Origin of the sequence: Pedococcus sp. 2YAF34 (assembly GCF_052114585.1) — a bacterium.
GTDB lineage: Bacteria > Actinomycetota > Actinomycetes > Actinomycetales > Dermatophilaceae > Pedococcus.
Map to the genome: position 1 here is coordinate 1 of NZ_JBFRFA010000031.1, position 43,405 is coordinate 43,405.

A 43,405-nucleotide genomic window follows, 5' to 3' on the forward strand; every position below is an offset into this window, starting at 1 on the left:
GACCTGTTCGGTCGTCGCGCGTCGTCCGCGTCGTGTGGCCTCGGAAAGCCGCGGTCAGTCGCGGGTGAGCTTGCGGTAGGTCACCCGGTGCGGCCGGGCCGCATCGGCGCCGAGGCGCTCGATCTTGTTGGCCTCGTAGGACTCGAAGTTGCCCTCGAACCAGTACCAGGCGCTCGGGTTCTCCTCGGTGCCCTCATAGGCGAGGATGTGCGTCGCCACCCGGTCGAGGAACCACCGGTCGTGGCTGATGACCACGGCGCAGCCGGGGAAGTCGAGCAGGGCGTTCTCGAGGGAGCCGAGGGTCTCGACGTCGAGGTCGTTGGTCGGCTCGTCGAGCAGCAGCAGGTTGCCGCCCTGCTTGAGGGTGAGCGCGAGGTTGAGGCGGTTGCGCTCGCCACCGGAGAGCACGCCGGTCATCTTCTGCTGGTCCGGGCCCTTGAACCCGAACTGCGACACGTAGGCGCGCGACGGGATCTCGACCTGGCCGACCTGGATGTGGTCGAGGCCGTCGGACACGGTCTCCCAGAGGTTCTTCTTCGGGTCGAGGCCCGCGCGGCTCTGGTCGACGTAGGACATCTTGACCGTCTCGCCGACCTTGACCGAACCGCTGTCGGGCTCCTCGAGCCCCACGATGGTCTTGAACAGCGTGGTCTTGCCCACGCCGTTGGGGCCGATGACGCCGACGATGCCGTTGCGCGGCAAGGTGAAGGACAGGCCGTCGATGAGGACCCGGTCGCCGAAGCCCTTCCTGAGGTTGTTGACCTCGATGACCGTCGAGCCGAGGCGCGGACCCGGCGGGATCTGGATCTCGTCGAAGTCGAGCTTGCGGGTGCGGTCGGCCTCGGCGGCCATCTCCTCGTAGCGGGCCAGACGGGCCTTGGACTTCACCTGGCGGGCCTTGGCGTTGGAGCGGACCCACTCGAGCTCGGTCGCGAGGCGCTTGGCCAGCTTGGCGTCCTTCTTGCCCTGGACCTCCAGGCGCGCCCGCTTCTTCTCGAGGTAGGTCGAGTAGTTGCCCTCGTAGGGGTAGGCGCGGCCGCGGTCGAGCTCGAGGATCCACTGGGCGACGTTGTCCATGAAGTAGCGGTCGTGGGTCACCGCGACGACGGCGCCGTGGTAGGCCGCGAGGTGCTGCTCGAGCCACAGGACCGACTCGGCGTCGAGGTGGTTCGTGGGCTCGTCGAGCAGCAGGAGGTCGGGCTTCTGCAGGAGCAGCTTGCACAGTGCGACACGGCGGCGCTCGCCACCGGAGAGGACAGTGACGTCGGCGTCCGGCGGCGGACAGCGCAGCGCGTCCATGGCCTGCTCGAGCTGGGAGTCGAGGTCCCAGGCGTCGGCGGCGTCGATGGCCTCCTGGAGCTTGCCCATCTCCTCCATCAGCGCATCGAAGTCGGCGTCCGGCTCGGCCATCTCCGCGGAGATCGCGTTGTAGCGGTCGAGCTTCGCCTTGATCTCGCCGGCGCCCTCCTCGACGTTGCCGAGGACGGTCTTGTCCTCGTTGAGCTCGGGCTCCTGCATGAGGATGCCGACGGAGTATCCCGGGGTCAGTCGAGCGTCGCCGTTGGAGGGCTGGTCGAGCCCGGCCATGATCTTCAGGACCGAGGACTTGCCGGCTCCGTTGGGTCCCACCACGCCGATCTTGGCACCGGGGTAGAAGGAGATGGTGACGTCATCGAGGATGACCTTGTCGCCGTGGGCCTTGCGGGCCTTCGACATGACGTAGATGAACTCGGGCATGGGGGCAAGGCTAACGGCCGCCGCCCCCACGCCCGAATCCGTGTCAGGCGGGAGCCGACACCGTCGCGAGCTCGCGCTCGTCGTCCTCCTGGGTGACCAGCCCCGAGGGCTGGGGCACGACCTCGTACTCGTCGGTCTCCGGGTCCCCCGGGCTGTATCCCTCGAGCTCGGCGTGCACCGACTGGACCGCGTCGTCGGAGAGCCTGTCGGACTGGTCCACCTGGGCTCGCGACACCTTGACCAGCGAGGTGGTCCCCCAGGTCAGGTCGTGACCGACGCTGTAGGCGTCGATCTCCACCGACGTCGCGGGGATGTTGTCGCTGCGCATCCACTGGTTGACGCGCATGCGGCCGTAGACGATGACCGGGTCGCCCTTGCCCAGGGAGTTGCCGACGTTGGCCCCGAGGGTCCGGAAGGCGGTGACGTTGAAGAAGTTCGTCGGCCCGTCCTCGTACTCCCGCGTCTGCGGGTTGGGCCGGCGCACCGTCGACGCCAGTCGGAACGCCGTGAAGGGCACCCCGCCGCGCGTGGTCCGCGACTCCGGGTTGGCCACCAACCGGCCCATGACCGTCGTGTAGATCTCGTTCATCTCTCGCTCACCTCGTCTGTGTCCGTCCCCGACTGCCGGGGTCGCAGGCAAGCGTCGCCGCAGCGGACCGAGGGGAGAAGGACAGCCAGGAAGCCCTGTGGACGTCCCGTCCGACCGGCCCGACCTGTGGACGAACCGCCCGGACGACCTCAGACCCAGCCAGTCCGGTGTCAGACGTCACGCATGAGGCGTCAGGCGGCTGCGCGCTCCAGCCCCTCCCGCGCGGTCCGGTGCCGCGCGAGGACAGCGCGCACCGGGGCGACGATGCGCTCGGCGGCGACGCCGGACACCGCCTCCAGCAGGCGGGCGCGGATCTGCTGGCCCCGGCGGCGTGCTCCGATGACGGCGAGGTAGCGGGCGAGGGCGGCCAGCGCCACGCCGAGCACCACTCCCCCGGCGAACATGAGCAGCGGCCACGGCACCGGCCCCAGGGAAGGCGTGTCGACGTCGGGCAGCGCCAGCCAGCCGAGCACGACCAGCACGACGAGCCAGCCGAGGCCCAGCACAGCAATGAGGGCGAGGACCAGCTGGGCGAGCCCGAACGCCCGCCACCACATGGGGGCCCGAGCGCGCAGCGAGGTGCCCACGACGGCCTGGTCCAGCGCGTCGGCGAGCTCCGGACCCGGGGGCGTCGCCGCGTCGGAGACCGCTTCGGCCCATCGTGCCGGCAGACCCTGCCCGGCGCGGTCGCCGACCCGCCGGGTGGCGAGGTCGACAGAGGCCCGGGCGGCAGGGGTCGCCGGCGGAAGGGACGACCGGCCGAGTACCGAGCGCACGTCGCCCGCCGTGACTGCGAGCTTCTCCTCCACCGCGTCCCGGGTGTTGAGGCGCAGCCGCTTCATGGGGTCAGGTCGCAGGCCCTGCACCCAACGGGTGAAGGGCCACCCCGTCCGGCTCCAGGCCTGGTTGCGGTAGTCGCGCTCGACGGCGGCGACGACGGTCGGGATGCCGGCTGCCCGCGACAGCGCGTCGACCAGCTCGGCGTCGACCTGCTCGGCCACCGACGGCTCCGAGTCGGCGACGTCGGTGCGCAACCGTCCTGCGGTGGCGCGGATGTCGGCGGCGAGCCGGGCCGTGGCGGCGTTCTGGGCGGCGACCGCGGTGGCGAGGCGCATGCCGAGCTCCTCGACCCCGGCTCGCGTCGTCGCGGACGTGGCGATGACCTGGACCCCACCGATGCCGTCGGCCTCGGCCAGGCGGGCGAGGTCGCCCCGCACCTGCGAGAGGGCGTCGGGGGTGAGCCGGTCGGCCTGGTTGAGCACCACGACCGTCACCGCACCGTGCATGGAGAGCACCTTGAGGAAGTCGTCGTGCAGCCGGGCGTCGGCGTACTTCTGCGGGTCGGTGACCCAGACGAACACGTCGACGAGCTCCAGGACGCGCTCGGACTCGACGCGGTGGGACTCGACGCGGGAGTCGAAGTCGGGCAGGTCGAGCAGCACGAGGCCGTCGAGGTTCCACGCCTGGCCGCCCGGGAGGCCGAGCGACCCGGTTGCGGACGGGGGCACGTGGTGGCGCTGGCGCACCGAGAGCCAGTCGAGCAGCTCGCCGGCGTCCTCCTCCCCCCACACCGCGGCGACCGGGTGCGCGGTCGTCGGGCGGCGTGCACCGACGACGGCCACCTGATCGCCGACCAGGGCGTTGAACAGGCTCGACTTGCCCGAGCCCGTGGCCCCGGCGAGCGCGACGACGGTGTGGTTGCCCGTCTTCGAGGTGCGCTCGGCGACCTTGTCGACGACGGCCGACGCGTCCTGCACCCGGGCGGGGTCGAGCTGCTTCCCGCCGGACTCGAGCGCCGACGTGAGGGCCGTCGAGCGGTCCCTGAGCTCTTCGACCGTGATCCCCTTGACCTTGGTCCTGCCCATCACCAACGGGCTCATCGAACCGCCTTTACCGCTGCTGCAGCATCAGCCAGGCGCTCGGCCCGGCCTGCCTGGATGTCCACGCCCCGGAGGGCCTCGTCGTACCTCTGCTGCTCCGCGGCGTACAGGTCGCGCACCCGCTCGAGCAGCCGCTTGCGGGCGGTGGCCGCCATCTCGCGCACCGCCTGGTCACCGAAGATCGCCTCGAGCACCTTCTGCGCCAGGACCGCGGTGCCGCCGGCGATGCCGACCTCCGCGCCGGCGAGCAGGCCCCCGGTGTGGGCGAACACGATGAGCATCAGGACCACGCCGATCCCGTTGAGCCCGTAGGCCGCGATGCGTGCCGTCGTGCGCCGGTCCTTGCCCTCGCTGCGGACGAGGTCAAGCAGCTCGCCCTGCCAGTCGCGGACGAGGCGCTCGGTCGCGGCGGTGAAGTCCGCCGACGGCTTCGCGACCGCGGAGTGCGACTGCAGCAGCGCGTCACCACCGGGCAGCTGTCGCCACCGGCGGGCCACGGTGGCGGCGGCGCCCTCGCCCTGGGACTGGATCAGAGCCGCGACCCCCGACTGCAGGGCCTCGCCGAGATCGCCGGACGGCGGCGGGTTGCCCTTAATGGCCGCGGTGACCCGGTCACGGACCCTGGAGATCGTCGACTCGACCTGCTTGAAGAACTCGCCGGTGCCGACGTACTCCTGCCACCGGGCCAGCACCTCGCCGCGCAGCAGGGTCCCGTCGGTCACGCCCTGCTCCACGGCCCGCACGGCGTCGCGGTATGCGGCGTCAGCCGCGTCGTGCAGCGCGGCCACCGCCGCGTGCTGCTCGGCCGTCGCGGTCGCGAGGAGGCCGGCGCGCTGGTCGAGCGAGCCGAGCGCGCCCTCGAGGGTCTGCCTGACGATGACCGAGCGGGCGCGGGCGTCGCTGGCCAGGGCGGTGAGCCACGAGCGGAGGCGGGCCACGTCGGTCTCGGGCAGCCGGCCCTGGGCGGTGAGGGCGGCCTCGGGGATGCCGAAGATCGGCGCCGTGGAAAGGCCCTGCTCGCGGAGCATGCCCGCGAGGTGGCTGCGGATGTCGGCCATCGCCTCGGGCGGCACGCGGTCGAGGACGATCGCGACCGCGGTGCCGCGCTCGGACGCCTGCCGCAGCAGGTCCCACGGCACGGCGTCGGCGTAGCGGGCTGCTGTGGTGACGAAGAGCCAGAGGTCGGCAGCGGCGAGCAGCTGAGCTGCGAGGGCGCGGTTGGCGCTGACCACCGAGTCGATGTCGGGGGCGTCCAGCAGGGCCATGCCCGGGGGCAGCGAGCTGGACCTGACCAGCCGCATCGAGGCCTCCGTCGCCGTGCCAGTCGATGTGCTGGGCGCCGCGCCGCTCGCCGTGCCCGACGCAGTCCCCTTGGACGTCGACGGTGCGCCGGTGACCCGGTGCAGCCCGGGGAGGATGCGGTCGTCGAGGAACCAGCGCTCGTCCTGGGGGTGGTGCACCAGCACCGGGGTGGTGGTCGTGGGGCGCAGGACGCCGGAGCGGCTCACCTCGTCGTCGACGATGGAGTTGACCAGCGTCGACTTGCCGGCGCCCGTGGAGCCGCCGACGACGGCCAGCAGCGGGGCGTCCAGCGAGCGCAGACGCGGGATGACGTAGTCGTCGAGCTGCTTGAGCAGCGCCTCGCGCGTCCCCCTTCCGGCAGTCACTCCCGGGATGTCGAGGGGCAGCTCGGCCCGGGCCACCTCCTCGCGGAGGGTCGTCACGGCGCCCAACATCGACATGGCGTCGTCACTGGAAATCACGGCGCAAGCCTAACGAACCCGACCACATGCCACCGGCCGCGACAGACCGGTCCGGAGCTGCAAGATCGAGGTCCGCAAGGTCCTGCGTGGACCTGCGACCTAGGAACGGCGGAAGTAGTCCTCGTAACCACTCGCGCTGGACCCGTCGCCGCGCCCCGAGGGCCGCGGCTCGAGGCGCTCGACGGCAGGGATGTGCTCGACGCCGTCGAGCACGATGGCGTCGTCGTCGCACGCTCGCTCGACGGTCCAGGCGCCGGCCGGCTCGGCACCGGCCCTCCTCGTCCTCTCCCCCGTCGCCCTGTCCCCTTCCGGCTCCTCGAACTCCGCCGGCAGCCGCAGCCACCACAGGCCGCTCGGGGCCAGCAGGACCAGCGATGCCAACGGCCACGCAAGGTTGCCGAGCACCTGTGCCACCAGCCCCGGGCCCTGGTAGCCGGACACGACCGAGGGGTCGTCGGAGCTGAACGGGTCATCACCGAACAGCGCGAGCACCCCCAGGGCCACCAGGCCGAGCGCCACGACGGCCTGGACCCCCCAGAGGACGAGCCACTCCCAGCGCACCACCCGGGCGTTGGTGACGGGGCCGGCGCGGTGCAGGACCGCGAGGCAGACGGCCAGCAGCAGCGACCCTGCGACCAGCGCGATGGGGCCGCGAAAGCCGCCGTACAGCGCCATACCGGTGACCCTGTCCATGAACGACGGGGACGCCGGGGCGCCGTCCGGGGAGGAGTACTGCACGCTGGCGCGCCAGGTGAGCCACAGCTCCTGCAGGGTGCTCGCGACGAGCACGAGCACCGCGACCTCGACGGCGCGCACGGTGAGGAACCACGTCCTCGGCACCGACAGGCTGCGCACTGGTGAAGCCACGGTCCACCCCTTCCTCCCGGGCCAAATCTAGCCCGGCGGCGACCCGCTCGTCCCGGCCTCCAGAATGGCGCCATGCGCATCTTCGCCGCCCTCGTCCCGCCGGAGCCGGCCCTCGAGGACCTGGGCGACTTCCTCGAGCCACGGCGGGACGCGGGCCGGGACCTGCGCTGGGTCGACCCGAGCCTGTGGCACGTGACCCTCGCGTTCATGGCCGAGGTCCCGGCCCAGCGGGTCGACGAGGTCGCCGAGGCCGTCGCCGCGGCAGCCGCGGCGCGCGACGAGCTGGCGCTCAGCCTGCGCGGGGCCGGCGCGTTCCCGCACGCCGAGGACGCGCGGGTGCTCTGGACGGGGGTCGGCGGCGAGCCGTCGGCACTCGAGTCACTGGCCCAGCTCTCCCGAAGCGTCCGACTCGCCTGCAACCACGCAGGGGCGTCACCCGAGGGAGGGCCCTTCCACCCGCACCTGACCGTGGCCCGCTCGCGCCGGCCGTTCGAGTCCACGCGGTGGCTGCGCACCCTGGACACCTACGAGGGACCGGGCTGGGTCGCGAAGGAGGTCACCCTCTTCGCGTCGCAGCCGGGGGCGAAGGGCCGGCCGCGCCACTACGAACCGGTGGCCACCATGCCGCTCGGCGGCGAGGCGTGACCCGCACGACGGTCGCCGCCGTCACCTCCTACCCCGCGGCGGAGGCCTTCGCCGCCCTGCTGGCCCACGCGGTGCCCGGCCTCGAGCGGGTGGACGCCTCGACCCGCACCTACTCCCGACTGGTGAGCACGGGCGCGGGGCCGCTGCTCGTCGAGGCGGTCTTCGGCGCCGACGACGTCACCGTCGACGTCGTGGGTGTCGACGGCGACGGCGCTCCCGAGGCGCTCGTCGAAGCCGGCGCGTCGGTGCGCGGGTGGCTCGACCTCGAGACCGACCTGTCCGCCGTGGCCCTGCACCTCGGCGACGACCCCGTCCTCGCGCCGCTGGTGTCGGCCCAGCCTGGCCTGCGGATCCTGGGGTCGTTCGACGGGTTCGAGTCGACGGTGATGACGGTGCTCGGACAGCACGTCTCGCTCGTCGCCGCTCGCACGTTCGGCGGCCGGCTCGTCGAGCGGTGGGGACGGCTCGATGCGGTCACCGGGCTCGTCGAGTTCCCGTGCCCCGCAACGCTTGCAGCGGTCGACCCCGCAGAGCTGCAGGCTGTCGTGGGCGTCACCGGGCAGCGCGCCCGCACCGTCGTCGCCGTCGCTCGGGCGTGCGCCGACGGCCTCCGCGTCGCGCCGGGCGTCGACCCGGTGCCCGTACGGCGCGAGCTGCTGGCGCTGCCCGGAATCGGCCCGTGGACGGTCGAGTACGTCGCGATGCGGGCGATGCGTGACCCCGACGCCTTCCCGGCCGGCGACCTCGTCCTGCGCAAGGCGCTGGAGCTCGCCACGCCTCGCGAGGTGGCGGCCCGGGCCGCCGCGTGGTCGCCGTGGCGCGCCTACGCAGCGATCCACCTCTGGCACCACGCCGCGTACTCGCTGCACCTCTGACCCGGCGCCGCGGCCTACCGCGCCTGCTCGTGGGACGCCTCTAGACTGTGCGCGCACTGCCCCCGTAGCTCAGCTGGATAGAGCAAGAGCCTTCTAATCTCTAGGTCGCAGGTTCGAGTCCTGCCGGGGGCGCCCCTCCACCACCGGTCCCGGTGCCGCTGCGGCTCAGGCCGTGGTCGCCCGGCGGCTCAGCTGGGCGGTCCGCCGCAGTGCGAGCTCGGCGAGCAGGGCCGCCCCGTCGGGGACGACGGAGTCGTCGAAGTCGGCCCGCGGCGAGTGGTTGTCCGGTGCCGACGCGTGGTCGGCGACCGGGCAGGCGCTGAGGTTGACGTAGGCGCTCGGCACGAGCTCGCCGACGAACGAGAAGTCCTCCGCGCCCATCTCGGGGTCGCGCTGGTGGGTGTAGCGGTCGGCGCCGAACAGGTCGACGATCGTGTCCTTCGCGAAGGCGTACTCGTCCTCGTCGTTGACCGTGACGGGGTAGCCCGGGAGGTGCTCGACCTCGGCGGTGAGCCCGTGGGCGGCCGCGAGCTGCTCGGCGAGGAGGGTGATCTTCCCGCTCACCGCCTTGCGCGCCTCGGGCGAAAGGCTGCGCACGGTCGCCTCGAACACCGCGTCGTCAGGGATGATGTTGTCCTTGGTGCCGCCCACGAACTTGCCCACCGTGATGACGACCGGGTCGAAGACGTCGAACTGCCGGGTGACGAGCGTCTGCAGGGCCACGACGATCTCGCACGCCACCGGGATGGGGTCCTTGGCCCGGAACGGCTGCGACCCGTGACCGCCCTCGCCGACCACCCGCACCTTGACCTCGTCGGCCGCCGCCATGAGCGGTCCGGGGCGCCCGAACCACTGCCCCAGCGGGTGCTCGGAGGAGAACACGTGCAGGGCGTAGGCCGCGTCCACCCGACGCCCCGCCGCATCGAGCAGCCCTTCGGCGATCATCGGCTCGGCCCCACCGGGCCCTTCCTCGCCGGGCTGGAACATGAACACGACGTCGCCCTCGAGCTCGTCGCGCAGGTCGTGCAGGATGCGTGCCGCGCCGACGAGGCCGGCGACGTGGAGGTCGTGGCCGCAGGCGTGCATGAGCCCCGGGTGCCGCGACACGTGCTCGAGGTCGAGGTCCTCGGTCACCGGGAGGGCATCCATGTCCCCGCGCAGGAGGACCACCGGCCGGTCGACGCCGGTGCGGTCGCCACCACGGCCGCGAAGCACGGCGACCACCGAAGACAGCCCCTTCCCCAGGGTGACCTCGAGGTCGAGGCCCTCGAGGGCGTCGAGGACGAGGCGCTGCGTCAGGGGCAGCTCGAGGCCGAGCTCGGGCACCTGGTGCAGCTCGCGCCGCAGGGCAACGAGGTCGGGACCGATGGTCGAGGCGATGTCGAGGGTGCGCACGCCCAGCAACCTAGTACGCGCCGAGCATCTCCCGGCGGCGGGCAGTGAGCGCGGCGAGCATGTCCCGCTCGCTCTCGAGGGCCTGGGCGTCGGCGGCGCTGTGGTGCATGCGGGCCCGCAGCAGCGCCAGCTCGCTGGCAGTGTCCTGGAAGCCGCGCATCGCGGCGAGCGACCTCCGACCGGCCGAACGCGCCCACATCCGGGCGGCACGGCGGCCCCTCATCGTCGAGAGCATCTGCACCTCGCCCGGCGACAGCCACCCGGCATCGGCGTAGACGCTCAGGTAGCGGCCGATGAGCCGCCCCTCGCGTCGCCGCGCCCACACCACGAGGGCCACGAAGGCGAGGAAGATCGGCACCTCGACGAGGAGGTAGACCGTGACGAGCCCGGCTCCTCCCGTGACGGCGGCGAGGTTCCAGATCGCGTGCAGGAGCGCCGCGAGCAGGTATCCCGCGACGGGCGCCAGGACCTTCAGGGCCCGGCTGCGCGTGGTCGCCGCGATCCCGATACCGATCCCCGTGCAGACCGTGAACATCGGGTGGGCGAACGGCGTGAAGATGCAGCGGGCGATGAACGTGCCCGTCAGCGCCTGGTCGCCACCGTCGGCGTAGGCCATCCCGAGGTACTGGATGTTCTCGGTGAAGGCGAAACCGGCCGCGACGATGCCGGCGTAGACCATGCCGTCGATGATCCCGTCGAACTCGCGCCGCCTGAACCACCAGATGAGCAGCACCAGCAGGCCCTTGCAGGCCTCCTCCACCAGCGGAGCGGAGAACACCGCGGTCGCGAGCATGGCTGACTGCGAGCCACCGGTGGCCGCCTGGAAGGCGATGTTGGCGCCGGTGTTGAAGACCCCCGCCACCAGCGCCGCGACGAGCGCTCCCCACGCGAAGGCAACGAGCAGGTAGCGCTTGGGCTCGGCCTCGAAGCGGTCGAGCCACAGGAAGGTCGGGATCACGATGCCGAGGGGGATGGCCGCGAGCAGCACCCCCAGCAGGCTGGTCACCACCCCGAGCGTCGCGCCGTAGTAGGCGACGAGGACCAGTGCTGCGAGCGCGAACCCGATGACGAGGAACGCCACGAAGAGCCAGCGTCGCAGGGCTCGCCGGCTCGACCCGCGCCCGACCCCAGGGCCGCCGGCAACACCGTCCTGGCCGGTCGCACCGGCCGGCCCACCACCCTGGACCGGCCCCCCGGCCAGTGGTCCCGCCCCGTACCGAGGCTCCTGTCCCCACGTCATGACCGGCAGGCTAGTGCAGCGACCGGACGCACGCCCCGCGCCTGTCGCGGGTGGGCCGTAGGGTGTGCGGGTGACCCAGACCCCCACAGAACGCTCGATCAACGACCGCATCGTCTGGATCGACTGCGAGATGACCGGGCTCTCCCTCGAGCACGACGCCCTCATCGAGGTGGCCGCCCTGGTCACCGACTTCGAGCTCAACCAGCTCGGCGACGGCGTCGACGTCGTCATCGCCCCGCCGGCCGGTGCGCTCGAGCAGATGGACGACTTCGTGCGTGACATGCACACCACCTCGGGCCTGCTCGAGGAGCTGGCGGGCGGCACGACCATGCAGGACGCGCAGGAGCAGGTGCTCGCCTACGTGCGCGAGTGGGTGCCCGAGCCGCGCAAGGCTCCCCTCGGCGGCAACACCGTCGCCACCGACCGCGGCTTCCTCGCCCGCGACATGGCCGAGCTCGAGGCACACCTGCACTACCGGATCATCGACGTCTCCTCGATCAAGGAGCTGTCCCGCCGCTGGTACCCGCGCGCCTACTTCAGCTCTCCCAAGAAGTCCGGCGGCCACCGCGCGCTCGCCGACATCCGCGAGTCGATCGCCGAGCTGCGCTACTACCGCGAGGCCGTCTTCGTCCCCCAGCCCGGCCCCGACAGCGCCACGGCCAAGGCCATCGCCGCGCGGCACGTGGTCGACCCCGGCTGACGGGCGCGGACCACGGGCCTGCCGCGGCTTGCCGGGGTGGTCACGAGCACCCCTTCGGAACGGGTACGATGGTTGTCGCTTCCGCGGCCGGACTTGTCCGGTCGTGTTGCATGGTGGGCGTAGCTCAGCTGGTAGAGCACCGCGTTGTGGTCGCGGGGGTCGCGGGTTCAAGCCCCGTCGCTCACCCCACTCGAAGGCCCCCGACCGTCACGGTCGGGGGCCTTCGTCATCTCGCGTCCTTCGTCAGGTGGGGGCCCTCGTCACGTCGGGAGTCTTCGTCACGTCGGGAGTCTTCGTCACGTCGGGAGTCTTCGTCACGTCGGAGTGCGTCAGGCAGGATGGAACGGTGTTCATGGACTCAGACCGCAAGCACAGGGCCGTCCGCATCACCGTGTGGGTGGCCGTCCTCGGGCTGCTCCTGGGGGTGCTGTCCTCCCTCGTGACCGCGCTCGGGGCCGACGCCCACGCGTCGCTGCGGTCGGTCTCGCCTGCTGACGGCTCCACGGTGCGCACGGCGCCGGCCGCGGTGGTGCTGACGTTCGACGAGCCCATCAGCTCCAGCTTCGCCACCGTCGCCGTGACCGGCCCCGGAGGTGACGCCGGCAACGGGCGCGCGAAGGTGGACGGCACCAAGGTCAGCCTCGACCTCGACGCGGGGCTGCCTGACGGCACCTACAAGGTCGCTTTCCGCGTCGTCAGCGAGGACGGGCACCCGGTGTCGGACACGAGCACCTTCCGGCTGGCCGCAGCAGCACCCACCTCGAGCGCTCCCTCCACGTCTTCGGGCACCGACTCGCCCGCGCCGACCATGACGCCCCTCCCCCAGTCCTCGAGCTCCTCAGCCAGCGTCTCGTCCAGCGAAAAGGCCTCCGCGGCAACGGCATCCGGGACCGGCAACGGCACCGGGCTGCGCCTCGGGCTGGCTGTCGGGGTCGGCGCCCTGGCCGTCGCGGCGGGCACCGCGCTGGTCGCCGCAGCCCGCCGACGGAGGCAGTCGTGAGCGTCAGCGGAGCCGATTTCACGTCGCCGCCATCGTCCTGCTAATGTCTCTCCTCGCGCGCCATTAGCTCAATTGGCAGAGCAGCTGACTCTTAATCAGCGGGTTCGGGGTTCGAGTCCCTGATGGCGCACCACCCACCACGAAGGGCCGGTCACACCACTGTGACCGGCCCTTCGTGCGTCCTGCCCCGGACGTCGGCATGGGGCCGGGTGTCGGGACCGGCGTCGGGTGTCGGGACCGGCGTCGGGCCTGCGCTTCTCGGAGGGCGAGACGCCACGGGTACCTCGTGGACGACGGCCGGGGCCGCGTGCTGCACTGGAGCCATGTCTTCGACCACCGCGGTGATGCGCGCGCACATGGCTCCCATGTGCGGCGACGTCATGCGGTGTTGCTGCTGCGCCTGACCTCGTCCCGCACCAGCCCCGACGCCTCGAGCGCGTCCCTCGAACCCCGGAGACATCCCATGGCCACCAGCCACACGGCACACCGCCGCATCCACCTCGACCTGTTCCTGGTCCAGGGGTCGGTCTGTCCGCGAATGCGCAGCCTCCACGCGCCATCTCGCACAACACAGACACCGACGAACCAGGAGCAGGACCATGACCATCACGACCACCGCCGGCACCCCCGGCGTCAACCGCTTCACCCGTAGCCAGCTGCTCCGCACGGCGCAGCTCTTCGCCACCGACCCCGACCTCCACCGCCACGTCGACCTCGGCGCCACCGAGCGCACCTGGCACCGCCTCGACGCCACCGAGCACCTCGAGATCTGGCTCATCGCGTGGCCGGTCGGCACGTCGACCGGCTGGCACGACCACCTGCGCTCCGAGGGCGCCTTCGTCACCGTCGAGGGCACACTGGCCGAGCACAGCTGGTCCGGCGGCCGGGCGCACGAGAGGCTGCTGCCCCGCGGCGAGGGCCGGTCGTTCGGCAGCCACCACGTGCACGACGTCGCCAACCCCGGTGACGTCCCCGCCCTGTCGGTGCACGTCTACTCCCCCGCGCTGCGCGGCCTGACCCGCTACGCGGTCCTCGACGGGACGCTGAAGGTGACCGGCGTCGAGCAGGCCGGTGAGCAGTGGTGACCGCCGTGAGCGCCGCGCCCACGATCCAGACGCACTGGGAGACACGGCTGTTCAGCGGTCCGGTGACGCGGGACCCGGGCCGCGGGCGGCTGGCACCCACCTACGCCGGGATCGACGACCAGCTGGCCGACGCCCGCAGCCGGCTGCGCCGGGTGAGCGTGCGGGCGGCATACCAGGAGGTGCTCTACGGCCGAGCGGTCCTGGTGGACATCCGTCCCGCGGCACAGCGGGCGACCGAGGGCGAGGTCGCGGCGCACCTGCACCCGCTCGTCGTCGAGCGCAACGTGCTGGAGTGGCGCTTCGACCCACGCCACGAGTCCCGGCTGCCCGTCGCCGGATTCGCGACACGGGTGCTCGTGCTGTGCCAGGAGGGCTACACCTCGTCACTGGCCGCGGACGCCCTGCTGCGGCTCGGGGTCACCCGCGCCACCGACGTCGAGGGCGGGTTCCGGGCCTGGCGCGAGGCCGGGCTCCCGACCGCTCAGAGGTAGAGGCCAGTCTGCCCGCCGTCGCTGACCCGCGCGGCAGCGACGGCGTGCAGGTCCTTCTCGCGCAGCAGGACGTACTCCTTGGACTGCAGCTCGACCTCACCGCGGTCCTGCGGGTCGAACAGCACCCGGTCACCGACCTCGACCTGGCGGACGTTCTGGCCGGTCGCGACGACGGTGGCCCACGCCAGACGCCGGCCGATGCTGGCGGTGGCGGGGATGACGATCCCGCCACCGGACCGGCGCTCGCCACCCTCGCCCTCGAGGGAGACCAGCACCCGGTCGTGCAGCATGCGGATCGGGAGGCGGTCTGCTCCCTCAGCCACGACGGCGGCGGACCGCGCCGAGCCCGATGAGCGCGACCGCTGCAGCCGCGAGGGCCGCGACGCGCTCGGTACGCAGCTCACCCGTGGGTGTGCGGGTGGCCTCGGTGAACTTCTCGCGCGCGGACTGCACCTGGCGGCGCGCGATCTCCTGCGGCGCGGTACGGGTGTGCAGCTCGTCGACCGTGCCCGCGAGGCGCTCGCGGGCGGCGGCGATGTCGGCCTCGATCTGGTCGACCGACTTGGGCTGGGACGGACGCGGGGCGCTCGTGTCGCTCACGGGATCTCCTACGGGTGGCTGGATGGTGATGGGAGGGCGGTGTGGTGGCGAGATGCCCGCGGGGGTCAGGCGAGGCCGAGGTCGCGGCGCAGCTTGGCCACGTGGCCGGTGGCCTTGACGTTGTACATCGCGTGGGAGACCTGGCCCTGCTCGTCGACCACGACCGTGCTGCGGACGACGCCCTCGACGGTCTTGCCGTAGAGCTTCTTCTCGCCGAACGCTCCCCAGCGCGTCATCACGGCCCGGTCGGCGTCGGAGAGCAGCGTGATCGTCAGGCCGTCCTTCTCGCGGAACTTCGCGAGCTTGGCCGGGGCATCGGGCGAGATGCCGAGCACCTCGTAGCCCTCGCCGCGCAGGGAGCTGATGTTGTCGCTGAAGTCGCACGCCTGGGTGGTGCAGCCGGGTGTCATGGCGGCCGGGTAGAAGTAGACGATGACCTTGCGGCCGCGCAGGTCGGACAAGGTCACCTCCCCACCCTGGTCGTCGGGCAGCGTGAAGTCCGGCGCTTCGTCGCCGGGGCTCAGTCGCTCGCTCACGGGCGGGTCTCCTCGGGTCGCGTAGTTGCAAACGATTTGCAATAGAGTGGATGTCGTCCTCCCGCAAACCTATCCCAGCAGCGGGTTCGCCACCCGACGGCAAGGAGTCCCCGTGCACGTCCCCGACGGCTTCCTCGACGCCCCCACCTCGCTGGCGACGGCGGGCGTCGCCGCGGTCGGCGTCGTCAGCGCGCTGGTCGGGGCCGCCCGCCGCGAGCTGGACGACCGCACCGCACCGCTGGCCGGGCTCGTGGCCGCGTTCGTGTTCGCGACACAGATGCTCAACTTCCCCGTCGGCGCGGGCACGTCCGGGCACCTGTTGGGCGGCGCCCTCGCCGCCGTGCTCGTGGGTCCGTGCACGGCCACGCTCTGCCTCACGGTGGTGTTGCTGGCGCAGGCCCTGCTGTTCGCCGACGGCGGCCTGACCGCCATCGGCACCAACATCACCCTGATGGGCCTCGTGGGCGTGTGGGTCGGCTGGCTCACCTTCCGCGGGGTGCAGGCGCTGCTGCCCCGCCGCGTCGGCATGGTGGTGCCGGCTGCCGCAGTCGGCGCGTTCCTGTCGGTCCCCGTTGCGGCACTGGGGTTCGTGGCGCTGTACGCCGTGGGCGGCCAGGCCCCGATCCCCCTCGACCGGCTGGCCACGGCCATGGTCGGCTGGCACCTGCTCATCGGCGTCGGCGAGGCCGTCATCACCGCGCTCGCCGTCTCCTCGATCGTCGCCGTGCGCCCCGACCTCGTCCACGGCGCGCGGAAGGTCCTGCAGCAACGGGAGCTCGTCGTGCGCGAGGAGGTCCGCGCATGAGGTCGGTCAGCACGCGTCGCCTCGTCGTGGTGGGCCTTCTCGTCGCGCTCGTCCTCGCCGGTGTCGTGTCCTACTACGCCTCGAGCCACCCCGACGGCCTCAACTACGTCGCCGAGAAGGTCGGGTTCCTGTCGACCGGGCGCCGGCACGCCACCGACGGCTCACCCTTCGCCGGGTACTCCACTCGCGGGGTCGGCAACGCGCGGCTGTCCGGCGGCCTCGCCGGCGTCGTGGGTGTCCTCGTGGTGGGCCTCGTCGGTGGCGGCCTCGCCTGGCTGTTGCGCCGCCGCGGCCACGGCCCCAGCGAAGACCGGCGGTAGTCGGGTGGGCGCGAGCCACGGGCACCACCTGCACTTCCACGGCCACTCCCCCGTGCACCACCTCCCCGCACACACCAAGATCGTCGCGCTCGTCACCTTCGTGCTCCTCGTCGTGGCCACCCCGCGCCAGCACGCCTGGGCGTTCGCGGTGTATGCCGTCCTGCTCCTGGGCGTCGTCGGCCTCGCCGGGCTGCCCTTCGGCCACATCGCCAGGCGGATGGTCGTCGAGGTGCCGTTCGTCGTCTTCGCGGCGCTGCTGCCGTTCGTGGCATCGGGACCGCGGGTGCCGGTCGGGCCGCTGAGCCTGTCCGAACCGGGACTGTGGGCGTCGTGGGCGCTGCTGGCCAAGGGAACCCTCGGGGTGCTGGCCTCCCTGACCCTGGCCGCGACCACCGAGCCGCGCGACCTGCTGGCGGGGCTCGAGCGCCTGCGCCTGCCGCAGCAGCTCGTGCAGATCTTCGGCTTCATGGTGCGCTACCTCGAGGTCGTCACCGGCGAGCTGACGCGGATGCGCATCGCCCGGGAGTCGCGCGGGTTCCAGGCCCGGTCGGTGCGGTCGTGGCCGGCGCTCGCCTCCACCGTGGGGGCGCTCTTCATCCGGTCCTACGAGCGCGGCGAGCGCATCCACCTCGCCATGCTGTCCCGCGGCTACACCGGAAGGCTCCCCGTGACCCACACCCTCACCGCCTCGTCCGCCCAGTGGCGGCTCGCGGCAGCCCTGCCCACCGCCGCACTGGTGACCCTCGCCGTGGCGGTGGCGCTGTGAGCGACCCGGTCCTCGACGTCCGCGGGCTCGCCTACGCCTACCCCGACGGCCACCAGGCGCTGTACGGCGTGAACCTGCACGTGCACCGCGGCGAGCGGGTGGCCCTGCTCGGCCCGAACGGCGCCGGCAAGACGACGCTGGTCCTGCACCTCAACGGCATCCTCACCGCCGGCGCGGGTTCGGTAGCGGTCTCCGGACTGCCGGTCGCGAAGGAGAACCTCCAGGAGGTGCGCCGCCGCGTCGGCGTGGTGTTCCAGGACCCCGACGACCAGCTGTTCATGCCCAGCGTCCGCGCCGACGTCGAGTTCGGGCCGGCCAACCTGGGCCTGCGCGGCGCCGAGCTGGAGCGCCGCGTCGTCGACGCCCTCGACCGGGTCGGCATGGTCGACTTCATCGACCGGCCGCCGCACCACCTGTCGTTCGGCCAGCGGCGCCGCGTGGCCGTCGCCACGGTGCTGGCCATGGAGCCCGAGGTGCTCGTGCTCGACGAGCCCTCCTCCAACCTCGACCCCGCGTCCCGGCGCGAGCTCGCCGACATCATCCGCTCGCTCGACGTCACCGTGCTCATGGTCACGCACGACCTGCCCTACGCCTACGAACTCTGCCCCCGGTCGGTCGTCCTGTCCGACGGCGTCGTGGTGGCCGACGGCACCACACGCGACGTGCTCACCGACGACGCGCTCATGGCCGCCCACCGACTCGAGCTGCCGTTCGGGTTCGACCCGCGCACCATCCCGGCGCCGTAGGGCGTCAAGGTCTCCGGCCCCGGACCGGCGGGTCGACCGGTCCCTGGGGCGCAGACCACTCCGCGGCGTCCGCGCCCCACCGGTGGCCGACCCGGGTGAACTCGCGGGGCCCGTCGTCGACCTGGAAGGCGGGTCTGGACTGCACGAGCTCACCGAGGTCGGTGGGAGTCGACACCATCCACGGCGAGGGGTCGTCGAGAGCTTGCGCCGGGGCGTCGAGGGCATCGGACTGGAGCAGCCAGTGCGCGGTCCGGGCGAGGTGCGCGGACACGCGCCAGGTGCCGCCCTCCACCGCCCGGCGACGCAGGGCCGTGAGGACCCCGGCAGCGAGGAGGTACCCCGTCGCGTGGTCGAGCGCCTGGGCCGGCAGGGCACCAGGGGTCCGGTCGTCGCGCGACTCCAGCAGCGCGATACCGGTGGCTGCCTGGACGATGCTGTCGAACCCACGGCGGCCACCCCACGGCCCGCTCGGCGTCCACGCCGTGAGGGTGGCGCACACGAGGTGTGGGTGGGTCAGCGCGAGCGCGTCGGGGTCCAGCCCGTATGCCGCGAGCGCCCCGGGCCGGTAGCCGACGACGAGGACGTCGGCCTCGTCCACGAGCTCGTGCAGGCGCCGGCGGGCGTGCTCGTCGTGGAGGTCGACGAGCGTGGACCGCTTGCCCGGCCCGGTCTCGAGGTGCTGGGCCTCGATCTCGGGCAGGTGCGGGCTGTCCACGCGCAGCACGTCGCAGCCGAGGAACGCCAGCGTCCGGGTGGCCACCGGGCCGGCGATGACCCTGGTGAGGTCGAGGACGCGGGGTCGTGGCCGGACCGGCGCCGGGGCCGCGTCCCCCGTCGTGGTCACGGCCAGCACGTCGTGCGTCGCCACGGCCCGCGCCTGCTCGCCGCCCATCCACTCGGCCAGCGGGCGCACGCGCACCGCGATGCCGTGCTCGGCGGTCACGACGTCCTCGACCTCGGAGGCGCCTGCCGCGGCCATGAAGGCAGTCAGCTCGTCTCGCGTCGTGTCCTCGCCGAGCCCCAGCGCGCGCAGCAGGCGAGCCCGGTGGTGTGGGTAGTTGGCGTGCGTGCGCACCCAGCCGTCCTGTGTCTCGAAGAAGCCGGACAGGGGCGCGAACCCCGACCCGCCCACGCCACCGAGGCTCTGCAGCTGGTCGCCCCGGAAAGAGACGGCGACCTGGCGCGGGTCGACGTGGACACGGTCGCCGCCACGCAGGACGGCCCCGGCCAGCCCTGCCGCGGCGACGGCCCCGCAGGCCAGCGTGCTGACGGGCAGCACCGAGGGCAGCGCACTGCCGGGCCGCAGGTCGAGGTGGGCGGCGACGTGGCCCTCGTCGAGGCGCAGCGCCGGGAGCAGCTCGCGCAGCAGGGGGTTCACAGCCCGACGGTACGGCACGGGCGTCCCGCGGCGCGCGAGTCCGTCGGAGGCCGCTCAGTAGCCCTCCGGCAGCAGCTCGCCGACCGGCGCACTGGCCTCGACCCGGTTGCCGGGCGGCGCCAGCGGGCACACCCAGCGGTAGTCGTAGACGCACGAGGGGTTGTAGGCGAAGTTGAGGTCGACCACCCAGGAGTCCTGGTCGTCACGCCCGAGGTCAGCCCCCTTGACGGTGTCGAGCAGGTAGCGGCCGGCGCCGTAGGTCTCCTGTCCCGCAGAGCCGTCGCGCACGGGGAGGAACAGGCCTCCGCCGTACGAGTCGAGCCACCACAGGTCCAGCGTCCCGAGGCCCTCCAGCGTCACGCGCCCGGCGCCGCGGAACGGCACCACGCCATCGGTCGCCGACAGGAACTCCCACGGCTCCTGCTCGGCCGGCTCCACCGGCACGACGAACCGGAACGCCGGGTCGTACGGCGCGTGGCGCAGCGACTGCCCCTCGCGGCGTGGCGACGCCGGGTGCTCGAGGAACAGGCGCGACCGCGTCTCGACCCAGAGGGCGTGGGCCTCCTCGGGGTCCGGCTCCGCGCGGACGGCGGCATAGAGGGCGTGCACCTCACGGCGCCAGGACGCCGTGTCGAGCGCGTTCTTGCCGGGCAGGTCCTGCCGGTCCTCCCAGCCGTCCGTGGGTGCAGTCATGTGCGCACGGCGGGACTTGAGCCAGTGGATGCAGCACATCTCATGGAGCAAGTGTCCCTCACCGTGGTGCGGTGTCGGGCGACCGTGCCAAGGTGTTGGGCCCGCCTAGTGGTCGGACCTGTCGGACGGGTGGTCAGGCTCGTTCGGAACGCTCTCGAGCCCCGCGGCGCCTTCGGCCGCTGGGTCTGCCTTGTCCTGCTCACCCGCGACGGAGACCTGACCAGTGCGAGCGACGACGAGGACCTCCACATTCGAACCGTCCGGGCGTACCAGCTTGACGTCGTACGTCGTCCCGACCGGGCCGGTGGCCGCTTCCACCTCGTCGACGTGGGCTCTGGTCGCGCTCGCTGCGAGGGCCGCAGCCTGCGCTGCGGTGAGCGGTCGCGCGGGCCGCGTCGGTCGGGCCGTCGCACCGAGCGGGTGGCTGGATGGCATCGTCGGTCGCTGGGTCACGGTGGGCGCTGACATGACGCCGGTCATCGACGCGGGACCAGTCGCAGCGACCGCCCGGGCATGCTGCCCCTGGTGTGAGCCGGTGCGAGTCGCCATCACCGCGGCGGTGCCTCCCAAGGAAGCGACGGCGGCGAAGGTGGTCAGTCCGGCGGCGAACCGGCCGGGGCGAGTGGTGAGGTGCATGGCGGAGTCCTTCTGTCAGTGGCGGCCCCCGTGGTCGCCTGTCGCCAGCCTGAAAGCCGGGTGACAGCCCCGACAGGCACCCTTGGTGTCCGTATCCCCCACCTGTGGCAGAGCCCGCCCTGCGAAGCGCCTCACGTTCAGGTGCACGTGGACGCGATACCGGGACCACGACGAGGCCGGCGCGCGACAGCCGGGTCCGGTGCGCAAGGCGGGACTTGAACCCGCACGCCCGAAGGCACCAGGACCTAAACCTGGCGCGTCTGCCGATTCCGCCACTTGCGCGCGGAGGCCACTGTACGGCCTCGGGGCGTCCTCAGCCGAGCAGGTCGCGCAGGTGCGGGACCAGGGCGCGGAACGCCTTGCCGCGGTGGGAGATCGCGTTCTTCTCCTCCGGCGACAGCTCAGCCGCGTGGCGGGTGTCGCCCTCGACGACCAGCACCGGGTCGTAGCCGAAACCGTTGGCACCCTTGGGTTCTCGCGCCAATGCCCCAGGCATGCGGCCCTCGGTGGAGCGCACCGTACCGTCCGGCAGCGCCAGCACCGCGGCGCACACGAAGGCCGCCGCGCGGTGCTCGTCCTTGACGTCGGCGGTCTGGGCGAGGAGCAGGTCGAGGTTGGCGCGGTCGTCGCCGTGGCGACCGGCCCAGCGCGCCGAGAAGATGCCGGGAGCACCCCCGAGCACGTCGACCGACAGCCCCGAGTCGTCGGCGAGCGACGGCAGCCCGGTGAACTCGGCGAGCGCCAGCGCCTTGAGCCGGGCGTTGCCCTCGAAGCTCACCTCGTCCTCGACCACGTCGGGCGCGCCGGGGAAGTCACCGGCTCCGACGATCTCGAGGCCGAGCTCCTCGACCACGTCGGAGAGGATGGCGCGCAGCTCGAGGACCTTGTGGTCGTTGCGGGTCGCGAGGACGACCCGGGTCACAGCTCGCGCTCCCGCGGCGTGGCGGCGAGCGCCTCCTGCTGGCGGACGGCGAGGTCGGCACAGCCCTGGGTGGCCTTGTCGAGCAGCGCGTCCAGCATGTCGCGGTCGAAGGGCGCGGCCTCCGCGGTCCCCTGCACCTCGACGAACCGCCCGTCGCCGGTCATGACGACGTTCATGTCGGTCTCAGCGGTCGAGTCCTCCGGGTAGTCGAGGTCGATGACCGCCTGGCCCTTGACGATGCCGACCGAGACCGCGGCGATGGAACCGGTGAGCGGCTTCGCGTTCCTGGCGATGAGGCCCTTGGCCCGGGCGTCCTCGATGGCGTCGACGAGCGCGACGTAGGCGCCGGTGATGGCGGCGGTCCGCGTGCCGCCGTCGGCCTGCAGGACGTCACAGTCCAGGACGATGGTGTTCTCGCCGAGCGCCTTGGTGTCGATGACCGCCCGCAGGCTGCGGCCGATGAGCCGGCTGATCTCGTGGGTGCGCCCACCGACCTTGCCCTTGCGGGACTCGCGGTCGGAGCGGGTGTTCGTCGCGCGGGGCAGCATCTCGTACTCCGCCGTGACCCAGCCGGTGCCCTTGCCCTTGAGCCAGCGCGGCACGCCCTCGGTGAACGAGGCCGCGCAGAGCACCCGGGTGCGGCCGAACTCGACGAGCACGCTGCCCTCGGCGTGGTCCAGCCAGTTGCGGGTGATGCGCACCTCGCGGGTCTGGTCGGGGGTGCGGCCGTCGTGGCGGGCCTGGGCGGTCGGGGCGGTGGTGTCGGTCACGGCAGCAAGGCTAACCGCCGTCGGTGGGCCGCCCTAGGGTGGACCCATGGCTGCAACCTTCGCCCTCGGTGCCCACGTCGACTCGGCCGACCCGGTGGGTGCGGCCCGTGAGCGGGGCGCCGGTCTGTCGCAGTTCTTCCTGGGCAACCCGCAGAGCTACAAGGGGCCCGAGGTGGAGTACGCAGGCGGGGCCGAGGCGCTGCGGGCCGACGCCGAGGCAGCCGGGGTCGACCTCTACGTCCACGCGCCTTACCTCATCAACGTGGCGACGACCAACAACCGCATCCGCATCCCGAGCCGCAAGCTGCTCCAGCAGTTCATCGACGCCGGCGCCTCGGTCGGCGCCAAGGGCCTCATCGTCCACGGCGGCCACGTCGACAAGGCCGAGGACGTCGAGAAGGGCTTCGACAACTGGCGCAAGGCCATCGAGGCCACCGACCTCAAGATCCCCCTGCTGCTCGAGAACACCGCCGGCGGCGACAACGCCATGGCGCGGACGCTCGAGCGCATCGCCCGCACCTGGGATGCCATCGGGAGTGCGGAGGGCTCCGACAACGTCGGCTTCTGCCTCGACACCTGCCACGCCCACGCCGGTGGCATCCCGCTCGCGGGCGCGGTGGACGCGATCCGCTCCATCACGGGCCGCATCGACCTCGTGCACTGCAACGACAGCCGTGACGAGTTCGACTCCGGCGCCGACCGGCACACCAACCTCGGCGAGGGGCTCATCGACCCCGACGAGCTCGCCGCCGCGGTGCGGGCCGCCGGTGCGCCGGTCGTCATCGAGACGCGCGGTGGCCTCGAGGGCCAGCGGGCCGACCTCGACTGGCTGCGCGAGCGGCTCTAGACCTTCTGCCGGGCGAGGAAGCGCCGGATCGCCTCGCGGGGCTCGTCGGCGATGTGCGGGCCGTGCGTGAACGCCGCCGTCGTGTAGTCGAGCTCGGCCAGTCGGTGGGCGGTCTTCTGGGTCAGCCTGAAGTCGGTGCAGAAGGACCTGACCGGCCACCGCACGCCCCGGACGTTGAAGATGGAGTCACCGGTGATCAGCACCCCGGACGAGCGGTGCAGGTAGGCCACGTGCCCGGGTGAGTGCCCCGGGGTGTGCACGACCTCGAGGCCGCCCGCCACGTCGAGGACCTGCCCGTCGGTCAGCCGCTCCCCCACGGTGACGGCGGCGTAGTCGTTGCCGCTGCCTCCGAGCCGTGCCATCAGCCGGGCCATGAGGAACGACTGGTCCCGGGGCGGGCTCTGCCCGGCTTCCGCGTACGATGCGTCGTCCTCGTGGATGGCGAAGTCGCGGCCCGTGACCGCCGCCACGTGCGCCGCTCCCCCGGCGTGGTCGGGGTGGGCATGGGTCAGCAGCAGGCGCGTGACGTCGGAGGGGCCCGAGCCGACGGACGCGAGCGCCGCCATGACCTTCGGGCCCGACTTCTTGACGCCCATGTCGACGAGGGTCACCTGCCCGTCGTCGTCGCGCAGGATGAACCCGTTGACGAAGTCGCCGAGCAGGGGGATGCGCCACACACCGGGAGCGAGCTCGACCGTCGCTTGCTTGGCCATGAGCCGACACTAGACCGCGAGCGCCATGAGCCGACACTCGTCGGCGAGCGCCGGGGCCGAGGCTAGTCCGCGAGGCCCGGCGGCCATACCCGGCTGAACCGCTCGAACACGACCTCGAGCTCGTCGGAGAACTCGATGCCGATGCGCTCGCACTCGCGCCGGAAGAATCGCCGGTGCCCGTCGAGCCACGACTCGAGGGAGCGGTCGTACTCGCCCTCGTCCCAGGCGAACTGCGCGTCCACCGAGCTCAACGGTCCCACCCGCAGCTCCTGCGTCCGCAGCACGACACGGGGCCGGCCGTCGCCGCCGCAGGCGACCCAGTGCGACCCGACGCGGGGAAGCGGCTCGCCGTCCGCTGCATACGCGGCGACCAGGCCGGCCGTCGCGCGCTTGGGGCCGTCGGTCACGAAGGCGATCAGCTCGTCCGCCAGAGCCGGGCTGTCGCCGAAGCACTCCACCGGGGGCTCGCCCTCGTCGGGGAGGCCCGAACAGCTGGCGCGGTAGTCGGCCCACATCGACAGGCCCGCGGCGCGGTCGATGGTCACGCGCTCCTCCCCGGCCGGCTGCTCGGGAGACGCGCCGTCCGCGGGAGCTTCGCACCCCAGGGCCCAGGTGTCGCCCTGCACGGCGAGCTCCACCGCCCCCGGCCACGCCTCGGCGGCCTGGGCCCGGCAGACCTCCGGGTCGTTCCACGGTGGGATGTGGGTGAGCACGAGCCGTCCGACGCCCCCCGCCGCCACCGCGGCCTCGGCGGCCCGGCGACCCGACAGGTGGATGCCCTGGGCCTCGTCGCGCCCGTCCACGAAGGCGCTGTCCACCAGGGCCAGGTCCGCGCCGGTCAGCAGCGGCGTCAGGGCGTCCGTGGCGTCGGTGTCCCCGGTGTAGGCAAGCACCGCACCGTCGGCCTCGACCCGGAACCCGTACGCCTCGACGGGGTGGTTGACGCGGTATGCCGTGACCGTGAACGGCCCGACGGTGGCCGCCACCGTGTCGCCCAGCTCGTGCACCGCGAACTCGGCGCTCATCCCGGTGTGCTCCAGACCGTGGTACATCAGGGCGAAGCGGTCGCCGGCCCCCGCCGGCGCGTGCACGTCGAGCTGTCCAGCGACGGCGCCGCCCGGCCGGTACTTGCGGGTGACGTAGAGGCCGCAGATGTCGACGCAGTGGTCGGGGTGCAGGTGGCTGATGAAGACGGCGTCGAGGTCGGCGAGGTCGACCAGTCCCTGCAGCGGACCGAGGGCACCGTTGCCCAGGTCGAGGACGATGCTCCACGTGCGACCCTCGTGGTCGGCCTGGACGAGGTAGGAGGACGCGGGTGACTCCGGGCCGGCGAAGGAGCCGGAGCACCCCACCACGGTCACCTTCATCGAGCACCCCCCGATGCCACAGGTACCTCGGACGCCACAGACCCTCCCGACACCGCGGGCGCCCCGGCGGCGGCAGGCGTGGGTACCGACCTCACGACGGCGTCGCCGAAGACCGTGTCGTCGTCGGCGCCGACCTCGGGGCCGAGGAACCGACGCGCGAGACGGGTGAACTCCGCCGCGTCGCCGGTCGTGGTGAAGCCGTGGCTCGGCGGCGGAAGGTGCGCCGGGCGCAGGGCGTCGGAGTCCGCGAGCACGCGGTACACGTCCTTGGCCGTCTCGTCCGCCGACGACACCAGGGTGACGCCCTCCCCCATCACGTAGGAGATGGCGCCGGTCAGCAGCGGGTAGTGCGTGCAGCCGAGGACGAGGGTGTCGACCTCACGCTCCTGCAGCGGTGCGAGGTAGTGGCGCGCGGTCTCGATGACCTCCGCGCCGCTCGTCACCCCGGACTCCACGAACTCGACGAACCGCGGGCACGGGACGCTGGCGACGTCGATCTGGGGCGCAGCGGCGAACGCGTCCACGTACGCCCCGGACTGGTGGGTGCCGCGCGTCGAGATGACGCCGACGCGGTGGTTGCGGGTGGCGGCCGCGGCGCGGCGCACGGCGGGGCGGATGACCTCGACGACCGGGACGTCGTAGCGCTCGCGGGCGTCGTGCAGCACGGCGGCGCTGGCGGTGTTGCAGGCGATCACGAGCACCTTGACGCCGTGGTCGACCAGGCGGTCCAGGCACTCGAGGGCGAACTCACGGGTCTGGGCGATCGGCCGTGGCCCGTACGGCGCGCGGGCGGTGTCGCCGAAGTAGGCGATCGACTCGTGGGGCAGCTGGTCGAGCACGGCCCGGGCGACGGTCAGGCCGCCGTAGCCGGAGTCGAAGATCCCGATGGGTGCGTCAGCCACGGGTCAAGGCTAGACGGGCTACCGCCGTGGCCCGTGACCGCCGGGCCGTCTGGTCCGTCACACACCTCGGCCAAGGTCAGGGCAGCAGCGCGTGCGCCAGCGTCTCCTGCAGCCAGGTGAGGAAGTCGTAGACCGCGAGCGCGTAGACCGCCGGGTCGTCCTCGGCCAGGCTCGACACCTGCTCCTCGATGAGGTCCAGGTCGTCGTCCTGTCGCAGGCCGAGCCGCTCGCCCAGCACCAGCCGCACGTCCGTGAGCGCGACGACGAGCGCCACCGCCTGGTCGTGGTCGAGGCTGACCTTCTGGTCCTCGAGGTGACCCAGGGCCGAGATGGCCGTGTCGAGGTTGCGGGTCTTGCGGGCCCGCAGGCCTTCTTCGGTGAGCTGGCGGAACTCGGCCGCCACCTGGTCGTCCTGCCGGTTCGCCGTGGGGAAGATCCGGTCCAGGGCCGGGTCCCGCGGCGCGGGCACTCCCCCGGTGAGCTCGGGGACCTGGTCGTCGGCCGCGAGCGAGACCCCCATACCGACGCCACCGAGGCCGGCGACGATCCGGTCGAACTCGTCACCACCGTCCTCGGGGTCGGGGACAGCGGCGGGCTGCACCAGCTCACGCACCTGCTCCATGAGTCCGACCACGAGCCCGCGCTCGACCGCGTCGAGCTTGGCGACGTAGCGCCCCTGCCGCCTCTTGAATCCCCGGGCCACTCAGCTGTCCTTCTGGAACGTGGCCCACAGGCCGTAGCCCTGCAGGGCCTCGGTGTCGGTCTCCATGCGCTCGCGCGCACCGGTCGACACCACGGCGCGGCCCTTGGTGTGCACGTCCATCATGAGGCGCTCCGCCTTGGCCTTGGAGTAGCCGAAGTAGGTCTGGAACACGAACGTCACGTAGGACATGAGGTTGACCGGGTCGTTCCACACCAAGGTGATCCAGGGGACGTCCGGCTCGGTCGCCGCGTCGGCCGCGACGCTCTCCTGCTCCACGGGCGCGACGGAGGCGGTGACGGACAGGGCGGACGGCACGGCACCACCATAGGCTGCCCGGGTGGAGTCCACCGCACTGCTCACCGACCACTACGAGCTCACCATGGTCGAGGCCGCGCTGCGCAGCGGTGCCGCGTCCCGGCAGTGCGTGTTCGAGGTCTTCGCCCGCCGGCTGCCGGAGGGACGTCGTTACGGCGTGGTCGCCGGCACGGGGCGGCTGCTCGACGAGATCGAGGCCTTCCGCTTCGGGGACGCCGAGCTGCGGCGGCTGCGCGACAGCCACGTGGTCGACGAGACCACGCTGGACTTCCTCGCCGGCTACCGCTTCGAGGGCGACGTGTGGGGCTACGCCGAGGGCGAGTGCTACTTCCCCGGGTCGCCGGTGCTCGTCGTCGAGGCGGACTTCGCCCACGGGGTGCTGCTGGAGACGCTCGTCCTGAGCATCCTCAACCACGACAGCGCCGTCGCCTCCGCGGCCTCCCGGATGACGGCGGCCGCCGGCTCCCGACCGTGCATCGAGATGGGCTCGCGCCGCACCCACGAGGAGGCGGCCGTCGCCGCCGCCCGCGCGGCCTACGTGGCCGGGTTCGCCACCACCTCCAACCTCGAGGCGGGGCGAAGGTACGGCGTGCCCACGGCGGGCACGGCCGCGCACGCGTTCACGCTCCTGCACGACGACGAGCGCGAGGCGTTCGCCGCCCAGATCGCGACCCTCGGCAAGGGCACGACCCTGCTCGTGGACACCTACGACGTGCCCACCGCTGTCGCGACCGCGGTCGAGCTGGCCGGTCCCGAGCTCGGCGCCGTGCGGCTCGACTCCGGCGACCTGCTGGTCCAGGCGCGCCAGGTGCGCGACCAGCTGGACCAGCTCGGGGCCACCGACACCAGGATCGTGGTCACCTCGGACCTTGACGAGTACGCCATCGCGGGCCTCGCCGCCGGGCCGGTCGACCTCTACGGCGTCGGCACCTCCCTCGTCACCGGGTCCGGTGCCCCGACGGCGGGCATGGTCTACAAGCTCGTCGCGCGCGAGGACGAGGGCGGCACGCTGGTCGGCGTGGCGAAGAAGAGCAAGGACAAGGCCTCGGTGGCGGGCCGCAAGTACGCCCTGCGCCGCCGCTCGCCCGACGGCGTGGCCGAGGCGGAGGTCATCGGCGTCGGCGACGCACCCCTGGACGACGGCGACGACCGCACCCTGTTGGCGCCGCTCGTGCGCGCCGGCGAGCGGGTCGACCCCGGACGTCACACCCTCGAGGCGGCACGCGAGCGCCACGGCGCGTCGCGCGCGGAGCTCCCCGCGGCGGCCCTGAGGCTGCAGCGGGGAGAGCCCGCGATCCCGACGGAGTACGTCGACTCCCGCGGGTAGCAGGGCATGCGGCAGGATGCGGTCATGGCTGACCACGACTACCGCGCCGAGGCGGCTGAGCTCGACGCCGCCGACCCCCTGAGCGCCCTCCGGGACCGCTACCTCACGCCGGAGGGCACCGACCTGGTCGCCTACTTCGACGGCAACTCCCTGGGGCGTCCGGTCGCCGCCGCCGTCGACCGGCTGCAGCAGTTCGTGGCCGGCCCCTGGGGCGACCGCCTCATCCGCTCGTGGGACGAGCAGTGGCTCGAGTGGCCGGGCAGGGTCGGCGACCGCATCGGCGAGCTCGTGCTCGGTGCAGCCCCTGGCCAGACCTTCGTCGGCGACTCGACGACGGTCCTGCTCTACAAGCTCTCGCGCGCCGCCGTCGACGCCCAGCTGGCCCAAGGACGTGACGAGGTCGTCCTCGACACCGACAACTTCCCCACCGACCGCTACGTCCTCGAGGGCATCGCGGCGGAGCGCGGTCTGACCCTGAGGTGGATCGAGGCCGACGAGCGCTCCGGGGTCACGCTGGAGCAGGTGAAGGAGGTCGTGGGACCGAGGACGGCGCTCGCCGTCTTCAGCCACGTCGCCTACCGCTCGGGCTTCATCGCCGACGGAGCCGGCATCACCGCGGCCGTCCACGAGGCGGGCGGCCTGGTCCTGTGGGACCTCAGCCACACCGGCGGTTCGGTGCCGGTGCAGCTCGACGACTGGGGAGTCGACCTCGCGGTCGGGTGCACCTACAAGTACCTCAACGGGGGTCCGGGATCCCCTGCGTGGGCGTATGTCGCCCAGCGCCACCACGGCTCCCTGCGCCAGCCGATCTGGGGCTGGATCGGCCGGCGTGACGCCTTCCAGATGGGTCCGGGCTACGACCCCGCGGGAGGCATCCGCTCGTTCGTCTCGGGCACACCGCCGATCCTCGCCATGGTGCCCCTGCAGGCCTCCCTCGACGTCATCGAGGAGGCGGGCATCGAAGCGATCCGGGCCAAGTCGGTCGCGCTGACCGAGCTCGTCATCCGCCTCGCCGACGACGTGCTCGCACCTCTCGGTGTCGAGGTGGCCAGCCCCCGCGACTCCACGGTCCGCGGCGGCCACGTGACGTTGCGGCGCAACGGGTTCCGCGAGATCACAGCCACTCTGTGGACGCAGGGCGTCATCCCCGACTACCGCGACCCGGACGGCATCCGGATCGGTGTCGCGCCGCTGAGCACCAGCTTCGAGGAGGTCGTGGTCGGCATGCTGGCGCTGCGCGACGCCATCGTCGCGAGCGACGCAGGCTAGCGTGGCGCCATGAGCCGCGCACTGGTCATCGTCGACCTCCAGAACGACTTCTGCGAGGGCGGGTCGCTGGCCGTCACCGGAGGTGCCGACGTCGCCCGCCGGATCAGCGACTACGTCGCGGAGCACGCCGAGGACTACGCCGCGATCGTCGCCACGGCCGACTGGCACGACGACCCGGGCGCGCACTTCAGCAGCTCCCCCGACTTCGTGGACACCTGGCCCGCGCACTGCCGGGTGGGCACCGACGGCGCACTGTTCCACCCTGCGGCCGAGCGGGCGTTCGAGCACGTCGAGGCGATCTTCCGCAAGGGCCTGCACGCAGCTGCCTACAGCGGCTTCGAGGGGTTCACCGTCGAGGCCGACCAGCGGGTCCCGCTCGCGGAGTGGTTGCGGGACAGGGCGATCGAGGCCGTCGACGTCGTCGGCATCGCGACCGACCACTGCGTCCGCGCGACCGCCCTGGACGCCGAGGAGGAAGGTTTCGACACGATCGTGCTGCTCGACCTCACCGCGGGCGTCGCCCCGGAGACCACCGCGCGAGCCCTCGCGGAGCTGGCCGCCCACGACGTCCAGCTGCGGGGCACGCCCGTCGTGGGCGCCTGACCGACGGACCGACCGTCTGGCCGGTGACGGCCACTTCTCACAGGCCGCCCCGACGGGCTGTGCGGCAACTGTTACGGGTGCTTAACGGCCACTGCCGGGTCGCGAAACACCTCCTTGCCACGCTCGGCTGGTGACCACAGAACTCACCACCACCGATGCCGTCACCCCGACCCGACCGGTGCACCGCCCCGGCCGCTGGTTCGACCACTGGGACCCCGAGGACCCGACGTTCTGGCACGGTGGCGGCCGGGCGATCGCCCGCCGCAACCTCACTGTGTCCATCGGCGCGGAGTTCCTCGGGTTCTGCGTCTGGGCCCTGTGGAGCGTCGTCGTGCCGTTGCTGCCGGCGGCCGGGTTCGACCTGACGCTGGACCAGCAGTTCTGGCTCATCGCCCTGCCGAGCCTCGTGGGCGCCACGGTCCGGATCCCCTACACGTTCGCGGTCCCCCTCTTCGGCGGCCGCAACTGGACCGTCGTCTCGGCCCTGCTCCTGCTCATCCCATCGACGGCTCTGGCCTGGGTCGTCACCCAACCGTCCGCGTCGTTCGGCCTGCTGCTGACCTGTGCCGCCCTCGCCGGCTTCGGCGGCGGCAACTTCGCCTCCTCGATGACCAACATCTCCTTCTTCTTCCCCGAGGCCGAGAAGGGAAAGGCGTTGGGCCTCAATGCTGCTGGTGGAAACCTGGGCACCGGCGTGGTCCAGCTCGTCGTGCCGGCCGTGATCGCCGTCGGCGCGGGCACGCACCTCGAGCGTGCCGGGTTGATGTTCATCCCCTTGGTCCTGCTGGCGGCCCTGGCGGCCTGGCGCGGCATGGACAACCTGTCCGGCGTCCGCTCGGACTACGGCAGCTTCGCCCGGGCAGCCCGCAACCGGCACACCTGGGTCATCTCGTTCCTCTACATCGGCACCTTCGGCTCGTTCATCGGGTACTCGGGGGCGTTCCCGACCCTGCTGAAGACGCAGTTCCCCCAGGCACCCACCACGCTCGCCTTCCTCGGCGCGCTGGTCGGCGCGCTGTCACGCCCCGTGGGTGGGCTGGTGGCCGACCACCTCGGCGGAGCGCGGGTCGCCATCGGCTCGTTCGCCGTGCTGGCGGCAGGGGCCGTCGGCGCCATCGACGGCCTGCGGACGCACACCTTCGCCGTCTTCTTCTGCTCGTTCCTCGTCCTGTTCCTCGGTGCAGGCATCGGCAACGGCGCGACCTACCGCATGATCCCGGCCGTCTTCCGGGCCGGGACCAGCCCCGAGCAGCTGCCGGTCGCCCGCAAGACGGCCGCGGGCTGCATCGGCATCGCAGGTGCGGTGGGGGCGTACGGCGGCTTCCTCATCCCCCGCGGGTTCGCGGCGGCCAAGGCGAGCCACGGCTCGCTCATCCCGGCCCTGTGGGTGTTCGTCGCCGCGTACGTCCTCATGGCCGCGACGACGTACGCGGTGTACGCCCGCAAGGGCTCTCCCCTCGCCGCCGAGTCGATCTGAGGTGGGTGTCGTGCCCGCCACCCCTGCCGACGGCACCGCGACCCACTGCCCGTACTGTGCCCTGCAGTGCGCCCAACGCCTCACCTCCTCAGTCCCTCCCGGACGCACGGCCGCCCTTGGGCCCGCGCAGCCCCATGTCGCCGTGGCTGGTCGCGACTTCCCCACGAACCGCGGTGGTCTCTGCCAGAAGGGCTGGACGAGCGCCGAGGTCCTCCGGGCGCCGGACCGCCTCACCACTCCCCTGGTCCGTGACGCGAAGGGCGTCCTCGCGCCGGCGACTTGGGACGAGGCGCTCGACCTCGTCGCTGGGAAGCTCACGCGGATCCGCACCGAGGACGGTCCTGACGCCGTCGCGGTGTTCGGCGGAGGCGGCCTCACGAACGAAAAGGCATACCAGCTGGGGAAGTTCGCTCGTGTGGCCCTCGGCACGGCCAACGTCGACTACAACGGCCGCTTCTGCATGAGCAGCGCCGCGGCAGCCGCCAACCGCTCGCTCGGGATCGACCGGGGGCTGCCCTTCCCCCTCACCGACCTGGCGGGCGCCGACGCGGTGCTCCTGCTCGGGAGCAACGTGGCCGAGACCATGCCGCCATCGGTGGCGCACCTGTCCGGCGCGCGGAGCAGGGGCGGCCTGGTCGTGGTGGACCCGCGACGCAGCGCCACCGCGGAGCTGGCCGGCGAGGGCGCCGGGATGCTCCTGCAACCCGTCCCGGGCACCGACCTCGTCGTGCTCCTGACCCTCCTGCACGTCCTGCTCGCCGAGGGGCTGGCCGACACCGCCTACCTCGCGCGCCGCACCGAGGGCCTCGAGGAGGTGCGCCGGCGTTGCGCGCTCTGGTGGCCGGAGCGGGCTGAACAGGTGTGCGGCGTCCCGGGCGAGCAGCTGCGCGCGGCCGCCCGCCTCCTGGCTGCCTCGAGCCCGGTGCACGGCGGACGGGGTGCGTACGTCCTCACCGGACGAGGGGTGGAGCAGTCCCGCCAGGGCACCGCCACCGTCTCCGCCGCCATCAACCTCGCCCTCGTGCTCGGCCTGCCCGGCCGCGTGGGCAGCGGGTACGGCGCCGTCACCGGCCAGGGGAACGGACAGGGCGGACGCGAGCACGGACAGAAGTCCGACCAGCTCCCCGGCTACCGCATGATCGACGACCCGGACGCCCGCGCGCACGTCGCCGCGGTGTGGGGCGTGCCGCCGGAGTCGTTGCCGGGCAAGGGAAAGCCGGCGGTCGAGCTGCTCTCCTCGCTGGGCACGGAAGGTGGTCCTCGCGCGCTGCTCGTCCACGGCTCCAACCTCCTCGTCAGCGCACCCAACGGCCACCGGGTGGCCGAGCGGTTGGCTGCCCTGGACCTGCTCGTGGTGTGCGACTTCGTGCCGTCGGAGACGGCCCTGCTCGCCGACGTCGTGCTTCCCGTCACCCAGTGGGCGGAGGAGGAGGGGACCACGACCTCGCTCGAAGGGCGGATCCTGAGGCGCCGCAAGGCAGTCGAGCCACCACCGGGCGTACGCAGCGAGCTGTGGGTCTGGTCCCAGCTCGCGTCCCGGCTCGATGCCCCCGGCACCTGGGACACCGATCCCAGCCTGGTCTTCGACGAGCTCGCCCGCGCCAGCAGCGGTGGCCGAGCCGACTACGGCGGCGTGAGCCACAGCCGTCTCGACCGTGACGACGAGAGCGCGGCCGTCTGGTGGCCCTGCCCGCCCGCCGAGCGCGGCGAGCCCGAGCACCCGGGAACACCCCGGCTGTTCCTCGAGTGCTTCCCCACCGCCTCAGGGCGCGCACGCATGGTGGCAGTCGACCACGTGGGGCCGTCTGACGACCTGCGTCCTGACGCCCCGCTCTACCTCGTCACCGGACGGGTCCTGCAGCACTACCAGTCCGGCGCCCAGACGCGCAGGGTCCGCGACCTCGCCGCCGCCGTCCCCGGACCACTGGCCGAGCTGCACCCGCTGCTGGCTGCGCGGCTCGGCGTCGTCGACGGGCAGCCGGTCTGCCTCACCACTGCCCGGGGGTCGCTCACCGCGCCCGCGCGGGTCAGCGAGGGCATACGCCCCGACACGGTGTTCGTGCCCTTCCATTGGGGAGGTCCGGACAGCGTCAACCGGCTGACCTCCGACGCCACCGATCCGGTCTCGGGCATGCCCGAGTTCAAGGTCTGCGCAGTCGACGTCACGGCGGGGCTGCCCGTCGACCCGACGGCCGTCCCGGCGCGAGAAGTCCACGCCCTGGCGACCGGGGCGGCGTCATGACCCGGCTCGTCGTGGTCGGCAACGGCATGGTCGGGTCGCGGTTCGTGGAGGACCTGCTCGCCGCCGACTCGGCGCAGCGGTTCGACGTGACCGTGGTGGGCGCCGAGGCGTGCGAGCCGTACAACAGGGTGCTGCTCAGCGAGGTCGTCGCCGCCAAGCACGACCTGGCCGCGCTCACCCTTCCGACTCCCACCAGTGAGCGGTTGACGGTGCTGCGCGGCACGCACGCGGTGCGACTGGACCGTGACGACCGAGTCGTGGAGATCGACGACGGCAGGCACCTGCGCTACGACCGCCTGGTGCTCGCGACCGGGTCGGACGCCCGCGTCCCACCCCTGCCGGGCCTGCGGACCGGTGCCGGGCTGACGTCCGGGGTCCACGCCCTGCGCACCATCGACGACGCCCGCGAGATCGTCGCGGCCACCCTCAACGCCCGGCACGCGGTCGTCCTCGGTGCCGGGGTGCTCGGCATGGAAGCCGCCTGCGGTCTCGCCCGTCGCGGCGTCACCGTCACTGTCGTGCACCCTGCACCAGCACTCATGGAACGGCAGCTCGACGAGGAGGCCAGCCGCGTCGTCGAGGCGGCGATGGCCGGCCTCGGCATCGACCAGCGCGTGGGCCGGGGCGCCGTCGAGGCCCTCACCCGGCACGGGCGGCTGGCCGGGCTCGTGCTCGACGACGGGACGGTGCTGCCGGCAGACCTCCTGGTCCTCGCCACGGGCACCGTCCCCAGCACCGCCCTGGCGGCCTCGTCAGGGCTCGCCGTGGATCGCGGAGTCGTCGTCGGATCCGACCTCGCCTGCGCTGCCGACCCGCGGGTCGCGGCGATCGGCGACTGCGCGCAACCCCCGGACGGCGCGAGCGGTCTCGTCGCCCAGGGTTGGGAGCAGTCCCGGAGGCTGGCTGCGCGGCTGTGCGACGCGGCGCCGGCAGGGTCGCCCGCAGCCCCCTCCCCCGCCGCCGACGTCGTGCGCCTCAAGGCCCACGGCCTCGACGTCGTGACGATGGGCGTCTGCGGTGTGCAGCGGCCCGGCGACCCGACGCAGCGCACCCTGCGCCTCAGCGACCCCGCCGTGGGTCGGCACGTGGAGGTGGTGGTCTCGGGCGACCGGCTCGTCGGCGCCACCTGCGTCGGCGCCGGGAGCGTCGCGGCCGAGCTGGTGACGGCCTACACCCGGCGCATCCCGGTGCCCCTGGACCCCGCCCACCTCCTGCTGACCGCCCTCGCCTCGCGCCCCACGGCGGCAGCCACCCCCGCCGACCTGCCCGCTGATGCGACCGTCTGCCGCTGCAACGGCGTGAGCAGGGGCGCCATCGCGGCCTGCATCCAGGACGGCGCCGGCACGGTGGAGGAGGTCGCGGCCGCCACCCGGGCCACCACCGGCTGCGGCGGCTGCGCCGAGGACGTCTGCACCCTGCTCGACGTCCTGCGCCGCTCACCCGTGAACGCCCGTCCCGGGACCGCTCCTGCCGCCTCTCCCACCTCCGACCTCCTGCGTGAGGACGACGTAACGAAGGGGAAACACATGATCCACAGCGCCGAAACGGCAGCGTCCTAGCGTGGCCGCCATGGTCGATAACCCCACCCCGCGGCAGCTCGTCGTCGTCGGCGGCGGCATGGTCGCGCGCCGCCTCGTCGACGCCCTGCGGGCCCGGGACACCGCCGGCCAATGGGCGGTGACGCTGCTCTGCGAGGAGCCCCGGGCACCGTACGACCGGGTGGCCCTCACCTCGTACTTCACCGGCCGCGACCCCGAGGACCTCGCCCTCGGCGGGCAGGAGCTGTGGGACGACCCGCTCGTCACCCTCCGCCGCGGAGTCGCCGCGACCGCGGTCGACCGCAGGAGCAAGACGGTCGCCACCTCGGACGGCCGCGTGCTCCCCTACGACTCGCTGGTCCTCGCGACCGGCTCGTACGCCGCGGTGCCGCCCGTCCCGGGCAAGGACCTGCGCGGGGCCTTCGTCTACCGCACCATCGACGACGTCGCCGACCTGCGGACCTACGTCGAGCAGCTCCGTACCGAGCTCGGTCGCCCCCTGCGTGGCGCGGTCGTCGGCGGTGGGCTGCTCGGTCTCGAGGCCGCCGGGGCGTTGACGGCCCTGGACGTCTCCACCACGGTGGTCGAGTTCGCGCCGCGGTTGATGCCCCTGCAGGTCGACGACGGCGGCGGCGAGGCGCTCCGCCGGCTCATCGAGGCCCTCGGGGTCTCGGTGCGCACCGGCACCGCGACGTCGAAGGTCACGGGCAGGCTCGGACGGGTGGCCGGCATGGAGTTCGCCGACGGCGACCGGCTCGAGGCCGACGTCGCGGTCTTCGCCGTCGGGGTGCGACCCCGCGACCAGCTCGCCCGTGAAGCCGGCCTGGAGGTCGGCGAGCGCGGCGGCGTCGTCGTGGACGAGTCCTGCGCGACGTCGGACCCCTCGGTGTGGGCCGTCGGCGAGGTGGCCTGCATCGGTGGTCGCTGCCTCGGGCTGGTCGCTCCCGGCTACACCATGGCCGAGGTCGTCGTGGACCGCCTGCTCGGTGGTGGAGGGACGTTCCCCGGGGCAGACCTGTCCACGAAGCTCAAGCTGCTCGGCGTCGACGTCGCGTCGTTCGGCGACGCCTTCGCCAGCGAGCCCGGCAGCCTCGAGGTCGTCATCTCCGACCCGGTGGCCGGGGTCTACAAGAAGCTCGTGGTGTCGGACGACGCCCGGACACTGCGCGGCGGCATCCTCGTCGGCGACGCCAGTGCATACGCCGCGCTGCGCCCGATGGTGGGACGGGAGCTCGGTGGGGACCCCGCTGCGCACCTCCTGCCCGAGGGAGCTGCGGCCGCCCCGGCGGGCGACCTCCCCGAGGACGCGACCGTCTGCTCGTGCAACAACGTCACTGCGGGTGCCATCCGCTGCTCGGTCACCGACGGCGGCTGCACCGACATCGCGGGCGTCAAGGCGTGCACCCGCGCCGGCACGAGCTGCGGGTCCTGCCTCCCTCTCGTCAAGCGCCTCGTCACGACCGAGCTGGAGAAGTCCGGGGTCGAGGTGAGCAACGCCCTGTGCGAGCACTTCGACCTCTCACGCGCGCAGCTGTTCGACGTCGTGCGGGTCCAGGGACTCACGACGTTCAGCGAGATCATCGACCGCCACGGACGCGGCCGGGGCTGCGACATCTGCAAGCCGGTCATCGGCTCGATCCTGGCTTCCCTCGGCACCGGCCACATCCTCGAGGGTGAGCGGGCTTCGTTGCAGGACACCAACGACCACGTCATGGCCAACCTGCAGAAGGACGGCTCCTACTCCGTGGTGCCCCGCATCCCCGGTGGTGAGGTGACCCCCGAGGGACTCATCTCCATCGGCGAGGTCGCGAAGGACTTCGGGCTCTACACCAAGATCACCGGCGGCCAGCGCATCGACCTGTTCGGGGCACGGATCGAGCAGCTGCCCCGGATCTGGAGGCGGCTGGTCGACGCCGGCTTCGAGTCCGGGCACGCCTACGGCAAGTCGCTGCGCACGGTGAAGTCGTGCGTCGGCTCGACCTGGTGCCGCTACGGCGTGCAGGACTCGGTCGGCCTCGCCATCGCGCTCGAGCTGCGCTACCGGGGGCTGCGCTCACCCCACAAGATCAAGCTGGGCGTGTCAGGGTGCGCGCGCGAGTGCGCCGAGGCCCGCGGCAAGGACGTCGGGGTCATCGCCACCGACCACGGCTGGAACGTGTACGTCGGGGGCAACGGCGGCTTCACCCCTCGGCACGCCCAGCTGCTCGCCGAGGACCTCGACACGGAGACGCTGGTGCGCACCATCGACCGGTTCCTCATGTACTACGTGCGCACTGCGGACCGCCTCCAGCGGACCGCTGCGTGGGTCGAGGACCACGAGGGTGGGCTCGACGCCATCCGCGCGGTGGTCCTCGAGGACTCCCTGGGCATCGGTGCCGACCTCGACGACGCCATGGCGGGTCACGTGGACGGCTACGAGGACGAGTGGGCGGCCGCGCTCGACGACCCCGAGACGCTGCGCAGGTTCGGGTCGTTCGTCAACGCCCCCGACCAGCCGGACGACACCCTCGTCTATGTCAGCGAACGCGGGCAGCCGCGTCCCGCAACGGATTCCGAACGCACCGGCGGAGCTGTCCTGATCGCCGGCACCACCTTGGAGGTGCGCAGATGACGATCGAGACCACCGCGCCGGCCGACCTCGGCGTGACTTGGCACGAGGTGTGCAGCCTGAAGTCCCTGTCGCGTGAACGAGGCGCTGCGGCCCTCGTGGAGGGCACCCAGGTCGCCCTCTTCCGGACCTTCGACGACCACGTGCACGCCGTCCAGCAGCTCGACCCCTTCAGCGGCGCGAACGTCATGTCCCGCGGCATCGTCGGCACCCGCGGCAGCGTTCCCACGGTGGCCTCCCCGATGTACAAGCAGGTGTTCGACCTGCGCACCGGGGCGTGCCTCGACCCCGTCGGCAAGGAGCCCCGGTCCCTGACGACGTACCCGGTGCACGTCGTGGACGGCGTGGTGAGCGTGGGGCTCCCCGGAGGACAGGGTGCGCGATGACGACTCTGCTGGGCCTCGACGTCACCGGCCGGCCCGTCCTGGTGGCGGGTGGCGGGGCTGTGGCTGCCCGGCGGGCGACCTCGATGGCGGCCGACGGTGCGGTCGTCACGGTCGTTGCACCGCAGCTGTGCGAGGACCTCGTCGACGCGGTCCTCGACGGTGCGCTCACGTGGGTCGACCGGGAGGTGTGTGAGGGCGACGTCGAGGGGATGTGGCTCGTGCACGCCGCCACCGACGACGCCCGGGCCAACGCCCGGCTCTGCGAATGGGCCACCGCGCGTCGCACCTGGAGCGTCTGCGCGAGCGAGGTCGGAGAGGGTACGGCGCGCACGCCGGCCACCGCCCGCCACGCCGGCCTCGTCGTCGGCGTCGCCTCCACCGACGGCCCGGACCCGGCGCGGGCCCGGGCGGTGCGCGACCAGCTGGCCCTGACCCTCGAGACCGGTGACCTCGACCTGCGCCGACACCGCCCGGTGAGTGCCTCCGGCGGCGGCAACCGGGTCGGTCGCGTGGTCCTGGTCGGCGGCGGCCCGGGCGCGCCCGACCTCATCACCGTCCGCGGACGGCAGGCCCTGGCCGAGGCCGACGTGGTCGTTACGGACCGGCTCGGCCCGACCAGCCTGCTGAGGTCCCTGCGCAAGGACGTGGAGGTCATCGACGTCGGCAAGGTACCCGGTGCGCACGCGACCACCCAGGACGAGATCAACGCCGTGCTGGTCGAGCAGGCCCAGCGAGGTCGGGTCGTCGTCCGGCTCAAGGGCGGCGATCCCTTCCTCTTCGGTCGGGGCGGTGAGGAGCAGTCCGAGCTGACCGCCCACGGCATTCCTGTGGAGGTGGTGCCAGGGGTGAGCTCGGCGCTGGCCGGACCCGCAGCCGCAGGCATACCCGTCACGCACCGCGGCACAGTAGGGGCGGTGCACGTGGCGCATGGCCACGGGGCGCTCAACAGGGCCGCGGTCCAGTGCGTCGTCGACTCCAGCGCCACGCTCGTGGTGCTCATGGGCGTCTCGTTGCTGGGTCAGCACGTGGCGCAGCTCCTCGCGGCAGGCGCCTCCCCGGCCACGCCTGTCGCGGTGGTCGAGGACGCCACCCTGCCCACGCAGCGGGTGACTCGTGCCGCGCTCTGCGACGTGGTCGAGGCCGCGAGGGAGTCAGGGGTGCGGGCACCGGCCGTGGTCGTGGTCGGCGACGTCGCCGTCGCAGGGCTCCTGGCGGCACCCCCGTGACCCGCCCGGCACCGGGGTCGCTCGCCCCCGTCATGGCCGGTTGCGTCGTGCTCGTGACCGCGGACCGTCGCTCCGGAGAGCTGGGATCGGCCTTGTCCCGGCGTGGGGCCACGGTGCGGCACGCCCCTGCCCTGAGCATCGTGCCGCACGAGCACGACGACCAGCTGCTGCTCGACACCAAGGCCCTGGTCGCCGACCCTCCAGACACGGTCGTCGTCACGACCGGCATCGGGTTCCGCGGCTGGGTGGAGGCAGCGGATGCCGCCGGGATGGCCGACGACCTGACGTCGGTCCTCGTGCAGGCTCGCATCATCGCGCGCGGGCCCAAGGCGCGGGGCGCCATCCAGGCGGCGGGCCTGCAGGCCGACTGGGTCGCGGAGTCCGAGACGTCGGCGGAGATCCTCGACCTGCTGCTCTCCGAGGGTGTGGCCGGGCAGCGGATCGCCGTGCAGCACCACGGCGCCGGCGCGGACAGTCTCGACACCGAGCTCGCGGCGGCCGGCGCGGACGTCCACAGCCTCGTCGTCTACCGGTGGGGCCCCGCCCCCGACCCCCACGCGGTGGCAGCGTCGGTCCTCGCGGCGGCCTCAGGCGAGATCGACGCCGTCGTGTTCACCTCCGCCCCCGGTGCCGCCGCCTGGCTCGCCGCCGTCGACGACGCCGAGGTCTGGGCAGCAGTGCGACACCGGTTCACCTCCGGCGCCATGGTCGCCGCAGCCGTGGGTCCGGTGACCGCTCGCCCCCTCCTCCAGCGGGGTATCGAGCCGATCGTCCCGGACCGCGGGCGGCTGGGCGCGCTCGTGCGCAGCCTCGTCAGCCACTACGAGGAGGCGCAGACCTCTGCCGTGACGACAGCGGCAGGGCGCCTCCAGGTGCGCCGCACCGTGGCTGTGCTCGACGGCCACGTCCTGCCGCTGTCCCCCAGCGGCCTCGAGGTGCTCCGGCTGCTGGTGGCTGCCGCAGGCGAGGTCGTCACGCGTACGCAGGTGCTGTCCGTGCTCCCCGGCGAGTCCAACGACCCGCACACAGCCGAGGTGGCGGTCGCCAGGCTGCGGGACGCGTGCGCAGCGAAGGGGCTCATCCGCACCGTGGTGAAGCGCGGCTACCGGCTCGACGTCGTCCCCGGCTGAGCAGCCGGGGACGACGTCCTCGTCAGTGTCGGCCGCCTTCCGCTGCCCCCTCCACGACCACGGGCGTGCCGTCGGACAGGAGCCGCCAGTCGTAGGTGGTGAAGGTCGCGGGGTCGATGACACCCTGCGCCGTGGTCCAGTCGATCAGCAGCTGGCGGATCTCGACCTGGGCGTTGTAGAGCACCGGTGCCGTGGTCACGCCCGGGAAGTTGCCACCGCCGGACTGCCGGTAGTTGTTGATCGCGATCACGAACTGCGCGGCAGGGTCGACGGGCTGGCCACCGTAGGTCAGGGCGGTGATGCGCTGGCCGACCGGCTTGGCGATGTCGATGTCGTAGGCCAGCGACGCGTCGAGGCCGCCCATGATGTCGTAGTTGTAGTCGGGCGTCTCGAGTCCCGTGGCCGGGTTGACGGCGTTGGTGATGTCGTCGGGGGCGAACGGCCCGGCACCCGTAACGGTCTCGTAGTAGGCCGCTGAGTACTCGAGGTAGGCCTTGACCTGCGCACCGGTGAAGCGGATGCCGAGCAGGGTGTTGTCGAACACGTAGAGACCCGCCACGTCGCGCACCGTGACGTTGCCGGACGGGATCGCGGCGTCCCGGTTGAACGGCGCCGCGATGGACAGCACCGGCAGCGACGCGTCGGGCGTGCCCGCGAGGGCAGCCTTCACGGCGTCGGCCTGGACGTGGTTGATGAAGTCGATCGCCGCAGTGTCCTCGAAGCGAGCGGTGGCCGCCGACATCGGTGCGGTGCAGGTGCCGATCACCGAGTTGACGTAGGTGCGGACCACGGCGTGGTCCTCGCGCACCAGCGCGGCGACCGCCGCGTCCTCCGGAACCGTGTTGGCATCAAGGAGGTGGGCGTGGGCGGAGACGAGCTTCCAGCCGCGGGCCTGGTGCACCACGTCGAGGTCCATGACGGACAGGCGCATCCCCCACTTCAGCGGCTCGGTCACCAGGACGTTCTTGCCGGGAGTCGCCTTGCTGGGGACGAGCTGCTCCTTGATCTCCGCGTGCGCGTGTCCGACCAGGACCGCGTCGACGCCGGCGACCTGCTCCGCGAGCTGGAAGGACGCGTTCTCCGGGTAGGGCAGCGCGTCACCGTAGGAGGACCCGGGCTTGGCTCCCGAGTGGCAGGAGACGATCACGAGGTCGCAGCCGGCGGCCTTGAGCCTCGGGACCCAGACCTTGGCCTGCTCGACGATCCCCGGGAACTTCAGCCGTCCCTCGACGTTCGCCTTGTCCCAGATGGCCACGCCCGGCGTCACCAGGCCGAGGATGCCGACCTTGAGCGGCTTGGCCACCCCCGGCACCTTCACGGACGTGATGACGTGGGGCTGGAAGGCCGGAGCCCCGGTCTTCCAGTCGACGGCGTTGGCGGACAGCAGCGGGAAGTCCAGCTGGGACTCGAACGTCCGGAGCGTGTCGATCCCGTAGTTGAACTCGTGGTTGCCCAGCGCCGCCGCGTCGTAGCCCATGGCGTTCATCGCCTTGGCCATCGGGTGCACGGCTCCCCCGGTGATGGGGTCGATCTTGGCGTAGTAGTAGGCCAGGGGCGTGCCCTGGATCGTGTCGCCGGCGTCGAGCAGCAGCGTGCTGGACGCCCCACGCTCCGCACGGACGAGCTTGACGAGTGAGGCGACCTTGGCCAGGCCGATGTCGTTGTGCGGACCGTCGTCGTAGACCGCGTCCTTGAAGTAGTCCCAGTTGAGGACATTGCCGTGCGTGTCCGTGGTGCCCATGACGGTGAGCCGGTACGGCGTCGTGCCCGACCCCGGGCGCCCCTTCGGCGACGCCGCCGCGGTACCCGGCGCGGCGAAGAACGCCGTAGTCGCGCCGGCGCCGCCGAGGACGGCCATGCCGAGGACCTGGCGACGTGAGCGCTCGCTGACCGCTGACGCGCCGGTGGTGCTACCGGCGGCACTGTCGTTCGTGGCGGGCATGGCGGACTTCGGCCGGGAAGGCGGGGTGGACGCAGACATCGGACCTCCGGGGACAGGACGCCGACGGTCGGCCGGCGACGGTGGGGGCTCGGTGGCGGCGTCGTCGCCACCACCGGGAGAGCCACCCTAACCGGTCATACCGACACGAAGGGTCCTCTGGCTCAACCACCAGGGGCCCTGCACACAAACACCTCGCGAACGGACCCCGGCACGGCCAGGAGAAATGCGCCCACAAATGCGAAAGGGCCTTCCTGTGGGGGAAGGCCCTTTCGACTTGGAAAGTGTGTTCGGCTGCGTCCTACTCTCCCACACCGTCACCAGTGCAGTACCATCGGCGCTGAAGGGCTTAGCTTCCGGGTTCGGAATGGGAC

Annotated in this window: 41 protein-coding genes, 4 tRNA genes, 1 rRNA gene and 1 pseudogene; 24 read left to right on the top strand and 23 right to left on the bottom strand. The window is 72.6% G+C overall.

Annotated elements, in window-relative coordinates:
• Positions 1-54: 54 nt before the first annotated feature.
• The 5 genes from ettA to AB4Z02_RS14665 all read right to left on the bottom strand — a co-directional run bounded on the left by ettA (position 55) and on the right by AB4Z02_RS14665 (position 6,836).
• Positions 55-1,737 (bottom strand): energy-dependent translational throttle protein EttA, encoded by a 1,683-nt coding sequence (gene ettA, locus AB4Z02_RS14645; protein ID WP_441971819.1) that lies wholly within the window; start codon positions 1,735-1,737, stop codon positions 55-57.
• Between the two features lie 43 nt (positions 1,738-1,780).
• On the bottom strand, positions 1,781-2,326 hold the full coding sequence (locus AB4Z02_RS14650; RefSeq protein ID WP_056884780.1) for a single-stranded DNA-binding protein: 546 nt from the start codon (positions 2,324-2,326) through the stop codon (positions 1,781-1,783).
• Positions 2,327-2,517: 191 nt separating this feature from the next.
• A complete protein-coding gene (locus tag AB4Z02_RS14655) occupies positions 2,518-4,206 on the bottom strand; it encodes a GTPase (RefSeq protein ID WP_441971820.1) in 1,689 nt (562 codons plus the stop codon).
• On the bottom strand, positions 4,203-5,948 hold the full coding sequence (locus AB4Z02_RS14660) for a dynamin family protein (protein ID WP_441971858.1): 1,746 nt from the start codon (positions 5,946-5,948) through the stop codon (positions 4,203-4,205). The genes AB4Z02_RS14655 and AB4Z02_RS14660 overlap by 4 nt, the downstream gene beginning before the upstream one ends.
• Before the next feature lie 120 nt (positions 5,949-6,068).
• Positions 6,069-6,836, bottom strand: coding sequence for a hypothetical protein (locus AB4Z02_RS14665; RefSeq protein ID WP_441971822.1), 768 nt, complete (start codon positions 6,834-6,836; stop codon positions 6,069-6,071).
• Positions 6,837-6,908: 72 nt separating this feature from the next.
• Between AB4Z02_RS14665 and thpR the strand changes: the two genes are divergently transcribed.
• From thpR to AB4Z02_RS14680, 3 genes are all read left to right on the top strand, one after another.
• The gene (gene thpR / locus AB4Z02_RS14670) at positions 6,909-7,481 is read left to right on the top strand and encodes an RNA 2',3'-cyclic phosphodiesterase (RefSeq protein WP_441971824.1); all 573 of its coding nucleotides are present in this window, start codon (positions 6,909-6,911) and stop codon (positions 7,479-7,481) included.
• Complete coding sequence (locus tag AB4Z02_RS14675; RefSeq protein ID WP_441971826.1) at positions 7,478-8,356, top strand: DNA-3-methyladenine glycosylase 2; 879 nt, start codon at positions 7,478-7,480, stop codon at positions 8,354-8,356. The genes thpR and AB4Z02_RS14675 overlap by 4 nt, the downstream gene beginning before the upstream one ends.
• 58 nt (positions 8,357-8,414) lie before the next feature.
• Positions 8,415-8,488 (top strand) — tRNA-Arg (locus AB4Z02_RS14680).
• 33 nt (positions 8,489-8,521) lie between these two features.
• On the opposite strand, the gene AB4Z02_RS14685 is transcribed toward AB4Z02_RS14680, so the two are convergent.
• Positions 8,522-9,751, bottom strand: coding sequence for a M20 metallopeptidase family protein (locus AB4Z02_RS14685; RefSeq protein WP_441971827.1), 1,230 nt, complete (start codon positions 9,749-9,751; stop codon positions 8,522-8,524).
• A gap of 10 nt (positions 9,752-9,761) precedes the next feature.
• Positions 9,762-10,991: a PrsW family intramembrane metalloprotease gene (locus AB4Z02_RS14690; RefSeq protein ID WP_082590895.1), complete on the bottom strand. Its 1,230-nt coding sequence runs from the start codon at positions 10,989-10,991 to the stop codon at positions 9,762-9,764.
• A 70-nt stretch (positions 10,992-11,061) separates the two neighbouring features.
• Between AB4Z02_RS14690 and orn the strand changes: the two genes are divergently transcribed.
• The 6 genes from orn (at position 11,062) to AB4Z02_RS14720 (ending at position 14,267) form a co-directional block, all read left to right on the top strand.
• Positions 11,062-11,691 carry an oligoribonuclease gene (gene orn / locus AB4Z02_RS14695; RefSeq protein WP_255353859.1) on the top strand — a complete coding sequence of 210 codons (630 nt, stop codon included), beginning with the start codon at positions 11,062-11,064 and terminating at the stop codon, positions 11,689-11,691.
• Between the two features lie 113 nt (positions 11,692-11,804).
• Positions 11,805-11,880 (top strand) — tRNA-His (locus AB4Z02_RS14700).
• A 163-nt stretch (positions 11,881-12,043) separates the two neighbouring features.
• Positions 12,044-12,691: a copper resistance CopC family protein gene (locus AB4Z02_RS14705; RefSeq protein ID WP_441971830.1), complete on the top strand. Its 648-nt coding sequence runs from the start codon at positions 12,044-12,046 to the stop codon at positions 12,689-12,691.
• A gap of 57 nt (positions 12,692-12,748) precedes the next feature.
• Positions 12,749-12,824 (top strand) — tRNA-Lys (locus tag AB4Z02_RS14710).
• A gap of 466 nt (positions 12,825-13,290) precedes the next feature.
• Positions 13,291-13,776 carry a cysteine dioxygenase gene (locus tag AB4Z02_RS14715; protein ID WP_056884787.1) on the top strand — a complete coding sequence of 162 codons (486 nt, stop codon included), beginning with the start codon at positions 13,291-13,293 and terminating at the stop codon, positions 13,774-13,776.
• A 5-nt stretch (positions 13,777-13,781) separates the two neighbouring features.
• Complete coding sequence (locus tag AB4Z02_RS14720) at positions 13,782-14,267, top strand: rhodanese-like domain-containing protein (RefSeq protein WP_369818931.1); 486 nt, start codon at positions 13,782-13,784, stop codon at positions 14,265-14,267.
• Here the strand turns inward: AB4Z02_RS14720 and AB4Z02_RS14725 are convergent.
• The 3 genes from AB4Z02_RS14725 to bcp all read right to left on the bottom strand — a co-directional run bounded on the left by AB4Z02_RS14725 (position 14,258) and on the right by bcp (position 15,403).
• A complete protein-coding gene (locus tag AB4Z02_RS14725) occupies positions 14,258-14,557 on the bottom strand; it encodes a GroES family chaperonin (protein WP_056884788.1) in 300 nt (99 codons plus the stop codon). The genes AB4Z02_RS14720 and AB4Z02_RS14725 overlap by 10 nt on opposite strands.
• Before the next feature lie 25 nt (positions 14,558-14,582).
• The gene (locus AB4Z02_RS14730) at positions 14,583-14,867 is read right to left on the bottom strand and encodes a DUF3618 domain-containing protein (protein WP_056884789.1); all 285 of its coding nucleotides are present in this window, start codon (positions 14,865-14,867) and stop codon (positions 14,583-14,585) included.
• Between the two features lie 65 nt (positions 14,868-14,932).
• Complete coding sequence (bcp, locus tag AB4Z02_RS14735) at positions 14,933-15,403, bottom strand: thioredoxin-dependent thiol peroxidase (RefSeq protein WP_441971832.1); 471 nt, start codon at positions 15,401-15,403, stop codon at positions 14,933-14,935.
• A 112-nt stretch (positions 15,404-15,515) separates the two neighbouring features.
• Between bcp and AB4Z02_RS14740 the strand changes: the two genes are divergently transcribed.
• Genes AB4Z02_RS14740 through AB4Z02_RS14755 form a run of 4 tightly spaced genes read left to right on the top strand, consistent with a single transcriptional unit; the run spans position 15,516 to position 18,040 of the window.
• Positions 15,516-16,208 (top strand): energy-coupling factor ABC transporter permease, encoded by a 693-nt coding sequence (locus tag AB4Z02_RS14740; RefSeq protein WP_056884791.1) that lies wholly within the window; start codon positions 15,516-15,518, stop codon positions 16,206-16,208.
• The gene (locus AB4Z02_RS14745; protein WP_056884792.1) at positions 16,205-16,528 is read left to right on the top strand and encodes a PDGLE domain-containing protein; all 324 of its coding nucleotides are present in this window, start codon (positions 16,205-16,207) and stop codon (positions 16,526-16,528) included. Before AB4Z02_RS14740 ends, AB4Z02_RS14745 begins: the two co-directional genes overlap by 4 nt.
• A 4-nt stretch (positions 16,529-16,532) precedes the next feature.
• Positions 16,533-17,294: a cobalt ECF transporter T component CbiQ gene (gene cbiQ / locus AB4Z02_RS14750; protein ID WP_441971835.1), complete on the top strand. Its 762-nt coding sequence runs from the start codon at positions 16,533-16,535 to the stop codon at positions 17,292-17,294.
• Positions 17,291-18,040 (top strand): energy-coupling factor ABC transporter ATP-binding protein, encoded by a 750-nt coding sequence (locus AB4Z02_RS14755; RefSeq protein ID WP_056884794.1) that lies wholly within the window; start codon positions 17,291-17,293, stop codon positions 18,038-18,040. Before cbiQ ends, AB4Z02_RS14755 begins: the two co-directional genes overlap by 4 nt.
• Before the next feature lie 4 nt (positions 18,041-18,044).
• On the opposite strand, the gene AB4Z02_RS14760 is transcribed toward AB4Z02_RS14755, so the two are convergent.
• The 5 genes from AB4Z02_RS14760 to rph form a co-directional block, all read right to left on the bottom strand.
• Positions 18,045-19,418: a CoA transferase gene (locus AB4Z02_RS14760; RefSeq protein WP_200949305.1), complete on the bottom strand. Its 1,374-nt coding sequence runs from the start codon at positions 19,416-19,418 to the stop codon at positions 18,045-18,047.
• A 54-nt stretch (positions 19,419-19,472) separates the two neighbouring features.
• Positions 19,473-20,111, bottom strand: a complete 639-nt coding sequence (locus tag AB4Z02_RS14765) for a DUF1684 domain-containing protein (protein ID WP_441971837.1) — start codon at positions 20,109-20,111, stop codon at positions 19,473-19,475.
• An 836-nt stretch (positions 20,112-20,947) separates the two neighbouring features.
• Positions 20,948-21,029, bottom strand: a tRNA-Leu gene (locus AB4Z02_RS14770).
• A 31-nt stretch (positions 21,030-21,060) separates the two neighbouring features.
• Entirely contained in the window at positions 21,061-21,669 is a 609-nt protein-coding gene (rdgB, locus tag AB4Z02_RS14775) for an RdgB/HAM1 family non-canonical purine NTP pyrophosphatase (RefSeq protein ID WP_056884797.1), read from the bottom strand.
• The gene (gene rph, locus AB4Z02_RS14780; protein ID WP_441971839.1) at positions 21,666-22,439 is read right to left on the bottom strand and encodes a ribonuclease PH; all 774 of its coding nucleotides are present in this window, start codon (positions 22,437-22,439) and stop codon (positions 21,666-21,668) included. The genes rdgB and rph overlap by 4 nt, the downstream gene beginning before the upstream one ends.
• Before the next feature lie 46 nt (positions 22,440-22,485).
• On the opposite strand from rph, the gene AB4Z02_RS14785 reads away from it, so the two are divergent.
• Positions 22,486-23,286 (top strand): deoxyribonuclease IV, encoded by an 801-nt coding sequence (locus AB4Z02_RS14785; protein ID WP_441971840.1) that lies wholly within the window; start codon positions 22,486-22,488, stop codon positions 23,284-23,286.
• Here AB4Z02_RS14785 and AB4Z02_RS14790 read toward each other — a convergent pair.
• The 6 genes and pseudogenes from AB4Z02_RS14790 to clpS form a co-directional block, all read right to left on the bottom strand.
• A complete protein-coding gene (locus tag AB4Z02_RS14790; RefSeq protein ID WP_441971842.1) occupies positions 23,283-23,999 on the bottom strand; it encodes an MBL fold metallo-hydrolase in 717 nt (238 codons plus the stop codon). The two genes, AB4Z02_RS14785 and AB4Z02_RS14790, sit on opposite strands and share 4 nt — an antisense overlap.
• Before the next feature lie 62 nt (positions 24,000-24,061).
• A complete protein-coding gene (locus AB4Z02_RS14795; RefSeq protein ID WP_441971860.1) occupies positions 24,062-24,514 on the bottom strand; it encodes an ASCH domain-containing protein in 453 nt (150 codons plus the stop codon).
• An 87-nt stretch (positions 24,515-24,601) separates the two neighbouring features.
• Positions 24,602-25,366 (bottom strand): annotated as a pseudogene (locus AB4Z02_RS14800) (MBL fold metallo-hydrolase); the annotation flags it as partial.
• Positions 25,363-26,268: a glutamate racemase gene (gene murI / locus AB4Z02_RS14805; protein WP_082590899.1), complete on the bottom strand. Its 906-nt coding sequence runs from the start codon at positions 26,266-26,268 to the stop codon at positions 25,363-25,365. The pseudogene AB4Z02_RS14800 and the gene murI, both read right to left, overlap by 4 nt.
• 76 nt (positions 26,269-26,344) lie before the next feature.
• Complete coding sequence (locus AB4Z02_RS14810; protein ID WP_441971844.1) at positions 26,345-26,971, bottom strand: DUF2017 domain-containing protein; 627 nt, start codon at positions 26,969-26,971, stop codon at positions 26,345-26,347.
• A complete protein-coding gene (clpS, locus tag AB4Z02_RS14815) occupies positions 26,972-27,286 on the bottom strand; it encodes an ATP-dependent Clp protease adapter ClpS (RefSeq protein ID WP_369818932.1) in 315 nt (104 codons plus the stop codon).
• 64 nt (positions 27,287-27,350) lie between these two features.
• Between clpS and AB4Z02_RS14820 the strand changes: the two genes are divergently transcribed.
• The 10 genes from AB4Z02_RS14820 (at position 27,351) to AB4Z02_RS14865 (ending at position 41,092) form a co-directional block, all read left to right on the top strand.
• Complete coding sequence (locus AB4Z02_RS14820) at positions 27,351-28,613, top strand: nicotinate phosphoribosyltransferase (RefSeq protein WP_441971862.1); 1,263 nt, start codon at positions 27,351-27,353, stop codon at positions 28,611-28,613.
• A 24-nt stretch (positions 28,614-28,637) separates the two neighbouring features.
• Positions 28,638-29,882 (top strand): kynureninase, encoded by a 1,245-nt coding sequence (locus AB4Z02_RS14825; protein ID WP_441971846.1) that lies wholly within the window; start codon positions 28,638-28,640, stop codon positions 29,880-29,882.
• A gap of 9 nt (positions 29,883-29,891) precedes the next feature.
• A complete protein-coding gene (locus AB4Z02_RS14830) occupies positions 29,892-30,485 on the top strand; it encodes an isochorismatase family protein (protein WP_056884804.1) in 594 nt (197 codons plus the stop codon).
• A 130-nt stretch (positions 30,486-30,615) separates the two neighbouring features.
• Positions 30,616-31,962 carry an MFS transporter gene (locus AB4Z02_RS14835; RefSeq protein ID WP_441971849.1) on the top strand — a complete coding sequence of 449 codons (1,347 nt, stop codon included), beginning with the start codon at positions 30,616-30,618 and terminating at the stop codon, positions 31,960-31,962.
• 10 nt (positions 31,963-31,972) lie between these two features.
• Positions 31,973-34,204, top strand: a complete 2,232-nt coding sequence (locus AB4Z02_RS14840) for a molybdopterin oxidoreductase family protein (RefSeq protein ID WP_441971850.1) — start codon at positions 31,973-31,975, stop codon at positions 34,202-34,204.
• A complete protein-coding gene (locus AB4Z02_RS14845; RefSeq protein WP_082590901.1) occupies positions 34,201-35,763 on the top strand; it encodes an FAD-dependent oxidoreductase in 1,563 nt (520 codons plus the stop codon). The genes AB4Z02_RS14840 and AB4Z02_RS14845 overlap by 4 nt, the downstream gene beginning before the upstream one ends.
• Positions 35,764-35,773: 10 nt before the next feature.
• Positions 35,774-38,353: a nitrite reductase large subunit NirB gene (gene nirB / locus AB4Z02_RS14850; protein ID WP_441971852.1), complete on the top strand. Its 2,580-nt coding sequence runs from the start codon at positions 35,774-35,776 to the stop codon at positions 38,351-38,353.
• Positions 38,350-38,736, top strand: a complete 387-nt coding sequence (gene nirD / locus AB4Z02_RS14855; protein WP_056884806.1) for a nitrite reductase small subunit NirD — start codon at positions 38,350-38,352, stop codon at positions 38,734-38,736. The genes nirB and nirD overlap by 4 nt, the downstream gene beginning before the upstream one ends.
• A complete protein-coding gene (gene cobA, locus AB4Z02_RS14860) occupies positions 38,733-39,962 on the top strand; it encodes a uroporphyrinogen-III C-methyltransferase (RefSeq protein ID WP_441971854.1) in 1,230 nt (409 codons plus the stop codon). Before nirD ends, cobA begins: the two co-directional genes overlap by 4 nt.
• A 32-nt stretch (positions 39,963-39,994) precedes the next feature.
• On the top strand, positions 39,995-41,092 hold the full coding sequence (locus AB4Z02_RS14865) for a uroporphyrinogen-III synthase (RefSeq protein ID WP_441971864.1): 1,098 nt from the start codon (positions 39,995-39,997) through the stop codon (positions 41,090-41,092).
• A gap of 22 nt (positions 41,093-41,114) precedes the next feature.
• Here the strand turns inward: AB4Z02_RS14865 and AB4Z02_RS14870 are convergent, their stop codons facing one another.
• Together AB4Z02_RS14870 and rrf are read right to left on the bottom strand one after the other, a co-directional pair.
• Positions 41,115-43,034, bottom strand: a complete 1,920-nt coding sequence (locus AB4Z02_RS14870; RefSeq protein ID WP_441971856.1) for a bifunctional metallophosphatase/5'-nucleotidase — start codon at positions 43,032-43,034, stop codon at positions 41,115-41,117.
• A gap of 285 nt (positions 43,035-43,319) precedes the next feature.
• A 5S ribosomal RNA gene (gene rrf, locus AB4Z02_RS14875) occupies positions 43,320-43,405 on the bottom strand; the annotation flags it as partial.

Excerpts from the sequence above, each read along its gene's own strand:
- nirD (WP_056884806.1), top strand. The coding sequence starts at position 38,350 with ATGACGATCGAGACCACCGCGCCGGCCGACCTCGGCGTGACTTGGCAC.
- AB4Z02_RS14660 (WP_441971858.1), bottom strand. The coding sequence starts at position 5,948 with ATGTCGATGTTGGGCGCCGTGACGACCCTCCGCGAGGAGGTGGCCCGG.
- AB4Z02_RS14795 (WP_441971860.1), bottom strand. The coding sequence starts at position 24,514 with ATGTGGGCCGACTACCGCGCCAGCTGTTCGGGCCTCCCCGACGAGGGC.
- AB4Z02_RS14650 (WP_056884780.1), bottom strand. The coding sequence starts at position 2,326 with ATGAACGAGATCTACACGACGGTCATGGGCCGGTTGGTGGCCAACCCG.
- AB4Z02_RS14745 (WP_056884792.1), top strand. The coding sequence starts at position 16,205 with ATGAGGTCGGTCAGCACGCGTCGCCTCGTCGTGGTGGGCCTTCTCGTC.
- AB4Z02_RS14655 (WP_441971820.1), bottom strand. The coding sequence starts at position 4,206 with ATGAGCCCGTTGGTGATGGGCAGGACCAAGGTCAAGGGGATCACGGTC.
- AB4Z02_RS14785 (WP_441971840.1), top strand. The coding sequence starts at position 22,486 with ATGGCTGCAACCTTCGCCCTCGGTGCCCACGTCGACTCGGCCGACCCG.
- AB4Z02_RS14820 (WP_441971862.1), top strand. The coding sequence starts at position 27,351 with ATGGTCGAGGCCGCGCTGCGCAGCGGTGCCGCGTCCCGGCAGTGCGTG.
- AB4Z02_RS14825 (WP_441971846.1), top strand. The coding sequence starts at position 28,638 with ATGGCTGACCACGACTACCGCGCCGAGGCGGCTGAGCTCGACGCCGCC.
- AB4Z02_RS14865 (WP_441971864.1), top strand. The coding sequence starts at position 39,995 with ATGGCCGGTTGCGTCGTGCTCGTGACCGCGGACCGTCGCTCCGGAGAG.
- thpR (WP_441971824.1), top strand. The coding sequence starts at position 6,909 with ATGCGCATCTTCGCCGCCCTCGTCCCGCCGGAGCCGGCCCTCGAGGAC.
- AB4Z02_RS14690 (WP_082590895.1), bottom strand. The coding sequence starts at position 10,991 with ATGACGTGGGGACAGGAGCCTCGGTACGGGGCGGGACCACTGGCCGGG.
- ettA (WP_441971819.1), bottom strand. The coding sequence starts at position 1,737 with ATGCCCGAGTTCATCTACGTCATGTCGAAGGCCCGCAAGGCCCACGGC.
- cobA (WP_441971854.1), top strand. The coding sequence starts at position 38,733 with ATGACGACTCTGCTGGGCCTCGACGTCACCGGCCGGCCCGTCCTGGTG.
- AB4Z02_RS14715 (WP_056884787.1), top strand. The coding sequence starts at position 13,291 with ATGACCATCACGACCACCGCCGGCACCCCCGGCGTCAACCGCTTCACC.
- AB4Z02_RS14705 (WP_441971830.1), top strand. The coding sequence starts at position 12,044 with ATGGACTCAGACCGCAAGCACAGGGCCGTCCGCATCACCGTGTGGGTG.
- AB4Z02_RS14830 (WP_056884804.1), top strand. The coding sequence starts at position 29,892 with ATGAGCCGCGCACTGGTCATCGTCGACCTCCAGAACGACTTCTGCGAG.
- AB4Z02_RS14870 (WP_441971856.1), bottom strand. The coding sequence starts at position 43,034 with ATGCCCGCCACGAACGACAGTGCCGCCGGTAGCACCACCGGCGCGTCA.
- AB4Z02_RS14790 (WP_441971842.1), bottom strand. The coding sequence starts at position 23,999 with ATGGCCAAGCAAGCGACGGTCGAGCTCGCTCCCGGTGTGTGGCGCATC.
- AB4Z02_RS14725 (WP_056884788.1), bottom strand. The coding sequence starts at position 14,557 with ATGCTGCACGACCGGGTGCTGGTCTCCCTCGAGGGCGAGGGTGGCGAG.
- AB4Z02_RS14845 (WP_082590901.1), top strand. The coding sequence starts at position 34,201 with ATGACCCGGCTCGTCGTGGTCGGCAACGGCATGGTCGGGTCGCGGTTC.
- AB4Z02_RS14765 (WP_441971837.1), bottom strand. The coding sequence starts at position 20,111 with ATGACTGCACCCACGGACGGCTGGGAGGACCGGCAGGACCTGCCCGGC.
- nirB (WP_441971852.1), top strand. The coding sequence starts at position 35,774 with ATGGTCGATAACCCCACCCCGCGGCAGCTCGTCGTCGTCGGCGGCGGC.